Genomic DNA, 56,590 nt, shown 5'->3' with positions numbered 1-56,590 from the left:
CGCATGGTCGGCGCTGCTGGCGTGGGGCGTGTCGATGACCAGCCGACAGGCCGGTCATTTCTTCTTCGAGCCCAAGGGCTACGACCACGTCAACCAGGCGACCCACGAGCACAAGGAAGAGATCAAGATCGGCTACAACCTGCGCCGCAAGGTCGTGCTGATGGCGCTGTGGGCGGCCCTGCCGGTGGCGCTGTGGCTGAAGCCGGGCCTGTTCGGCGTGTTCGCGCCGGCCGCCAGCTTCACCGAGTATCTGCATCAGCTGGGCCTGCTGTGGTTCTGGCTGGGCGTCGGCGGTCTGGTGTTCCGCGTGTTGCAGCTGGCGCTGATCCGCGACCTGCGCACCGGCCTGGCCTGGGCCACAAAGATCATCACGGACCCTTTCCACGACATCCAGCTGTACCACCGCGCGCCGTTGCAACTGTTGCGCGGGGAGCGGCTGGATCCGGCGCTGTGGCCGCGCGACGATGGGCACAATGCCGGCAACGGCGAGCAGGCGGCCTGATCCACCAGGGATGACGCGCCGCGCGGTCCCTCCTGGGGGCGAGCGCGGACGCGGGTGGAAGCGGGAACGAGCCGGTTCGCCGGAAGAAGGAGTTCCCGCATGTCTGGAGTTGAACGGCGCCTTCGGGCGCCGATGTCGTTGGCGAGGGCCTTCCAGGTCCCCTCGGCCTTCTCGGCCGTCTTGGCCCTCTGCGCAGTCCTGGCCGTGCCCGCCTTGTTGACGGGCTGCGCCAGTCCGATGCCGAACACCGGCAATCAACGCGTGACCGGCGGTCCCATCGTCTTCACCAAGGTGGGCCACGGCGAGCCGACCATCGTCCTGCAATCGGGGCTCGGCGACGGCCGGGATCCGTGGGCGACGGTGCTGAACGAGCTGCGTACCGATTACAGCGTCTTCGCCTACGACCGTCCCGGCTATGGCGACAGCACCGCGACGCCGCCGGTGCCGCGCAATCCCTGCGGCATCGCGACCGAGTTGCACGGGCTGCTGCAGAGCGCCGGCATCAAGCCGCCGTACGTGCTGGTCGGCCATTCGATCGGGGGGCTGTACCAGTACGCGTTCTCGCGGCTGTATCCGGACGAGGTGGCGGGCATCGTGCTCGTCGACGCGACGCACCCGCTGCACCTGCGGCGCATGCAGGTCGAGGTACCGGTGATGGCCAACATGCTGGACAACATGAGCCGGCGCGTGTTCCGCGGCATGATGCAGGCGGAGTTCCTGCAGCAGCAGGACTGCATCGACACGCTGTGGCAGAAGCCGCGTCCGAGCGTGCCGGTTCGCGTGCTGACACGCACGATCTATTCGCCGACGGAGATGGCGAGCGGATTCGAGACCATGGTGCATAACCTGGAACCTAACTGGCTGCCGCTGGTCGGCGGCAGGGAAGTGCAGCCGGTCGAGGGATCGGGGCACTACATCCAGCGGGACAAGCCGGAGGTCGTGGTGAAGGCGATCGAGGAGGTCGTCAGGGAGGCGCGGGAGCGCGCTCGTCCTTCCCCGGGAACAGCCCTCGGATCACCCCCAGGAAGGCCGCCAGTACGCTGACCGTGACGCCGGTCGTGACGGCGATGAGGACCTGGTCGGACCACAGCGCTATGCCCGTCGTCATCTTGACGATGCCTTGCGCGGAAAGCAGCAGGGACCACATGCAGATGCAGCCGGTCGCAAGGCCATAGGCTCGGCCCGCGTAACGACGTCGTAGGCGCCGATTCGCCTTCATGTCGGCGGTAATCTGGGCGGGCATGCCGTCGTTGTCCTCCACGGAGCGCGTGGGCGTCATGTGGTCGGCGTAAGACGGCTCAGACATTGAACTCGTCCGGGAGTGTCGGATCGTTTCGGATCATCGCATTGGAGATGGGGCTGCCGTCCGCTCCCCCATGCGACCAGGCTGAACCGGGAAGATGGGTGAGATCCGACAGGGCCTGCGCAGAGCAGCCTCCATACCTGCTTGTGATTTGGTCGATGAAGTGGTGTGCATCCACGTGTTTCGACGGCAGTGTCGGGGTGCACCAATTGTCCCGGTCGTTGTCTCCGGAGAGTGCCCGGATCGTCTGCGCAATCGGCCGTGTGCCATAGGCCTTCACCTGGTGCAGGATCGAAGGCAGCGTCGGCCCGAATCGCCCACGCGTGAAGGTGTCCTCGAACAGCGGGCATCCCCAGCGCTTGAGGTGATGAGCCTGCGCGAAGTACATCAGCTTCTGCAGCTTCATGGATGACAGATCCGGAATTCGGCGGGCGAGCGCGCGCTCGATGAAGGCATTGGCAATCGAAAACGCGGAATACATGCGGCGGCTCCTCTCTGCATGCGGAACTTGCATGCCAGGCGAAGCAGTCTAGGAATCACACGTCGCCAATGACAACGGGGCGCTCTGACATTCGTCAATGAATGTCGAGGCGCCCCGCTGTGTGGGGAAACGTTGGGGGAAGCGTCGGGGGAGGTGTGGCGAGGTGGCGGGGGATGTCTGCGTGATCAGTTGTGCAGGCCCAGCGTCTCCATCAGCAACCGGCGCTTGATCGCCTTGTTGGTCGGCAAGGCCGGGTTGCTCCACCAGCCGCCGTCGCGCATCGCGCGGGCTGCGACGACGATGCGGCGCTGGACTTCGTCGAAGTCCGCGTCGCTGAAGTCCAGGCTGAAGATCAGCCGGCCCGTGCCGACCCAGCTCAGTGCCAGGCCTTGCTCGCGCAGGAAGTACTGCAGCATCCAGTTGTAGCGCGAGGGCTCCGTGTAATAGAGCGTCCAGATCGACGACATGTTGGCCGCGCGCAGCGGCAGCTGTTCTGCCTCGAGCGCTGCGTTCAAGCGCGCGCGCCGGCCATCCTGCTGCTCGTCCTGTTCATCGAGCTGACGCAGGCGGTCGGGGTCCTCCAGCGCGTCGAGGAACACCGACATCGCGCCCATCACGTACGGATGCGTGTTGAAGGTGCCGCGCGCGAAGCAGACATCGGCGGGACGTTCGTCGCGGAAGCGCTTCATCCACGCCGCGCGGCCGCAGACCACGCCGACCGGCAGGCCGCCGCCCAGCGTCTTGCCGTAGGTCACCAGGTCCGCCTGCACGCCGAAGTAGGCCTGCGCGCCGCCCGCGCCGAGGCGGAAGCCCATGAACACCTCGTCGAAGATCAGCGCGATGCCGCGCTCGGTGCAGACCTGCCGCAGCTCGCGCAGCCAGGCGGCATAGGCGGCCTTGTCGTAGGACGCGCGGCGGGAGCTGTCGACCAGGGAGCCGTCGCCCGGCGCCGGCTTGTTGGGATGCAGCGCCTGCAGCGGATTCACCAGCACGCAGGCGATGTCGCGCCGCGTGCGCAGCACCTGCAGGCTGCGTTCATGCATGTCGCGCAGCGTGTAGGTGCGCTCGGCCGGCAGCGGATTGCCGGGGCCCGGCTGCGCCTCGTCCCACCAGCCGTGATACGCGCCGCAGAAGCGCACCAGGTGCGTCTTGCCCGTGTGGTACCGCGCCAGCCGCACGGCCTGCATGACCGCCTCGGTGCCCGACATGTGGAAGGACAGCTGGTCCATGCGCGCATGCGACAGGATGCGGCGCACGTTGTCCTCGACCAGCGGGTGGTAGACGCCGAGCACCGGCCCGAGCGCGTCCACGCGAGCCGCGCCTTCGGCGATGCAACGCTGATAGAAGGCGTAGCCGAACAGGTTCACGCCGTAGCTGCCGGCCAGGTCGATGAAGCGTTCGCCGTCGAAGTCGGTCAGCCAGTGACCGTCGCTGGCGACCATCACCGGGCCCAGCGGCAGCTCGCGCTGCACCAGCGGGCTGAACGACGGCGGCACCCGGTAGCTGCTGGTGAACTGCAGGTCGGGCAGCGACGGCTTCATCGACTGCGTTGCGGCGATGCTGCGCGCATGCCGCGTCTTCAGCGTGTGAGAGAGCGCGCTGAAGCTGGAGCGTCGCGTCGCGACGATGTCGGCAGGCGCGTCGTCCGCGTTGAAGAAGTGCGCGTCGTCGAAGCGCTGCGTCGGCATCAGCCGGGCGAGCCGCACCGCCATCCGCGAGTGCCCCGCCAGCGACGGGTGCTTGGCCCGGGAGAGCTGCAGACGGCGCCATCCGGTCGGCGCGTAGTAGAGCGCCAACAGTCCCGCCGCCGCGGCGGCGACGGGCAACAGGTCAAAGGTGAAGAACGTCGTCGACATGGGCATGGGCCTCCGGAGCCTCGTTCAGCTGTCACACAGCGTTGGCAAATTACCGGGGTGTATCCGACGGAATTGACATGTCTATGAAACTGGCCCGCTGGCGCGACCGTCTGACCCAGCAAGAGTCCCTCAACTTCCTCCTGACCAACCGCGTGCCCCGCTTGGCGCTGACGCGCTTCATGGGCTGGTACGCGCGGATCGACAGCCCCGCGCTGACGCGATTCAGCGTCGCGGTCTGGCGGATGTTCACCGACCTGGACCTGAGCGAGGCCGAGCCTCCAGCGCATGGCTACCGCTCGCTGCGCGACGTGTTCACGCGCCGGCTGAAGCCGGGGCGTCGACCGGTCGATCCGGCGCGGGCGACGATCGTCAGTCCCTGCGACGCCATCGTCGGCGCGCACGGCCCGGTCACGCGCGGCATGGCGCTCCAGGCCAAGGGCATGGACTACCGCATCGCCGACCTGTTCGGCGACGCCACGCGCGCCGCGCCCTACCTCCATGGCACCTACGTGACCTTGCGGCTGACGTCGGCGATGTACCACCGCTTCCACGCGCCGGCCGACCTGCGCATCCAGCGCGTCACCCACATCGCGGGCGATACGTGGAACGTCAATCCGATCGCGCTCAAACGTGTCGAACGCCTGTTCTGCCGCAACGTGCGCGCCGCCGTCGAATGCACGCTGCCCGACGGCACGCCGATCGCGTTGGTGCCGGTCGCGGCCATCCTGGTCGCGAGCCTGCGGCTGCACGCGCTCGACCTGACGCTGCGCCCGGACCATCCCGGTCCGCATCGTTTCGACGTCGGTCACGATCACGTCCGCGGCGAGGAGATGGGCTGGTTCGAGCAGGGCTCGACGATCATCGTGTTCCTGCCGCCGGGCGTGGACCTGTCGGCGAGCTTGCAGACCGGGGAGCGGGTCCGCATGGGCGAGGCCCTCGCGCATCTACCATCCGCGGATGGCGATGAATGACACGACGCAGCTACCCGGTGGATCGGCAGGTTCGATGGCCGGCGCGTTGGCCAGCTCGCTGGCCGGCCCTTACGGCGGAGACGAACACGGTCTGATCTGCGGCTTCTGGATCCACCCGGAACGGCCGACCGAGACGCTGCCCACGCTCGCGCAGGCGCAGGCCCGGTTGTCGCAGCCGGACGGCGGCTACCTGTGGCTGCACCTGAATCTGGCGCACGCCGGCGCGCTGCCCTGGCTGCGCCGCAACGCCGCGCTGGCCGAGAGCTTCGACGAGGCGCAGCAGCAAGGCTCGCGCTCGTCGCGCATCGAGCGCGTCGGCGAGCACCTGTTCGCCGTGCTCAACGACGTGACCTTCGATTTCGCCTTCGACGTGGGCGACGTCTCCACGCTGTGGATGCAGGTGAGCGAGCACCTGGTGCTGAGCGTGCGGCGCGCGCCGCTGCGCTCGGTCGACCGCCTGCGGATGGCGATCAAGCGCGGGGACCGGCCGCGGTCCAGCGTCGCGCTGCTCGACCATCTGCTGCGCGACCAGGCCGACGAGCTGCAGCGAATCGTGCGTCAGGCCACCGAGCGCGTCGACGACATCGAGGACGCGCTGCTCGCCGGGCGCCATTCAGGACACGGGGCCGAGGTCGCCGCATTGCGCCGGCTGATGGTGCGCCTGCAGCGGCTGCTCGCGCCGGAACCGAGCGCGCTGCTGCGCATGCTGTCGAATCCGCCGGAGTGGGTCGCGGAGCAGGACAAACAGCAGCTGCAGCAGGCGAGCGAGGAATTCGCGCTGGTGCTGCGCGACATCCAGGCGCTGCAGGAACGCATCCGCGCGGTGCAGGACGAGACTTCGGCCCGCGTCGCGCAAGAGAACAACCAGACGCTGTATGTGCTGACGATGGTGACGGTGCTGGCGCTGCCGATCAACCTGATCAGCGGCCTGTTCGGCATGAACGTCGGCGGGCTGCCGCTGCTGGCGCATCCCCACGGTTTCTGGGTCGTTGTCGGATTGATCGTCCTGCTCACCGGACTGGTCACGCTGATCCTGCTGAAGGCGACCGGGCGGAGGAAATAGCCGCGATGGCCGCCTTGGCCGCCGCATGGCCTGCCGTCCGTTTCAGAGCCCGAGGAACGCCGTCAGTTCGTCCAGGTAGTCGTCGAAGTCGGCCAGGCCGTGATCGCTGCCCTCCAGCAGCTTGATCCGACACGATGCGTAGCGCGCGTGCATCTCGCGCCAGTCGAGCACTTCGTCGCCCTTGGCGATGACCGCGAGCATCCGTTCCGGATGTGCCAGCGCGCCCACGTTCAGCGCGACGAGTTCGTCGACGAACGCTGGCCTGAAGAAGAAGCGCTCTTCGGGTTCCTGCCAGCAGGTCTGTTCCCCGATGTAGTGCGCGAGGTCCCGGGCCGGGTCGACCGCCGGGTTCAGCAGCACGGTCCGGGCGCCGGTGCGCTGGGCCACCCCGGTCGCATAGAAGCCGCCAAGCGAACTCCCCATGACCGCCATCGCCTCGCGCGGCCAATCCCGGATCAGCGAGTCGATGAGCGCCATCGCCTCGCGCGGTGACGGCGGCAGTTGCGGGCAGGCGAACGTCAGGTCCGGACGGTGTTCGGCTGTCCAGCGCGCCATCCGCAGGGCCTTGGCCGAACGCGGCGACGACCGGAAGCCGTGCAGATAGAGGAGATGGGTGCGACGCGGACTCATGGCCGGGCAGTGTAGGCGCCCCCCTGCGCCGGGTGGTCGGGTCACTTCCGGCACGGGCGGGGCGCCGTCGGCGTGGGCGATCATCGCCACAGACACCGCTTGCGAGGGCCGCGCACTCGTTAGTGCGCATTGACGCGCAGGCCCCGGCCCCGCACATTGCCCGCTTCACCGGGGCCCTGCGGCGACACGACCGCGATGCCTGCTTTCTCAACACGGTCCGGCCGATTGCGGACGGACCCACGACCACATCGATCCATGATCCACAGGGACACGATCCAACTGACGGCCATTGCCGCCGCGGCGCTGCTGCTCACCGCCTGCGCCACGACCGGCCCGACCGGCGCCTCCTCGTCCGCGCCGACCGCGCAGGCAGCCGCCGCGCCGGCTGGCGCGGCCTCGGGCGCGCCGGGCCAACCGGGCGCCTCGTCGCCGATGACGGCGCCGCGTCCCGCCGCCGATCCGACCGCACCGAAGCCGTTCGCCGAAGTCAGCCGCGACGCCAAGCGCGACGACGGCCTGTTCCCCCTCCTGCGCAAGGACGAGAAGGTCTGGCTGGAGATCCCGCGCGCGATGCTGAACCAGCCCTTCCTGTTCACCATCAACATCACCAGCTCGATCGGCGAGCGCGGCTTCTACGCCAGTCAGATGGGCCCGGAGATCCTGGCCGAGTGGCGCCGCGTCGGCAACTCGATCCAACTGGTGGCGCTGAACACGGCGTTCCGCGCCGAGGGCGGCGGCAAGCGTGCCGGCGAGGAGGCCTTCTCGCCCAGCCTGCTGGCCGCCGGCCCGGTCGCCAGCGCCGACCACCCCGAGCGCAAGGCCTTCCTGGTCGACGCGAGCCTGCTGCTGAGCGACATCCCGGGCATGTCCACGCGCCTGGAAATGGCCTATCGCCTGCCCTACAACGTCGATCGCGGCAACTCGTACTTCGAGATGACCCGCGCCGACGCGCAGCTCACGACGCTGAACGCCAAGGTCCACTACTTCACGCCGCGCATCCCGGCGCCGCCGCTGGTGGCCCCGCCCGTGCCAGTGCCGACGCCGCCGCAGGCGCTGCCGGATCCGCGCTCGATGTTCATGGGCTTCGTCTACAACTTCCGCGCGCTGCCGCAAGAGAAGATGGCCACGCGTCGCGCCGATGGCCGACTGGGCCACTTCACCGAGTCCTTCACCGACCTGAGCGACGACGCCCGGCCCAATCCGCGCGTCCACTACATCGCGCGCTGGCGCCTGGAGAAGAAGGACCCCGCCGCGGCGCTGTCCGAGCCGGTGCAGCCGATCACCTACTGGATGGACAAGAACATCCCGCCGAAGTACCGCCCCGCGGTTGAAGCCGGCATCCTGGAATGGAACAAGGCCTTCGAGAAGATCGGTTTCAAGAACGCGGTCGTCGCGAAGCAGCAGCCCGATGACGCGGACTGGGACAACATGGACGCGTCGCACGCGTCGATCCGCTGGTTCGTCGGTTCGGACGTGGGCTTCGCCATCGGACCCAGCCACCTGGACCCGCGCACCGGCGAGATCCTGGACGCCGACATCGGCATGAGCGACGTGTTCGCCCGCGGCGGCCGTGCGTTCATTTCCGAAGACGCGCCGCGCGGCATGGCCGGCGGCCAGGTGTCGACGCTGGCGGAAGAGGCGCAGGCGCTGGCCGCGCTGAACCAGGGCTGGCGCGAAGGTCGCAACGCGACCTACTGCACCTATGCGCATGACGCGGCCGCCGAGATGGACTTCGCGCTCGACGTGCTCGAGGCCCGCGGCGACATCGCGCCGGACAGTCCGGAAGCCGACGCCTTCATCCAGGCGCGGATCAAGGACGTGATCATGCACGAGGTGGGTCACACGCTCGGCCTGAAGCACAACTTCAAGGCCTCCACGCAGGTGACGCAGGCGCAGCTGAAGGACAAGGCCTGGACCGACGCCAACGGCCTGTCGGCCTCGGTGATGGACTACAACGCCTACAACATCCCGCTGGAGGGCGAAGCGCCGACCACCTACAACAACACCACGCTGGGGACCTACGACTACTGGGCGATCGAGTACGCCTACAAGCAGGTGCCCAAGGAGCAGGAAGAGGCCGAGCTCAAGCGCGTCGCGGCGCAGAACACGCTGCCCGGCCACGCCTATGCGGACGACACCGACGCCGGCGGCTTCGGCCCGTTCGACGGCATGGATCCGACGATCAACCGCTTCGACCTCGGCGATGACCCGATGGCCTACTTCCGCAAGCGGCTCAAGCTGACGCAGGAGCTGTGGACGCGCGTGCAGAACCGGACGCCGGAAGCGGGCGACGATCCGCTGCGTCAGCGCCGTCAGCTGGCGGGCGGTTTCAACCAGCTGGCGCGCGCGTCGGACCTGGTGGGCAAGTACGTCGGCGGCATGTACACGCACCGCGACGTGCCGGGTTCGTCGGTCGCCGCGATGCGCCCGGTCGATCCCGCCAAGCAGCGCGAGGCACTCCGCTTCCTGGCGCAGGGCATCTTCAGCGCCGACAGCTTCCGCTTCAAGCCGGAGTTCCTGACCTCGATCACGACCGACTATGTCGAGTTCATGCGCGCGGGCTTCGTGAACATCCCGGCGGCGGTGGCGCGGGTGCAGCTGGGCTCTCTGGACCGCCTGCTGCAGGCGCAGACGGCGATCCGCCTGATGGAGCTGCCGGCCTACGTGCCGGTGTCGCAGCGCAAGGGCCTGATCACGATCGGCGAGGTCTACGGCACGCTGCAGTCCTCGATCTGGAGCGAGCTCAAGACCGGCGCGGAGATCGATCCGTTGCGCCGCAACCTGCAGCGCGAGTACCTGCGCCGCATCCAGGCCAACCTGACGAAGAGCGGCGCGGCCTCGGGCCAGTTCGCCGATGCCTACGCGGTGCTGCGCCTGCACGCGGTGCAGCTGCAGAGCGACCTGCGCGCCGCGCAGGGCAAGGGCTCGATCGAGACCCGCGCCCACCTGGCCGAGAGCCTGGACTTCCTCAGCAGCGTGCTGAAGGCGACGATGACGCGGACCTGATCGAGGCGGCGATCCGTCGATCGCCCCTCCATCCGCCAATGAAAAGGCCGGCGCAAGCCGGCCTTCTGCATGGCGGGTCGCGACTCAGCGGGGCGTCGGCGGGCACTCCGGCGCGCCGTTGATCGGCTCCGGCAGCAGCGCGCCGCCGGGCAGGATGCGCGCGACACGGACGAAGCACATCTTGAGACTGCGGTTGACGTCCAGCCAGGCCTCGTAGTCGACGCCGGCTTCCGGAACGAAGCTCACGCCGATCTGCGGACAGCTGCCGCCGTCGCCGCTCGGTCCGCCATACCCGTAATCGACGGCCACCGGCATGTCGGCGTCGATCTCCCGTTCGACGTGATAGCCGTTGAACCCGCGCATCTCCTCGGTGCGCGACGACGTCGGCATGCCGATGCTCGTGCTCGCGGGCCGCCGGCCCATCGAGCCGATCGCCTTGAAGATCGAGCCGGCGCCGCCGGCCTTGCGGCTCTCCGGCGCCACGCAGGCCGCGGCCTTCGTCAGGCCGCCGCTGAGCCCGTTGAACTGGTGGAGGCGGATGCGCGCTTTCTTCCTGGCGATGCCGGGCTCGAAGGTGGAACCCGTCGCGCCCGTTGCACCTGACGGCATCGGCGCCGAAGCCTCCGTCGTTTCGGTCGTCTCCAGGAGAGCGGTCATGTCGGGGGAGGCGACCGGCACCGACGAGGCTGCCGCCTGCGAAGCCGTCGCCTGTGACGCTGCGGCTTGCGCAGCCGCGGCGGCCTGCAGGTCGAGCAGGCGCTTCATCAGCGCGGCGCTGACCAGGCCGTTGCCGCCCGGAGGCAGTGGCGGCGGCGGCGCGAGCACCTGGGCCAGGCGCTCCCGGCCGGCCAGCTCGCCCAGCGCCGCGGTGAACACAGGTCCGCAGACGGCCCGGAACTCGGTCATGAGCGGCGTCGGCAGGACGCGCAGCTTCGTGTTCCACACCCGGGGGCGTTCATAGTTGATGTCGGAGGCGTAAGGCTCGCCCTGGTTGTCGAGAGAAGCGAAATGGAGCGTGCCGGCGTCGACGACGCGGCCCGTTTCGCACTGCACGAAGCGGCGCTGCGCGCTCGAGAACATCCGTGCCTGCGGGACATCGGCCGCGGGCGTGACGCGCTCGCTCACCCAATAGATCCGCCAGGCCGAAGGACCTTCCGGCTTGGCGTCGGTGGGATTGTTCTTCAGCGCCTTGATCACCGTGTCGGGAACGGTCGCCGTCGCGGAGATCAGGCGCTCGATGGTGCGACTGTGGTCGCGGCCCATGTCCTGTGCGCCGAGGGATGTCGTGGGCTGCGGCGGTGCCGCCTGCCAGATCTCGACGGGACGACGCTTGCTGAGGCCGTAGCCGAACAAGGTCCCATTGGGGTAATCGACCTCCTGCAGCAACTGGCCGTAGAGATCGGCATAGGCAAGGGCGGGCGCATGGAGCGCGACGATCGACAGCGCGGTCAGCGCGAGGCGCAGGCGCGCGGCGCGTCCGTGAGTGGGGTGCTTCATTCCTGGCGGGCCTCCCTGGCCCCTTCTTGGGTGAGAAGGGACGCACCTTAGCGAGGCGCGTCGCACCAGGCCACCGACCTAAGGGGGAGTCGACCCGCGCGGGCTGTGTCCGCGTGACGGAATGCTGAGCGCGCCCGGGCTTGTTGATGCAGGGAGCCGACAGTCGCCCGCGGTCGGATCGCTAATGCGAGTCGCCGACCGGATAGCGCCGCTCGGCCGCGACGATGTCCCAGACCGCGATGAACATCGCCGCGATCAGCGGGCCGATGACGAAGCCGTTGATGCCGAAGACCGCCATCCCGCCCAGCGTGGACAGCAGCACGACATAGTCCGGCATCTTGGTGTCCTTGCCGACCAGCAGCGGGCGCAGCAGGTTGTCCACCAGACCGATGACCACGGTACCGAAGACGATCAGGCCGATGCCGGAGCCGACGTGTCCGGTCGACAGCAGGTAGATCGCCACCGGTGCCCAGACCAGCGCCGCGCCGACCGCGGGCAGCAGCGACAGGAAGGCCATCAGCACCGCCCACAGCACCGGCGCGTGGATGCCCAGCACCCAGAACGCCATGCCGCCGAGCGCGCCCTGGAACGCCGCCACGGCGATGTTGCCCTTGACCGTGGCACGGATGACGGTCCGGAACTTCTCGCCCAGCTGGCGCTTGTAGGAGTCCTGCAGCGGCAGCGCGTCACGGATGCGCATCGAGAGCTGCTCGCCGTCGCGCAGCAGGAAATAGAGCAGGTAGAGCATCACGAAGAAGCTCACCAGGAAGTCGAAAGTGTCCTGCCCGAAGCCCAACGCCTTGGTCGCCATGAACTGGCTGCCCTGATTCAGCGCGCTGCCGAGCTTCTCCTGCACGTTGGACAGATCGTGAAGGCCCAGACGCTCCAGCAGATCCACGACCCATGACGGCAGCGCACCGTAGATCTGCGAGACATAGGTGTTGAAGTCGAACTGGCCGGACTTGACCATCTCGAAGACGACCGCCGCCTCCCGCACCAGCGCACCCATCACGTAGGTCAGCGGCAGCACCACGAGCAGCAGGATCACCAGGATCGTCAGCCCGGACGACAGCCCGGGCCGCTTCGTCTTGCGCAGCAGCCTGCGGTACAGCGGCTGGAACACGATGGCCAGCGCCACGCCCCAGAGGATCGCGCTCATCATCGGCCACACGATCCAGCCGAACGCCACCGTCACCAGCGCCAGCAGGCACAGGAAGGATCGGTTCTGCAGCGCAGGCACCAGCTTGCCAGGACCACTCATCGTGAAGTCGCTCCTCGGGAGTCGTGCAGGATCCCGGGAGGATCTTGCGGGGTGGGGCAGGGAATCGCCGGAAGGGCACGCGGCGTGCCACCACGCCATCCCGGTGTCGACCGGACGCGGCGGGCGCAGGATCGCCGGTTTACTTCAGCGCGTCCAGCAGCTTTTCGTGGATGCCGCCGAAACCGCCGTTGCTCATGCACAGCACGTGGTCTCCGGGCTTGGCCGCGCGCTTGACCATCTGCACCAGTTCGTCGACGTCCGCGCCGACCAGGCCCTGCTCGCCGAGCGGCGCCAGCGCCTCGCGCGCGTCCCAGGTCAGGCCGTCCTGATTGCAGAAGCTCAGGTCGGCTTCCTCCAGCGCCCAGGGCAGCTGCGCCTTCATGGTGCCCAGCTTCATCGTGTTGGAGCTCGGCTCGAAGACGGCCAGGATGCGCTCCTGCGGGGCGATCCGGCGGCGGAGACCCGCAATGGTCGTGTGGATCGCCGTCGGGTGGTGTGCAAAGTCGTCGTAGACCTTGATGCCGCGCGACTCGCCGCGCAGCTCCAGCCGGCGTCGCACGTTCTTGAACGTGCCCAGCGCCTCGGCCGCCTTTTCCGGGTCCACGCCCACGTGCTCCGCCGCCGCGATCGCTGCCAGCGCGTTGAGCTGGTTGTGCTCGCCGAGCAGCTCCCAGTTGACGTGGCCGACCTTCAGGCTGCCGCGGAGCACGTCGAAGGACTGCGGCTCGCCGCGCGCGCGCAGCGCGCCGGGCTCTTCCTTGCGGGCGCCGAAGCGTTGCACGTCGCTCCAGCAGCCGCGCGACAGCACGCGCTGCAACGCTTCCTCGCGCGCGTTGACGACCAGCCGTCCTGACGCAGGCACCGTCCGGACCAGGTGATGGAACTGGGTCTCGATCGCGGCCAGGTCCGGGAAGATGTCCGCGTGGTCGTGCTCGAGGTTGTTCAGGATCGCCGTGCGCGGCCGGTAATGGACGAACTTGCTGCGCTTGTCGAAGAAGGCGGTGTCGTACTCGTCGGCCTCGATGACGAAGAAGCGGCCGTCGCCCAGCCGGGCCGACACGCCGAAGTTCTGCGGGACGCCGCCGATCAGGAAACCGGGCGCCAGACCGGCCGACTCCAGGATCCAGGTCAGCATCGAGGTCGTGGAGGTCTTGCCGTGCGTGCCGGCGACCGCCAGCACGTGCTTGCCCTGGAGCACGTGTTCCGCCAGCCACTGCGGGCCGCTGGTGTACGGCAGGCCGGCGTCGAGGATGGCCTCCATCAGCGGGAAGCGGCCTTCGGACGAGCGCGTCACCACATTGCCGATCACGAACAGGTCGGGCTTGAGCGCCAGCTGCTCCGCGCCGAAGCCCTGGATCAGCTCGATGCCCAGGGCCTCGAGCTGCGTCGACATCGGCGGATAGACATTGGCATCGCAGCCGGTCACCGTGTGACCGGCCTCGCGCGCCAGCGCCGCCAGCCCGCCCATGAAGGTGCCGCAGATGCCAAGGATGTGGATATGCATGTCTGTCTCTCAGCTGCTGTACCAATGGGTAAGCAAGCGTAATGCCTGTCGCGGATTGAAAAATCCGCGACAGGCTTGGCTCGGTGTTTGCCGGGGCCAGGCTTTCCCGAACCGCCCATCGGGCCCCTGGCCCGATGGGCCGACGCCGTCAGCGCAGGGCGGCGCGGGCGGCTTCGAGCGTGGCGTCGATGTCCGCATCGGTGTGCGCGGCGGAAACGAAGCCGGCCTCGTAGAGCGCCGGCGCCAGGTAGACGCCGGCATCCAGCATGCCGTGGAAGAAGCGGTTGAAGCGCTCCTTGTCCGTGGTCATCACGGTCGTGTAGTTCTGCGGCAGCTCCGGCATCAGGAAGAAGCCGAACATGCCGCCCTGGCTGTCGACGCTGAACGGCACGCCGTTCTCCGTCGCCACGGTCTTCAGACCGTCGACCAGGCGGCGCGTGCGCGCCGACAGGGCGTCGAAGAAGCCGGGCTTCTTGATCTCGCGCAGCGTCGCCAGGCCGCAGGCCGTGGCCACCGGGTTGCCCGACAGCGTGCCCGCCTGATAGACGCCGCCCAGCGGGGCGAGGTGGCGCATGATGTCGCGGCTCGCGCCGAAGGCCGCCAGCGGCATGCCGCCGCCGATCACCTTGCCGAACACGCTGATGTCCGGCACGAAGCCGGGGATCAGGTCCGCGTACACGCCCTGCGCGCTGCGCAGGCCGACGCGGAAGCCGGTCATCACCTCGTCCAGTACCAGCAGCGCGCCGTGCTGGCGGCACAGCTCACGCATCCGGGTCATGAAGGGCACGCTGGCGCGCACGAAGTTCATGTTGCCGGCGATGGGCTCGACGATCACGCAGGCCAGCTCCGGGCCGTGCAGCGCGAAGGCCTCTTCCAACTGGGCGACGTTGTTGTACTCCAGCACGATGGTGTGCTGGGCGGTCGCCTCGGGCACGCCGGCCGAGGTCGGGTGGCCGAAGGTCGCCAAGCCCGAGCCCGCCTTCACCAGCAGTGCGTCGGTGTGGCCGTGGTAGCAGCCCTCGAACTTGATGAACTTGTTGCGCTGCGTCGCGCCGCGCGCCAGGCGGATGGCGCTCATCGTCGCCTCCGTGCCGGAGCTCACCAGCCGGACCTGCTCGCAACTGGGGACCAGGGCGAGGATCTCCTCGGCCAGCTCGACCTCGCGCTCGGTCGGCGCGCCGAAGGAGAAGCCCTCCAGCACCGCCTTCTGGACCGCCTCGACGACGGCCGGATGGCCGTGGCCCAGGATCATCGGACCCCAGGATCCGATGTAGTCGATGTAGCGCTTGCCGTCGGCGTCGACGATGTAGGCGCCTTCTCCCCGCGTGATGAAGCGCGGCGTGCCGCCGACGGCGCGGAACGCGCGCACCGGCGAATTCACGCCGCCGGGAATGACGCGCTGGGCGCGGGCGAACAGGGTCTCGTTCTGGCTCATGGGAGAAATCCGGTGCTGCGGCGGCCGCGAGCCAGGCTCACGGCCGTTGGATGCAGGTGAAGGCCGATGGCGGCAGGAAGGCCGGAGGGCGCCGCTCGGGCGCCCTCGGCGGTCTCAATGGATGCGGCGGGAGCCGCGGCTGGGGGGCTCGTCGATCGGCATCTCGTCCGTGGCGGGCACGACCTCGGCGCCCTCTTCGCCCTCCTCGCCGGGCGGGAGCGCCCAGAAGAAGCGGTCCGGCACCACGTTGCCCATGCCGGGGCGGAAACCCGCCTCCAGCGACTGGTCGAGGAAGGCGAGCGCCTCGCCGACCGCGTCGTGCGGCTCCGAGCCGACCGACAGCAGCGCCGCCAGCGCCGCCGACAGCGTGTCGCCCGAGCCGACGAAGCTGGCCTCGAACCGCTCAAACTTCTCCCCGGTGATCGCGCCCTGGGAATTGGCCAGCACATTGTCGATGTACTGGTTGGGCAACTGGATACCGGTCACCAGCACGTTCGCGGCACCATGTTGCTGAGCGGCCACGGCCAGCTCGCGCGGGGAGGCGGGCCGGTCCGCGTCCCAGTCGGGCAGCAGGCAGTCGCTCAGCGTCTTCTGGTTGCCGACCAGCACCAGCGTCTGCGGCAGCACCAGTTCGCGGAACGCGTCCAGGTAGCTCTGCTGCTGTTCTTCGTCCAGCCATGAGATGCTGGGCAGGTAGGCCACCAGCGGCACGTCGGGGTAGTCGGACAGGACCTCGGCGACCGAGGAGACGCCTTCGGCGCTGCCCAGGAATCCGACCTTCCAGGCGGCCACCGGGACGTCCTCGAGGATGGAGCGCGCCTGTTCGACGATGCAGTCGCCGTCCAGGGTCTGGTGGTCGAAGACCTCGGCGGTGTCGCGCATGACGATGGCGGTGACGACCGGCAACGCGTGCGCGCCCATGGCGGCGATGGTGGCGACGTCGCCGGCGCTGCCGCCCGCGCCGCTGGGATCCGATGCATTGAAGCTCATCACGCAGGCCGGGGGCGGCGAATCCTGGTCCTCGATCGCGGCGGCGTCCTGGGGATCTTGTTGATGCGGGTCTGGGCGGCTCATGAATGGTTCGGCGAGAAGCCGTGAACTGGTGCGCAAAACGTGGAGAAGCACCGCAACCGACTGTTGTTTCATCGGTACTTCCGCCCCCCGGGTCAGACCGGGGGCATGGCTACAATCTTTCGATCATTGTAGTGATGCAAAGTCAACCCATCGTGAGCGAAGCAAGGACCTGGATGTGCCTGATCTGCGGCTGGATGTACGACGAGGCCGTGGGTGACCCTGAACACGGCATCGCCGCCGGCACCCGTTGGGAAGATGTCGACATGAACTGGACCTGCCCAGAGTGCGGCGCCCGCAAGGAAGACTTCGAAATGGTCCAGATCTGACCCTCGCATCGACCTTTCGGCAAGGCACCGGTCCTCGATCATCCGGCGGTCCTTCCAGTGCTCGTCGCTTGTCGCGGGCCTGAAATCTCTCTGACAACCATTGTCTGAACAATACGGAGAAGAGCTTGGATTCCAGCGCAAGCCCCCGCACGGCGACCAAGGTGCTCGTCATCGACGACAGCAACACGATCCGCCGCAGCGCCGAGATCTTCCTGAAGCAGGGCGGCCATGAGGTCGTCCTGGCGGAGGACGGTTTCGACGCGCTCGCCAAGCTGAGCGACTACCAGCCCGATCTCGTGTTCTGCGACATCCTGATGCCGCGTCTGGACGGTTACCAGACCTGCGCCATCATCAAGCGCAATCCGCAGTTCGCGTCGGTGCCCGTGATCATGCTGTCGTCCAAGGACGGCCTGTTCGACAAGGCTCGCGGCCGGATGGTCGGCTCGCAGGATTACCTGACCAAGCCCTTCACGAAGGACCAGCTGCTGCAGGCGGTCCGACAGCATTGCCAGGCGGGTTGACCGGCCCGGCCGACGACCCGCTTCCCACGACCCCATCCACGACATCCAACGACGCTCACGCCTGGCTCGAACGACGACTCCACCGACGCGAATCGACACGAGCCAAGACAGAGGGAGATCCCATGCCCATCCACAAGATCCTGCTGGTCGACGATTCGAAGACCGAGCTGCACGCGCTGAGCGACCTGCTGACCAAGCGCGGCTTCACCATCCGCACCGCCGAGAACGGCGAAGAGGCGATGAAGCGTCTGGCTGAAGAAAAGCCCGACCTCATCCTGATGGACGTGGTCATGCCGGGCCAGAACGGCTTCCAGCTGACGCGCGCGATCACCCGTGACGAGCGTTACGCCGACGTGCCGGTGATCATGTGCACCAGCAAGAATCAGGAAACCGACAAGGTCTGGGGCATGCGCCAGGGCGCGCGCGACTACGTCGTCAAGCCGGTCAAGGCTGACGAACTGCTGGCCAAGATCAAGGCGTTGGGCTGACATCATGGCCAACAAGCAAGCGCTGCGCGAACTTCAACAACGGCTGGCGCAGCGCATGCAGGCGGCGCGCGAAGCGCCGCAGGCGGCGAGTTGGCTGGCGGTCGAATGCGCGGGCCTCGGCCTGCTGCTTCCGCTCAAGCAATCCGGCGAAATTTTCACGCCGGTGCCGCTTCAGGCGGTCCCGTACACGCAACCTTGGATGCTGGGCGTGGCCAACTTGCGGGGCGGTCTGCATACGGTGGTGGACCTGTCGGCCTTCCTGGGCCTGCGGGGGCCGGTGCCGCTGACATCGGTCCACCGGATGGTGTCGATCAATCCGGATCTGGGCATCAACTGCGCGCTGCTGGTAGACCAGCTGCTGGGGCTGCGCGGCGATGAACAGCTCCAGGCCGAGCCCGACGAGGGCGGCCATCCCGATTTCGCTCCTGCCCGCATGCGCGACGGGCAGGGCCGGCGCTGGCAAGTGCTGGACCTGGATGCGCTGACGCAGCATCCGCAATTCCTGCGCATTGTTTTGAACTGATAGCCAGACGACGGCCCCGCCGCAGGCGCCGATTCGACGAACGAGATCAAACGAGGGTGAGATGAGCTTCCTGGACAAGATCAAGAACAAGGGCAAGAACGAGGGCAACGACGACTTCGACGCGGGTCCGCAGACCGACGCGTCGGGCGCTGTTCCGGAGGACACGCAAGACTTCCAGCCTTCGATCATCACCACGGCGCAGCCCACGCCGGAGTTCCAGGACACGTCCGCGGGCTACCAGCCTTCGGCGTCCGCCCCGGAATCGCCCCAGCCGATGCCGGCCGTGGCCCGCCAGCCCGAGCAGCGCCGCACCGGCCTGCTGACGGCGATGGTCGCCGTCGGCCTGATCGGCACGACGCTCACGGTGTCCTGGTCGCTGATCAGCTCCAACCGCTCCGCGGCGCAGGTGCGCGGCGCGGGTCAGGCGGCGACGCAGTCCCAGCGTCTGGCGAAGGCGGTGTCGACCGCGCTGCTGGGCAACAAGAACGCCTTCCCGGAAATGAAGGAAGCGTCGGAGATCCTGACCGGCGTGATCGGCTCGCTGCGCGACGGGAGCGGTGAACTGGCCAAGGCGCCAAGTTCGGTCGATCCGCTGCTCGAGAAGATCGCCCCGATGGTGGCGCGCGCCGACAAGAACACCAAGGTCATGCTGGCGCAGGAAAAGGTGCTGACGCAGGTCGGCGCCGCGCTGCGCGCGATCAACCGACAGTCGTCCGACCTGCTGGAAAGCGCCGAGGCCGTGGCCTCGCTGTCGCTGCAGAGCTCGGCCCCGACCGGCGAAGTCGCCGCGGTCGGCCAGTTGGTGATGCTGACCCAGCGGATCGGCAAGTCCGCCAACGAATTCCTGACGCAGGAAGGCGTGAGCCCCGAGGCCGTGTTCCTGCTCGGCAAGGACTTGAACGCATTCCGCGAGATCGCCCAGGCGCTGCTCAACGGCAACCCCGAGCTGCGCCTGAACGGCGCCAAGGACGCACAGGTGCGTGAACGTCTGAAGGTGCTGCTGACGCAGTACGACCAGACCCGTTCGCAGGCCACCGCCATCCTGTCCAACCTGCAGGGTCTGGTGTCCGCGCGGGAAGCGCAGACGGCGATGCTGAATGACTCGGAACTGCTGCGCAAGGACCTGGACGACCTGGGCGTCGGCCTCGAATCGGCAGGCGGCCTGAATCCGGCGGTACTGATCGGCATGCTGGCCTCGCTGGCGCTGCTGGTGATCGGCTCGGTCGGTTTCCTGCGGTTGTACGTGTCCGACCAGTCGCGTCGTGCCCAGATGGCGGAAGAACAGCGTCGCGAAGCCGAGGCGCAGGAGCAGGAAGCCAAGCGCGTCAACGACGCGAACCAGGCGGCGATTCTGCGACTGATGAACGAGCTGCAGACGGTGGCGGAAGGCGACCTGACGCACCAGGCGACCGTGACCGAGGACATCACGGGTGCGATCGCCGACTCGGTGAACTACACCGTGGAAGAACTGCGTTCGCTGGTGCACCAGGTGCAGACGACGGCGGTCCGGGTGACGGACACGACCGCGCAGGTGGACCAGACGTCGACCGAGCTGCTGGCCGCGTCCACCGAACAGCTGCACGAGATCCGCGCCACCGGCGAGGCGGTGCTGCAGATGGCGCACCGGATCAACCAGGTGTCCGCGCAGGCGCAGCAGACCGCCGACGTGGCCCGCCAGTCGCGGGAAGCGGCCGAGCAGGGTCTGGAGGCGATGCAGAACAACATCGGCGGTATGAACCAGATCCGCGACCACATCCAGGAAACGTCCAAGCGCATCAAGCGGCTGGGCGAGTCGTCGCAGGAAATTGGCGAGATCACGGAGCTGATCTCGGACATTACCGAACAGACCAACGTGCTGGCGTTGAACGCAGCCATCCAGGCGGCGTCTGCGGGCGAGGCCGGTCGCGGCTTCTCGGTGGTGGCGGAAGAAGTTCAGCGACTGGCGGAACGCTCCGCCGACGCGACGCGCCGGATCGCCGCGCTGGTCAAGACCATTCAGACCGACACGCACGACGCGGTGGCCGCCATGGAGCGCTCCACGCTGGGGGTGGTCGAAGGGACGAAACTGTCCGACGCGGCCGGCCGCGCGCTGGAAGACATCGACTCGGTGTCGCGTCGCCTGGACGACCTGATCGGCCAGATCTCGTCGGTCGCGCAGAACGAAGCGCGCGCCGCCAACGAGGTCGGTGCGAACATCCAGCACATCTTCGCGGTGACCGAGCAGACTTCCGACGGTACGCGTTCCACCGCCCAGATGGTGCACGAGCTGTCACGGTCGGCGGAAGCGCTGAAGCAGTCGGTGGCCCGGTTCAAGGTCACGTCCTGATCGGACGGACCTTCCACCCAGCGCCACACCGGTAGAACAGGGATCACCCCGCACCGCGTCGACAATTAGAAGAGAACAAGAGCGAGCATGGACCTTACGCGCGAATCCGAGTTCCCCGCCGACCTGAGCCCTTTGGCCTGGGTCCAGGAGGAGCTGCGCCGCACGCTGGAATCGGTGCACAAGGCCCTTCGCCGCGTGCTGCGCGATGCCGATGCGCGGTCGACGACGCTGGGCGGCGACGGCCAGCCCAGTCCCGCCCTGCAAGGCGCGGCTCAGCAGATGCACCAGGCCGCTGGCGTGCTGGCGGTGGTCAGCCTGCCCGCTGCCGCGCACCTGCTGCGTGCCGCCGAGGCGACGCTGTTCCGTCTGGCCGAGAACCCGGCCAGCGTGAGCATCGCCGAGGTCGAGGCAGTGGAGCGCGCGGACTTCGCGGTGCTCGCCTTCATCGCCAAGACGCTGGCCGGCGGGCAGCCGAGCTCGCTGGCGCTGTTCCCGGCCTACCAGACCCTTCAGGAACTCAACGGCGCGGGCCGCATCCATCCGGCGGACCTGTGGACCGAAGAGTTCCGCTGGCGTGAACTGCCGCTGGACCGCGGCGTGCGCGCCTTGACGTCGGAGCAGATGCGCACGCCGTTCGAAGCGCTGCTGCTCAAGCAGATGCGCGCGCCGGCGCCGGGTCAGGGCCAGCTGCTGAGCGACCTGTGCGCCGGCTTGGCGCTGACCCAGACCCAAGCGAATGCGCGGACGCTGTGGATGCTCGCCGCGGGGCAGTTCGAGGCCCAATCGCGCGGCCTGCTGCCGGTGGACACGCTGGTGAAGCGGCTCGGTTCTCGACTGCTGGCGCAACTGCGCGCCGGCAGCGACGCGGCCCCGTCCGAGCGCCTGGCCAAGGACCTGCTGTTCTTCGCCGCCGCCGCCAAGCATGCCGAGCCGGGCTCCGCGCCGCGCCTGAGCGCGGTGCAGCAGGCCTACGGCCTGATCGAAGCCGACACCGTCGACTACCGTGATGACGCGCTGGGCCGCATCGACCCGAACTGGGTCGCGGCCGCGAAACGTCGCGTCATCGCGGCGAAGGAGTCCTGGGCCTCCGCCGCCGAAGGCGAGACCCACCGCCTGGGGGGGCTGGACGAACAGTTCGCCAACGTCGCCGAATCGCTCCAGAAGCTGTTCCCGAGCGGCGAGGTGCTGGGCGATACGCTCCGCCGTGCCGTCGTCGCGACGCTGCGTTCGGGCCGCGCGCCTGAAGCCGCGCTGGCGATGGAGATCGCCACGTCGATGCTCTATCTGGAGGCGGCGCTCGAGGACGAGGCCTTCGACCAGCCGGAGCAGGGCGAGCGCGTGAAGAGCCTTGCCCGTCGCATCGAGTCGGTCGGCCACGGCGAAGCGCCGCTGGCGCTCGAGAGCTGGATGGAAGAGCTCTACCGTCGTGTCGCTGATCGTCAGACGCTGGGTTCCGTCGTCCATGAACTGCGCGCCAGCCTGTCCGAGGTCGAGCGCCAGTGCGACGAGTATTTCCGCGACCCCACCAAGCGGGACCTGTTGATCCCGGTGCCGGGACAGTTGCAGGCGATGCGGGGCGTGTTCAGCGTGCTGGGGCTGTCCCAGGCCGCGCAAGCCACGCTGAAGATGCGCGATCAGGTCGACGAACTGGCCAATACCGAGGTCGATCCGTCGCTGGCGGGACCTCGCGCGCAGTTCGACCGGCTCGCCCACAACCTGGGCGCGCTGGGTTTCCTGATCGACATGCTGAGCGTGCAGCCGCAACTGGCCAAGCGCATGTTCCGCTTCGAGGAAGACACCGGGCTGCTGCAGTCGCTGGTGGGTCGCGAAAGCGAACTGCAGGCGCAAGCGCAGGAATCGGCCGTCGAGGACGTCGAGGCGCAACCGCAACTGATCGCGCAGTTGCAGGCGACGGCACAGGCCGTTGCGCAAGGCGACCGTTCGACCGAGGACCTCGCCCGCGATCTGGAACGGATCTCCCACGAAGCCCGCGCCGCCGACGACCTCGGCATGGCTCAGGCGGCGCAACAGGCGCAGCAGCAGCTGCTGTCGGCCGGCGGCGATGCCGCGGGCAGCCACGCCGCCGAATCGCTGCAGCAATTCATCGAGGCCGCCGCGCCCGCGGCGCCTCCCGCGCAGGCGCCAAGCGCGCCGATCCCGCAGGCCGAGGAAGCGATCGACGAGGAGATGCTGGGCATCTTCCTGGAAGAGGCGGCCGAGGTCGTGACCACCGCACGCGACGCGATGACCGCGCTCGCCCGCAACGGCAGTGACAAGGAACAGCTGACGACCGCGCGCCGCGCGTTCCATACGCTGAAGGGCAGCTCGCGCATGGTCGGGCTGAACGAGTTCGGCGAAGCCGGCTGGGCCTGCGAACAGCTCTACAACCATCGTCTGTCGGAACATCCCCAGGCCGATTCGGACCTGCTGCGCTTCAGCAACGAAGCGCTGGACGCCTTCCAGGCCTGGGCCGCCGCGATCGCCGACAAGCGTCCCCATGGCTTCCACAGCGCCCCGTTCCGGGCCTCTGCCGACGCGCTGCGCCTGGAAAACCGCTATCTGCCGTTGCAGGTGTCGGCCGAGCCGGCCACTCCCGTGGCCGCACCGATCCCCGTCGTGCCTGACGCCAGCGACGTCGTTGAACGGGTCGACCTGGGCTCGGTCCCCGAGGTGATCGAAGTCGCCGAGGTGGCCGAGGTCGTCGAGGTTCCCGGCGTGGACGAAGTCCACGAGATCGATCTGTCCGGTCTCCCGGAGCTGTCGCTCGCCGATGAAGTGGCCGCGCCTACGCAGCCGACCACGTCCGAAGCCGCCTCCGACGATCAGTCGGCGCTGGACCTGCTCGCCCCGCTGGTGGAGCCGGCCCCGGCTGGCGCCGTCCTCCCGTCCCTGGATCTGCCTTCCCTGGACCTGCCGGGCTTGGACGCGCCGGTGCTGCCGGTGGCCGATCTGTCCCTGGACTTCCCGGGCGAGGTGCCCGAGCTCACCCAGGCGGTGCCGGAACTGAGCTCGTCGGTCGATCTGGACGCGCTGTCCTCGGCCGATCTGCCTGCGCTCGACACGACGATGTCGCTGCCGACCGTCGCCGATGTGGTCGAGCCCTCCGCGCTGCACGAAGCTTCGACGGTCGAACTGCCCGTCGCCATCGAGTCCCCGGTCTTCCATGACGAGCCGACGCAGGCTCTGGAGCCGACGCTGACCTCCGCCGACGACGCGACCGTCACCATGGATCTGCCGGCCGGCTGGCCGGCGGATGCGCCGATGGTGGAGATCGAGGCCACGACGCCGATGCCGCTCGACGAACTGCCGCTCTCGCCGGCGGTCGACGAGCCGGCGCTGGACCTGCTGGATCTTTCGGACCTGAACACTGAGCCGGTGGCCACGCTCGAGGCGGCGTCGACGCCGGACCTGACGCTGACGCTGGACCTGGGTCAGGAGCTGGTCGATGCGCCGCCGGAGGGCCTGTCGCCGCTCAGCCTGTCCGATCTGGAGCTGCCCGACCTCGACCTGGACACGCCGCCCACGCACGCGACACCGGCGTTGAGCCTGGTGGGCGGGACGGCCGTCACGCCGCCGGCTGCGGATGCGCCGAGCGAGGCCGTCGACGGGCAGGTGGGGGCAGAGGACAGTGACGAGGGCGTCAAGGTCATCGGGCCGCTGCGCATCAGCATCGCGCTGTTCAACATCTTCCTGAACGAAGCCGACGAGCGTTCCCGTCGTTTGCAGGTGGAACTGACCGAGTGGTCGCTGCTGCCGCAGTCGCCGCTGCCACAGGAAGCGGAAGCGTTGGCCCACGGCCTGGCCGGCAGCGCCGCGACGGTCGGTTTCGACGACCTGTCGACGCTCGCCCGTTGCCTGGAACACGCCCTGGGCCGAGCCCTGGGCCATGAAGTCGGCGATCCGACGCTCTTCCAGCGCGCCTCCGACGAGATCCGCCGCCTGCTTCATCAATTCGCCGCCGGTTTCCTGAAGGAAGCCGATCCGGCGCTGCTGGCCGAACTGCAGGCCTTCGAACCCGGGGCGCCGCTGCCTGACGGCCATGCCGACAGCGACGAGGGCCTGCTGGCCATGTCGCTGGAGGAAGTGTCCACGGCCTCGTTGCCGGCCAGCCTGCTCAGCGTTCCGGTGCCGCCGGTCGCAGCGGCCGAGCCCGATTTCCCGACCTCGCAGGAAGCCTTCCATCAGGCCGCCGAGGCGACCGACGACGACTTCGACTTCAACCAGCCCGACCAGATCGAGCCGGAACTGATGCCGATCTTCGAGGAGGAAGCCGAGGATCTGCTGGGCCAGTTGCACGGTGCCCTGCGCGAGTGGGCCGCCCAACCGGCGGATTCCAGCCGTGCCGCGGCCTGCATGCGTGTGCTGCACACCTTCAAGGGTGGTGCGCGCCTGTCCGGTGCCATGCGCCTGGGTGAAGAGGCTCACCGTCTGGAATCGCAGGTCGAGCATCTGGTGGCCGAGGGCGAGCCGCGCTTCGAGCAGCTGCTCGCGCTGCAGGACGCCGGCGACAGCCTGGAGCACTCCTTCAAGACGCTGCAGCGCACCTGGCGCAATCCGGCGCCGGTGGTGCCCGCGCCGATGGCGCCGGTCGCGCCGATCGCCGAACAGCCTGCTCCGATTCCGGCCACCGAGGCGGTGGAAGCGATTGAATCGCCTGCCGAGGGCTCCGACGCGATCGCGGCCCCGGCCGTTGAAACGCCGGTTGAGGCCGAGGCCCCGATCGAAGAGATCGTCGAGCCGGTCGAGGTCGTGGAGCCGGTCGCGCCTGTGCTTGAGGTTGAGGCACCGATCGCCGAACCAGTGATCGAGCCGACCGCCGTCGAGCCGGCTGCCGAGATCGTCGAGCCGGTCGTCGAGGCGCCTGCGCCCGTGGCGGCGCCGGTTTCCGCGCCTCTGGCCGACATCGACATCGACTGGGCCCACTTCAGCGAAGTGGCTGACATGGGTCAGCCGCTGGAAAGCGCGCCGGTCGCGCCGGCCGCGCAGGTGCGCGTCCGTGGCGCGCTGCTGGAACGCATGGCCGCGCTTTCGGGCGAAGTCTCCATCCGTCGTGCCCGCCTGGAGTCCGAACTGGGCCAGATGCGCACGTCGCTGGGCGACCTGGACGACAACCTTGAGCGTCTGCGCACACAGTTGCGCGAGCTGGAGCTGCAGGCCGAGGCCCGCATCGCCGCCCGACAGGAAGCCGCGCAGGCCACCGGCAAGGACTTCGACCCGCTGGAGTTCGACCGCTACACCCGCTTCCAGGAACTGACGCGGATGCTGGCCGAGTCCGTCAACGACGTGGCGACGGTCCAGCGCGGCCTGCAGCGCAACGTCGCGGCGGGCGAAGACGAACTGGCCGGCCAGTCCCGGCTGACGCGCGAACTGCAGGATGACCTGCTGCGTACGCGGATGGTGGAGTTCGACAGCAGCCTGGGCGAGCGCCTGCACCGCGTCGTGCGTCAGGCTTCCCGCGAGAGCGGCAAGCAGGCCCAGCTCGAGATCCGCGGTGGCGGCGTCGAACTGGATCGCGCGGTGCTGGAACGTCTGACGGGCGCCTTCGAGCATCTGCTGCGCAACAGCGTGGTCCACGGCATCGAGACGCCGGACGTCCGCCAGCAGGCCGGCAAGGCCCCGGTGGGCAAGATCGTGTTGAATCTGCACCAGGAAGGCAACGAGATCCAGGTCCGCTTCAGCGATGACGGTGCCGGCCTGAACCTGGCGCGCATCCGCGCCCGCGGCGAGAGCCAGGGCCTGATCCAGGCGGGTCAGGACATCAGCGATTCACAGCTGATGGACCTCATCTACGAGCCGGGCTTCTCCACCGCCGATGCGCTGACCGAAATGGCCGGCCGTGGCGTGGGCATGGACGTGGTCCGCTCGGAAGTCAACACACTGGGCGGCTACGTGCTGACGCAGTCGACCGCAGGCCAGGGCGCGAGCTTCGAGCTGCGCGTGCCGCTGACGACGGCGCTGACGCAGGTCGTCGTGCTGCGCTACGGCGATCGCAAGGTTGCGGTGCCCGCGGCGTTGATGCTGTCGGTGCAGCGCCTGCCGGTGGAGACGGTGGAGCAGGCGTATGTCGACGGCTCCCTGATGGCCGCCGGCGAGCGCATGCCGTTCTATTGGCTGGGCGGCCTGATGCGCCACAGCGATCGTGGATTCGCTCACGGCAAGACGCTGCCGGTGGTGCTGGTGCACAGCGCGCAGCAACGCCTGGCGCTGCATTGCGACGAAGTGCTGGGCAACCAGGAAGTCGTGATCAAGAACTTGGGCCCGCAGCTGATGCAGGTGCCAGGCCTGGCGGGCATCAGCCTGCTGGCCTCCGGCGACGTCGCCCTGATCTATAACCCGGTGGCGCTGGCCAACCGCTACGGCCATGCCGCGCAGCAGCGCGTGCACGACGCCGAAGCGGCGGCCCGTCAGGTCGTGGTCGAGGAAGTCAAGGTCCAGCTCGCACCGCTGGTGATGGTGGTCGACGACTCTCTGACCGTCCGCCGCGTCACGCAACGCCTGCTGGAGCGCGAAGGCTATCGTGTGCTGCTGGCCAAGGACGGCCTGGATGCGATGGAACGTCTGGGCGGCGACGAGTTGCCCGCGGTCGTGCTGTCGGACATCGAGATGCCGCGCATGGACGGCTTCGACCTGGTCCGCAACCTGCGCGCCGACACGCGTCTGGCGGGTCTGCCCGTGATCATGATCACGTCGCGGATCGCGCAGAAACATCGCGAGTATGCACAACGGCTCGGAGTCAACGATTACCTGGGCAAGCCCTATGACGAAGAGCACCTGCTGGGTCTGATCGCCCGATACACTGCACATCTGTCCGCCGCTCAGCCGGCGAGGGCGTAGGGTCCGGTTTCCCGGACATCGGGAAGCCGGCGCCAGGATCCTCCCTCCACGCTGCAAACACCATGTCCGGGGTAGTCGACCATCTTGCCGAACTGACGGGCTTCCGTGACCGAGATGTCATGGACGTCACGCTCGTCACCGCGTTGCGTGACCTGCTCAATGGTCCCGTGGCCGCGGTGGCGATCTACCGCTGCGTCGGCGAGCCCGGCCAGCAACGCTGGCTGACCCGCGCGCGTCTGCGCGCCGGGGACCCGGTCGCCACGGCCGACTCGCTGTGGGTCGATCCCGAACGGTTGCCGAGACTTGCCGAAGAACCCCGCCGACTCGAGTGTCTGACGCAGCGCAGTGTGCTGCAGCAGCGCGAGGGAGACGAGTGGGTGACCCTGTTCCCGCTCGCCACCGAGCGCGAGGTCGTCGGTGTGCTGGAACTGCATACCGCGCGCCGGCTCAAGGCCGAAGCCCAGCGCATGGTCTCCAGCGTGCTGCGGATCTATCACAACTTCCAGGGACTGCTGGACTACAGCGAGCGCGACACGCTGACGGGTCTGCTCAACCGCAAGACCTTCGACGAGAGCTTCCTGAAGGCGGTGTCGGAGCTGCCGACGCGCGCGCCCAGCGAGGCCGCCGCGCATGACGAAGCGGGTCAGGATCGTCGTCATGCCGTCGTGCATCCGCGCTACTGGCTGGGTGTCATCGACATCGACCTGTTCAAGTCGATCAACGACCGTTTCGGCCATCTGATCGGCGACGAGGTCCTGCTGCTGCTGTCGCGCCTGATGCGCAGCAGCTTCCGTTTCAACGATCTCCTCTACCGTTTCGGCGGCGAGGAGTTCGTGGTGCTGATGCGCTGCGAAGACGAGCCCGACGCGGCCCACGCCTTCGAGCGTTTCCGCAGCAATACCGCGCAGTACGCCTTCCCGCAGGTCGGCCGCATCACGGTCAGCATCGGCTTCACGCAGATCCGCGCCGGCGATTCGCCGGCCGCCGCGTTCGAGCGCGCCGACAAGGCGGTGTACCACGCCAAGGGCGCCGGACGGAACCAGGTGCAGAGCCATGCCACGCTGGTCGCGCAGGGCGCGATGTCCGAGGCCAAGCACCTGAGCGACGTCGAACTGTTCTGACGTCGTGAACAGGACGTGGCGCTGGTCCGTGCTCGCCGCCTCGGCGATGGCGGCGCTCGCGGCGCTGCTGATCGGTTGCGCAACGCCTGCGCCGGTGAGCGGCCCCGATCTTCCCGCACAGCCCGGCGCGCAATTTGCCGATGACGGCAGTCATCAGTGGCAGGACTTCGACTGGATTGATCCCACGCGCCAGCGCGCGGTGCCCGTCCGTGTCTACTGGCCCCAGGGCGGAGCGCCCTCCGGCGGATGGCCGGTCGTGGTGTTCTCGCACGGCATGGGCGGCTCTCGTCGCGGCTACAGCTATCTCGGCAGCTACTGGGCCGCGCACGGTGTCGTCGCCATGCATGTGCAGCACATCGGCAGCGACCGACGCCTGTGGTCAGGCGGATTCGGCTGGTCCAACTCGCTCAACCTGGTCCTGCGGCTGCAGCATGCGGCGCAGCCAGAAGAGGCGGTCGACCGCACGCAGGATGTGCGCTTCGCGCTGAACCGGCTGCTCTCCGGCCCTCTGGCGCCTCGACTTGATCCGGCGCGACTCGCCATCGCGGGGCACTCCTACGGCGCCAATACCAGCCTGCTGCTGGCCGGCGCGAGGGTGGCGACGTCGGCGGGACTGCCTGGCGGCACCACGCTGACGGCGCTGGCCGAGCCGCGCTTCAAGGCGGCGATCCTGATCTCCGCGCCGCCGTTCTACGGCGAAGGCGACCCCGTGCCCATCCTGTCCGGCGTGGCGATTCCCACGCTGCACATCAGCGCCACCGATGATGAGATCACCATCCCCGGCTATTACAGCGGTCCTGCGGATCGCATTGCGCTCTTCGACGCCATCGGCGGGCCACACAAGGCGCTGGCGATGTTCAGCGGCGGCTCGCACAGCATCTTCACGGACCGCATGAATACCGGCGGACTCGATCTCAATCCGAAGGTCAAGGCGGCCACGCGAGAACTCAGCCTGGCCTATCTCCGGCTCGTCCTGGACGGCGAAGACGCGCCGCTGCGCGACTGGCAGCGGCGCCATGCCGCGCTGCTCGCGCGATGGCAGCCACCCTGAAACGCTCCCGCGCAAGCGTCGCGGGGTCAAGACGAGAGTCAAGTCCTGACCCCGCAATCCGCCCGGTTCGGCCAGGGTCGCGAAGTCTCCGACGGGCAGACGTGGCTTTCCCGGTACGCGGCACGTGAGCAGGGACTTGCTTTTCCTGCGCTACCCCTCTAGCGTTAGACCCCTGTGAACGGTCTCCGCAGAGAGAGTCGACACGAAGCCCCAGAACGCGGGGCCCGAGAGAGGCGCGACCAGACGTCGCGAGCAACAGAAGCACTGGGGTGGATGTCGGCGCGGATGTCATCGCTGTGATGCCGTCGTCCACAGGGTTGTACCAACACGGGCGAGCAAGCCCGGACCTTCGATGCGCATGCTGACCTTTCCGGTGGCTGCGGGCCTGTTGCTGGCCGGCTGCATCGCTTTTGTAGCCACCGCCTACGGCGAGTACCGCAGTCTTGGCGAATTGACGCGTCAGGAGAACGCGCGCGCTCATGCCTTGCGCACGCAGCGGCTGATCTCCGACCTCAATGCGTTGCTGATCGATCTCGAGACGGGCACGCGCGGCTTCCTGATCACCGGCGACGCGGCCTTCCTGCAGCCGTACGAGCGCGCACAGCGCGATCTCGACGCCCACTATGTGGAACTCAAGACAGCGCTCGCACGATCGGGCGACCGGCAGGAAATCGCGTTCGAGCGCCTGGACCGCTTCATCGCCGAACGCCTCCATCAGGTCGAGCGGCAGGTCGAGGGGCGCTGGAAAGAAGGCGAATCGGCGCTGAAGGACCGCCAGGCCTACGTGGCAGGCAAGCAGCTGATGGACGAGATCCGCGGCGAGCTGGGCCGATTGAAGTCCTTGCAGCAACAACGGATCGACGGCATCGAAACGGCCGTCGCGATCCAGACGAAGGAGACCACGCTGCTGGCGCAGGTGTTGCCGCTGGCCGGCGGCGTGATGGTGGCGGCGGCGATGGCCGCGCTGTGGATGGAGCGCGAGCGCCGCGATCAGGCGGAACGTGCCCTGCGGGACAGCCATGCGCAACTGGAAGGCGCGGTCGTCGAACGCACGCGTGAATTGACCGAGGCGCTCAAGCGCATCCAGAGCTTCGCTGCGGAACTGGACCGCAGCGTCGAGGCGGAACGGCGCCGTCTGGCGCGCGAGGTCCACGATCAGTTGGGTCAGCTCGGTACCGCGGCCAAGATGTTGGCCTTGTCCATGGCGCGCAAGATCGCGCCGGCCAAGGAGCCGATGCACGAGGAAATGTTGAGCATCGCCGACGAGGTCATCGGCGCCGCCCGCCGCATCGCCAACACGCTGCGGCCGCCGCTGCTGGACGATTTCGGTTTCGGTGCCGCGGTGCAGCATTACGTGCAGGGCCTGCAGCGGCAGAGCGATCTCATCGTCGATGTCGACCTGGCGTCCGACGACGCGTTGACGCCGGAGCAGCACAACCAGCTGTTCCGCCTGCTGCAGGAGGCGGCCACGAACGTGCTGCGGCATGCGCAGGCGCAGCAATTGACCATCGAATCGCGCCTGGAGGACGGCGAATACCGGTTGCGGATCGAAGACGACGGCGTCGGACCCGGCCATGTGCGCGTGGATGCGTCGGGCTTGCGGAACATGCGGGAGCGCGCCGTGCTCGCAGGTGGGGAGATGGAGTTCGGGCCGGCGCCCCGGCGCGGCACGCGGATCGACGTCCGGGTGCCGGTGGCGGCCGATGGCAGTGAACTGGGGGAAGCGGACGACGCCAACGGTGGCGCCGGCGCGAGACGGGAGAACGAGGAGGGCTGGGATGAGATTTCTGATCGTTGACGACCATCCGATCATGCGGCTCGGGGTCAAGCAGTTGATCCAGGGTTACTGGCCGCAGGCGGTGATCGACGAAGCGTCGACCATCGCCGAGGGGCTGCAACTCGGTCAGGCGCACAAGCCGGACGCGCTGGTGCTGGACCTGTCCTTGCCCGACGCGAGCGGGACCGAGGGCGCGAGCCGCATGCTGCGGGCGATCAAGGGCGTGCCCGTGCTGGTGCTGAGCCTCAATGCGGAGTCCGCCTATGCGGCGCGGCTGCTGCAGATGGGCGTGTCCGGTTATCTGCCCAAGGACAAGGCGACCGACGAACTGGTCGTCGCCTTGCAACGGCTGCTGCAGGGGGGGCGCTACGTCACCGCGGCGATGGCGGACCATCTGCTGGGTCTGCTGAGCGGGGCCACGCCGGGCCAGTTGCCCCACGAGCAGCTGTCGGCGCAGGAGCACCGCGTGATGCTGCTGATCGCCGCCGGCAAGACGCCGGCCGAGATCGCCGACACCATGCACCTGTCGGCCAAGACGGTCGGCACCTACCGGGCGCGCATCCTCGAGAAGACAGGCTGGCGCAACAACACCGAGCTGACGAAGTACTGCGTCCAGCACGGTCTCACGGACATCCAGTGACCCCGCGGAGGACGTAGGTGATCGCCCGACAAACCCTGCGGAGGGAACCCGACATCAGCTTGGGCGGGGTGCCGCTGATGTGGGCGCGAGGGCGCGCGCAAGATGCCGGACAGGCGGTGACAACCAGTCACCGCATCGCTCCGGAGTACTGCTTCATGGACATCTTTCTCGTCGAGGACTCGTCGGCCATCCGCCGTCTCCTGGCACGCCGGCTCGAGGACATGGCCGGCGCGCGCGTCGTGGGAGAGGCCGACTCCGCGCCGCAGGCGATCGCGCTGATCGACTGGCTGCAGCCGGACACGGTGCTGCTGGACATGACGCTGCTGGTGGGGACCGGCATCGACGTGCTGCGCGCCCTGCGCCGAAAGGGGTATCGGGGACGCATCCTGATGCTCACGCATCACGCGATGGACGCCTACCGCGACATGTGCATGCAGGCCGGCGCCGACGGCTTCTACGACAAGGCCTCCGGCATGGAGACGCTGTTCGGCGACCTGGAGGAACTGATGCAGAGCGAACTCGTCGGCGGTCGGCAGCAGCGGCCGTCGCCGCTGCTGCGCGATGCCGAGACCGGGTTGCTGGGGCAGGTCGCCTTGCTCGAACGCCTCGATCAGGTCCTGCGACTGGTCAATGCTGAGGCCGGCAAGGTGGCCGTCACGGTGGTCGTGCTGAAGGGGCTGGAGGCGCTGCTGCGCAGCCAGGGCGTTTCAGGCGCGGCACCGGTGCTGGTGGAGATCGGCCGGCGGATGTCGGGCTGCGCCGGCCCGGCCGATCTGCTGGCCCGGCATGCCACCGAGCAGTTCGCGCTGGTCGTCTCGCGCGCCGGTTCGGTGCAGGAGGCGGAAGCGCTGACGGACCGCATCCGCGAATCGCTGGCCGACCCCTTCGATCTGGGCGGTCATGAGGTGCGGCTGGACAGCCATGTCGGCCTGGCCGTCTATCCCCGCGACGCGATCTCCGCGCGCGGCCTTCTCGTCCTTGCGGAGGCCCGGGCGCATGGCACGCGGCTGCCCGAAAGGGGCAGCGCCGTGGTGCACTGACGGGGACACGGATGCGGAGAAGCCTCCCGCTACTCCTGATCACGGCCGCGCTCGTCGGCCTGATCGGCGTTGCGCGCGGCGGCACGGCGACCAACACGCTCACGTCGCAGACGACGGTGTCGTCCGCCTGCAATGTGTCGGGCTCGACGCTGGCCTTCGGCTCCGCCATCAACCCGATCGGCGCTGGGCCGGTGAACGGCACTTCGACGCTGACCATCGAATGCACGGCCACCACGGCCTATACCGTCGCCCTCAGCGCCGGGAGCAACGCCGGCGGTGCGGCCAACTTCGCCGCCCGCAAGATGATCAACGGCGCCTACTCGCTCGGCTACCAGCTCTACGTCGACGCGGGGCGGACCTCCGTCTGGGGCAACAGCACCGGCGGCAGCACCGTCTACAGCGGCACGGGGACGGGGGGCATTCAGAGCGTCACCATCTATGGCCAGGTGCCCTCGCTGACTGGCGCGGTGCCCGGGGCGTACACGGACACGGTCACCGTGACGGTGTCCTACTGAAGGCGATCGCCAGCCGCCTGCGGGCGGCGCACAAGGGAGAGGACGGCTGCGGGCGGCCGGAACGCCTGGGGGGACATCGGACGACAAGACGACAGGAGAGAAACCGATGAACACGATCCGACGTGGGCTGGCCGCCGTCCCGGGCATGACGGCAGTGCTGGCGGTATTCGTGGTGGTGCTGCTGGCGATGCCGGCGGCTCGTGCCGCCGACGTCAGCATCATGCCCGTCAACGTGCGGCTGGACCGCGCGAACGACCGGGCGACGGTGCAGGTCCAGAACAACGGCACCGAGCCGGTGACGATGCAGGCCGAGGGCATCCGCTGGACGCGGGAGAACGGCCAGGACGTCGACGGTCCGACGACGGACCTGCTGGTGAACCCGCCGATCTTCACGCTGCAGGCCGGACAGGTCCAGGTCTTGCGCGTGGGCCTGCGCCGCCCGCCGGACCTGCAGCAGGAGGCCACCTACCGCATGGTGCTGCGCGAGGTACCGGTGGCGCGTCAGGGCGGCGACACGCAGGTGACCGGCGCGGTGCGCGTGCTGGTGGCGTTGCGGGTGCCGGTCTACGTGGCGCCCAACCAGGTGCGGCGGGACTCGAGCTGGAGCGTCCAGCGTGCCAGCAGCGGCGAAACCGTGGCGACGGTGACCAACGCCGGCAACGTCCATGTGAAGGTCAGCGAACTGCGCGTCACCAGCGCCAACGGCGAGGTGAAGTCCATGGCGGTGCCGGGCGCGCAAAGTGTCGTGTTCCCCGGCGAGCAGCGCAGCTACCGCATCCCCACGCCCGCCGGCCCGCCCGGCAATCTGCAGGTCATGACGGACCAGGGGCTGCAGCAGGTCTCGGCCGGTGCGGCGGGCAAGTGAATCCGGCCTGCTGCCGGCGGCGGTCTGCCTGTGCATGACCGCCGCGGCGCAGGCCCAGCAGCCGCCGCCTGCGCCGCCGTCGCCCTCGTCCCTGCCGCCGTCGTTGCCCGCTTCCGACCCGGCGCAGGCGCTGGGCCAGGCCCCACGCTTCGGCGAGACCCTGCTGCTGGGCTTGAAGATCAACGGCATCCCGCAGCCGCAGACGGTGCGCGCGGTGCGCGTTCCCGAGGGCGTCGCCATCCCGCAGGCGCTCTGGACCGAGTTCAAGTTCCGGCCGCCGGCGCTGCCGCCGCGGATGATCGACGGCGAGCTCCACATGATCCTCGGCGAAGGCCCCGGCGAACTGATGCGCTGGCGTGTCGAGGAACTCAGCCAGACGCTCGAGATCGACGCGCCGCCGCAGGCGTTCTCCGACCAGCAGGTCGAGGTGGCGCGTTCCGCCACGCAGGTGACCTTGCCGTCGACCTTCGGGATCTTCGCCAATTACGACGTGCAATGGCAGAAGCGCCTCAGCGGTGACGGCAACGTCGACGGCGTGACCGAACTCGGCGTGCTGACGCCGCGCGGCGACCTCAACCACCAGCAGCTGTATCGCAGCGGCACGGGCGGCGGCTGGGTGCGCCTGGATACGCGCTGGACCATCGACCGTCCCGAGCACCTGACCAGCTGGCGGCTCGGAGACGGCATCGCGCAGCCGGGCACCTGGGGCCAGGCGATGCGCTTCGGCGGCGTGCAGTGGAGCACCGACTTCTCGCTGCGGCCCGGATTCCTGAGCTTCCCGCTCCCGACCCTGCGCGGCGAGGCATCGCTGCCATCGACGGTGGACGTTTTCGTCAACAACAGCCAACGCCTGCAAGGGCGCGTGCAGCCCGGCCCTTTCGACATCAGCGATCTCCCGCTGGTCACCGGCCAGGGGGAGATCCGCACCGTGGTGCGGGACCTGCTCGGCCGCGAGCAGATCGTCGTGCAGCCTTACTACATCAGCCCGTCGCTGCTGAAGCCGGGACTCTCGGCCTACAGCGTCGAGGCCGGATGGCTGCGGCTGAACTACGGGATCGACAGCAACCGCTACGGCCGCGCGGTGCTGGCCGGCACCTGGCGCAACGGGCTCACCTCCGGTTTCACGCAGGAATGGCGCGGAGAGCTCACGCAGCGCCAGCAGGCGCTCGGCGCGACGGGGTTGTGGCTGTTCCCCGCCCTGGGCACGGTGAGCGTAGCGGGCGTGGCCAGCCGCAGCGACGATCCCGAGGCGCGCCGCGGCGCGCTCGCGACGCTGGGTGTCGAACGCCAGGGCATGGACTGGAGCGGCGGCGTGCAGGTCAAGCGCGCCACGGCGGGCTTCACGCAGCTCGGCAACGCGGTGCTGCCGAAGTGGAGCGTCTCGGCGTCGGTGGGGACCTCCTGGAAGCAGTGGGGCTTGGGCATCGGACTCGTGAACCAGGGGGCGCCGCAGCGGCCCGCGCCCCAGGGGCAGCTGCAGGTGGCCAACAAGCTCTGGTCCTTCAACGCCAGCCGCAGCCTCGCCGGCTGGGGTTTCTTCGGCCTGTCCGCGCTGAAGGCGGGCAACGGCGGCGGCACGGCGATCTCGGTCTTCTGGAGCCTGCTGCTCGACGGGAACAAGAGCCTGTCGACGGCCTGGCAGGGCCAGCGCGGCGGCGGGCAGCAGGCGCGGGATCTCTGGCAGGTCCAGTTGCAGAGCAACCCGCCGGTCGGCGAAGGCCTCGGTTACCAGCTGCTGACGGAGTCGCACGGCCGGCAGCAGGCGCAGGCGCAGTGGCAGACCAACGTGGTGGCGCTGGACGGCGGCGTCTCGCGGATGTCGGGCAACACCGACGTGAGGCTCGGCGCGAGCGGCGGGCTGGCGTACATCGACGGCGGCGCTTATGCGAGCCGTCGCATCGACGGGGGCTTCGCCGTCGTGCAGGTCGACAACCAGGCGAACGTCCGCATCCTCCACGACAACCAGCCGGTCGCGCGCACCGATGGCAAGGGGCGGGCGTTCCTGCCGGCGCTGCGGGGCTATCAGGTGAACCGCGTCGGCGTGGTCGCCGACGATCTGCCGCTGGATTCGGAGATCGAGGCGCTGGAGCTGCAGGTCATGCCGGCGGCGCGCAGCGCGGCGCTCATCCGGTTCCCGATCGTGCACAGCCGCACCGCGACCTTCCGCGTCGTCGACGAGGCCGGCGAGCCGCTGCCGCCGGGGACCGATTTGCAGGTCGCCGGATCGAAGCGCACATTCCCGATGGGCCTGGACGGTCGGGCGTTCGTGACGGGGCTGCCCGACGGTGGCGGCGCGATCGGCGACGTGCTGGCACGGCGCGAGGACGGCACGCCGTGCCGCATCGAGCTGAAGCTGCCGGCGCAGGTGACGGAACTGCCGGATCTCGGTACCGTGGTGTGCCGCAGGATCACGGCCTGGTCGACCGGTGCGCCGCCCAAGGCGGGCGCGCCCGCAGCGTCTGTCCCGGCAGAGACCTCTGACACGAACGCCCGAAAGGAGTCGCGATGAACGCCAAACCCTTCCGACGGTCACGCCGGCCAAGCCTGCTTCGGCTTCTGCCCTGGCTGATGCTGACCGGCGCGGCGCCCTCGGCGCACGCGCTGTGCATCCAGGGCTTGTGCTCGTGCACCGTCACGACGACGTCGGTGCTGTTCGCCAACTACAACCCGCTGGCCTACGGCAACACCGATTCGACCGGCACGGTCACGGTGAAGTGCGGCGGCGTCGCGGGCTTGCTGGTCCCGTTCACGGTCGCCTTCGACAAGGGCGGCGGTCCGAGCATCTCCAGTCGCCGCCTGGCATTCGGCGCGAACGCGCTCAACTACAACCTCTACATCGACAACACCTATACGACGGTGTGGGGCGACGGCACCACCGGCACGATGGTCGGCGGCAGTCTGCTGCTCGATGCGCTGGGGCTGTCGCCAGGGCTGGTCTACACCGTCTATGCGCGCATTCCGGGTCGCCAGACCACGGTGCCCCCCGGCGGCCCCTACATCGATGCCGTCAGCGTGACGCTCACGTACCAGTGATGGGCAGGCACAGGGTGCACACAGTGGCCGTGCGCGTTCGCGCGCCGCTGACGCTCACGCGTCGGGGAAGGTCCGGTCCTTGACGACGGCATAGCGCGCCATCGTCGCCATGCGCGCCGTCTCATGGCGCACGACCGGTTCCGGATAGTCGCGGCCCAGCACCACGCCGCAGGCCGCGAGCGCCTCCGGCTTCGCCAGCCACGGCGCGTGGATCAGCTTGGGCGGCAGCTTCGCGAGCTGCGGCAGGTAGCGCTTGATGAACTTGCCGTCGGGATCGAACTTCTCGCTCTGGTTGACCGGATTGAAGATGCGGAAGTAGGGCTGCGCGTCACAGCCGCTGGAGGAGGCCCATTGCCAGCCGCCATTGTTGGCGGCGAGGTCGAAGTCGATCAGCTTCTCGGCGAAGTAGGCCTCGCCGCGACGCCAGTCGATGCCGAGGTCCTTGATCAGGAAGCTGGCCGTCACCATGCGCAGCCGGTTGTGCATGTAGCCGGTCTCGTTGATCTGGTGCATGGCGGCGTCGACCAGCGGATAACCGGTGCGGCCCTGGCACCAGGCCTCGAAGTCCGCATCCGCGTCGGGGCCGTCGGCCCAGGCGATGCGGTCGTATTCGGGCCGGAACGCACCGCCGACGACATGCGGATGGTGATGCAGGACCTGGTGGTAGAAATCGCGCCAGATCAGCTCCGACAGCCAGATCTGCGCGCCCGCGCTCGCGGTCCTGCCGCGCGTCGGGGCGTAGGCGCGCGCCCAGGCTTCGCGCGCCAGGCGGCGGATCGAGATCGTCCCGAAGCGCAGGTGCGTGCTGAGGTAGCTGGGACCCTTGGCGGCCGGGAAATCGCGCGTGTCGCCGTAGCGGTCGATGCGCTCGAGGAACTCGTCGAACAGCCGCTGGGCGCCCGCGCTGCCGCCGGTCAGCGCAGCGGCGAGACCGGCCGGTTCGAACCCGATGTCGCCCAGCGCCGGAACGCCCCGTTGCGGGGCCTTCGCCAGATGCGACGCGTAACGCTCGACCGGATAGCTGCTGAGGAAGAAGGGATTGATCTCCCGCAACCACGCGTTCTTGTAGGGCGTGAAGACGCCGTAGGGCTTGCGTGAACCGGTCAGGATCTCCGAGCGCTCGAAGACCACGTGGTCCTTGAAGCTCTCCACCTGCACGCCGCGTGCGAGCAGCGTTCCGCCCACGTCGGCGTCGCGGCGCAGGGCGTCCGGCTCGTCGTCGTGGTTGAAGTAGAGCGTGTCCACGCCCAGTTCAGCCGCCAGGGCGGGCATCTGCTCCCGCGCGGCGCCGTGGCGCACGATCAGCCCGGCGCCTGGCGCCAGCGCCGCCAGATCCGCGTCGAGCACGCGCAGGGCGTCGAGGATGAATTCCACGCGGCGGTCCGCGCGCGGCAACGCGTCGAGGATGTCCGTGTCCAGCACGAAGGCGCAGAACACGCGTTCGTGGTGCTTCAGGGCGTGGAAGAGGGCGGCGTGGTCGTCCGCGCGCAGATCGCGCCGGAACCAGACAAGGGCGTTCATGGAGAGCGAGTGTCGGTGAAATAGAATCCGTCCCTATGTCCAAGGAACGCATCGACCTGACCAACCAGTTCCTGATCGCCATGCCGGGCATGGTGGACGAGACCTTTGCCGGCTCCGTCATCTACCTGTGCGAGCACAACGAAAAGGGCGCGCTGGGCCTGGTCATCAACAAGCCGATCTCGCTGACCCTGGGCAACCTGTTCGAGAAGGTCGAGCTCGAGTTGTCCGACCTGGACATGGCCGCGCGGCCGGTGTTCTTCGGCGGGCCGGTGCAGACCGAACGCGGCTTCGTGCTGCACGAGGCGCTGGACGAGCAGGGCAACCACTACAGCGCGACGCTGGCGGTGCCCGGCGGGCTGGAGATGACGACCAGCCGCGACGTGCTGGAGGCGCTGTCCAACGGCGCCGGTCCCAAGCGCGTGCTGATCACGCTGGGCTACAGCGGCTGGGCCGCGGGCCAGTTGGAGGAGGAGCTCGGCCGCAACGGCTGGATCACCGTCGACGCCAAACCCGAGATCATCTTCGACACGCCGATCGAGGAGCGCTACGACAAGGCGCTTGCCTTGCTCGGTATCGACCCGCGCATGCTCAGCCAGGAGGCCGGGCACGCATGATGACGGTGAGCCGCCCCGTCGCTGCGCTCCTGCCCCCAAGGGGCGCTGCCCGCCTAGGGGCGGCCCGGCGCCGGGCATGACCGGAGGCGTCATGAGCACTGTCTCTTCCGCTTCTTCCCCCGCTGCCTACGTTTCCCCGCTCGGTTTTGATTTCGGTACCAAGCGCCTCGGCGTGGCGACCGGCAACCGGATGCTGGGGAGCGCGCGCGGGCTCCGGACCATCACCGAACAGGGCGATGCCCGCTGGGCGGCGATCACCGCGCTGATCCAGGCGTGGGAGCCCGATGCGCTGGTCATCGGCGTCCCGCGCCATCCGGACGGCGCGCCTCACGAGATGACGGCCCGCGCGCTCAAGTTCGCCGGGCAACTGCGTGGCCGCTACCGGCTGCCGGTGGTCGAAGTCGATGAACGCTACACCAGCGTGGAAGCCCAGTCGCAGGGCGCGCGCGACCTCGATGCCGCGAGCGCGGCATTGATCCTCGAACAATTCTTCCGGGAACACCCATGAGCACATTGCACCTCGATGCGGAAGCGCTCTACGCCGACCTCGTGCGCGGCGTCCAGCGCCTGCTGCAACCCGACAGCGCGCTGGTCGGCATCTGGTCGGGCGGCGCCTGGCTGGCGGAGCGTCTCCAGCAGGACCTGAAGCTGGCCGGCCAGCACGGCGTCATCTCCAGCGCGCTGCATCGCGACGACTTCGGCAGCAAAGGCATGAACGCGAGCGCCGACCACACCAAGCTACCCTTCGACATCGAGGGTCGCCACGTCCTCCTGATCGACGACGTGCTCTACACCGGACGCACGACGCGAGCCGTGATCAATGAACTGTTCGACTTTGGCCGCCCCGCCAGCGTCACCCTGGCGGTGCTGGTCGACCGCGGCGGCCGCGAACTGCCGATCGAGCCCGCGTTCTCCGCCGCGCGCGTCGCCGTCGCGCCGAACCAGCGCCTCAGCCTGGTGAAGGGTGACGAAGGCCGATTCAGCTTCGACGTGAAGGAGGACTGATCCCATGCTGAGCAAACGCAACCCGCAGCTGAACAAGCATGGCGAACTGATCCACCTGCTGTCCACCGAAGGCCTGCCCAAGGCCGTGCTGCATCAGATCCTGGACACGGCCGGGACCTTCCTCTCGGTCAACGACCGCGAGGTCAAGAAGGTGCCGCTGCTGCGCGGCAAGTCGGTGTTCAACCTGTTCTTCGAGAACAGCACCCGCACCCGCACCACCTTCGAGATCGCCGCCAAGCGTCTCTCCGCCGACGTCATCAACCTGGACATCGCGCGCTCCAGCGCGGCCAAGGGCGAGACCCTGCTGGACACCGTGGCCAACCTGTCGGCGATGCACGCGGACATGTTCGTCGTGCGCCACAGCGAATCGGGCGCGCCCTACCTGATCGCGCAGCACTGCGCGCCGCATGTCCATGTGGTCAACGCCGGCGACGGCCGCCACGCGCATCCGACGCAGGGCCTGCTCGACATGTACACGATCCGCCACTACAAGAAGGACTTCACCAACCTCACCGTGGCGATCGTCGGCGACATCGTGCACTCGCGCGTCGCGCGCAGCGACATCCACGCGCTCACGACGCTGGGCGTCCCGGAGATCCGCGCGGTGGGACCCAAGACGCTGGTGCCCGGCGACCTCAAGGACATGGGCGTGCGCGTGTGTCACGACATGGCCGAGGGCGTGAAGGATGCCGACGTCATCATCATGCTGCGCCTGCAGAACGAGCGCATGAGCGGCGCGATGCTGCCGAGCACCGGCGAGTACTTCAAGAGTTTCGGCCTCACGCCTGAGAAGCTGGCGCTGGCCAAGCCCGATGCGATCGTGATGCATCCGGGCCCGATCAACCGCGGCGTGGAGATTTCGTCCACCGTCGCCGACGGACAGCACAGCGTCATCCTGCCGCAGGTCACCTTCGGCATCGCGGTGCGCATGGCTGTCATGTCCATCCTCGCGGGGAACGAAGCATGAAGATCCTCATCCAGAACGGTCGGCTGCTCGATCCCGCCTCGGGCCTCGACCAGGTCGGCGACCTCGCCATCGCCTCGGGCCGCATCGTCGGTCTCGGCGGCGTCGGCGACTTCAACGCCGATCGCGTCATCGATGCCACTGGCCTCGTGGTCGCACCGGGTCTCGTCGACCTCGCCGCGCGTCTGCGCGAGCCGGGCCACGAGCACGAAGGCATGCTGGAGAGCGAGCTCGCCGCCGCCGCCGCCGGCGGCGTCACCAGCCTCGTCTGCCCGCCCGACACCGATCCCACGCTCGACGAGCCCGGCCTCGTCGACATGCTCAAGTTCCGCGCCCGCAAGCTCAGCCGCTGCCGGCTATTCCCGCTGGGCGCGCTGACGCGCGGCCTCGCCGGCGAATCCCTGACCGAAATGGCCGAGCTGACCGAGTCCGGCTGCGTCGGCTTCTCGCAGGCCTACGTGCCCATCCGCAACACCCTGACCGTGCAGCGTGCGATGCAGTACGCGGCCAGCTTCGGCTATACGCTGTGGCTGCATGCGCAGGATCCCTGGCTGAGTGGCGGCGTCGCGGCCAGCGGCCCCGTGGCGACGCGGCTGGGTCTGTCAGGCGAGCCGGTCGCCGCCGAGACCATCGCGCTGCACACGATCCTGGAACTGGTGCGCGTCACCGGCTGCCGCGTCCACCTCTGCCGCCTGAGCAGCGCCGCCGGCGTCGAACTCGTGCGCCAGGCCAAGAAGGACGGCCTGCCGATCACGGCCGACGTCTCGATCAACTCGCTGCACCTCAGCGACGTCGACATCGGCTACTTCAACTCGTCCATGCGCCTGCAGCCGCCGTTGCGCCAGCAGCGCGACCGCGCCGCGCTGCGCGCCGCGCTGGCCGACGGCACCATCGATGCGCTCGTCAGCGACCACAACCCCGTCGCCGCCGACGAGAAGACCTTGCCTTTCGCCGAGGCGACGCCCGGCGCGACCGGGCTGGAGCTGCTGCTGAGCCTCGCGCTGCGGTGGGGCCAGGACGAAGGGCTGCCGCTCGCGCGGGCGCTCGACACCATCACCGCGCGTCCGGTGAAGGTGCTGGGCAGCGCGCTCGGCTCGCTGGCGGCGAGCGCGGGCCGGCTGGTCGAAGGCGGCGTCGGCGACGTCGTCGTCTTCGATGCCGAGGCCAGCGGCGCGGTGACACCGGAGCGTCTCGTCAGCCAGGGCAAGCACACGCCGTTCGCGTTCGACATCACCGGCTTCGAATTGCCGGGCCGGGTGCGCTACACGCTGGTGGCCGGCACGGTCGCCTACGAATCGCTGGTCACCGAAGCCGAGCGGACCGTCTGATGCGTGCCCTGGTCGGGGCGTGGCGTGCGCTGCGGATGCTCGCGCACATCGGGCACGGGGTGTACCTCGTCCAGTTTCGCTGGCGTCGTCTGGAGACGCCGGCCAAGCAGCGCTATGTGGGCTGGTGGTCGGCCAAGCTGCTGCGCGTGCTGGGTGTGCGACTCGAATCGCCCGGGCCGCAGGCTCCGTCGCCGCGGCTGATCACGGCGAACCACATTTCCTGGCTGGACATCGCAGCGATTCATGCGGTGATGCCTGAAGCGCGCTTCGTCTCCAAGGCTGACATTGCGACCTGGCCGCTGGTGGGCGCACTGGCGACGGCGGTCGGCACGCTCTACATTGAGCGAGCCAACAAGCGCGATGCGCTGCGTGTCGTGCACAAGACGGCCGAGGCGCTGGCTGCTGGCGAGACGGTGGCGGTCTTCCCCGAAGGTACGACAGGTGCGGGTTACCCGTTGCTGCCTTTGCACGGCAATCTCTTGCAGGCGGCGATCAGCACGCACACGCCGCTGCAGCCCGTGGTGCTGCGCTGGCATCAGCCCGGCGTGCCGTACAGCGATGCGGCGCAGTACATCGGTCAGATGTCGTTGATGGAAAGTCTCTGGCGCATCCTGACCGCCAAGGACCTGGCGGTCGAAGTGCGATCGCTGCCCGCGATGCCCACCGAGGGTCTTGATCGCCGCCACCTGGCGGGGGCTCTTTCGGACCGAATCGACAACGCACTCCCAAGGCCCTGAGTCCTGGGTCGTTCGGGGACGGCAAGTCGTGAGGTTTCCGCGCTTGCCGCGGGGGCCTCATGACTTGGCGGCCAAGCGCGCCGTTGCTGGCAGGTAGGCGGTCATCCCCCAACCGCCGGGCTCAGTTCGCCCAGCCCGGGTATGCCGGATGCCCTCCGGGTCCCGATTGGTGCGAGGATCCGGCGATGCTGCTTTGTTTCGAAGATGAACAGGAGTTGGCCACGCGTCTGGCGCGTGAGCTGGGTCGGCCGCTGGGTGTGATCACGCGCCATCGATTTCCGGATGGGGAACTGCGGCTGATCCTTCCCAAGCCGTTGCCGGTCGACATCATTGTGCTGCGTGGATTGCAGCATCAACCGAACGATCGACTGGTCGAGCTCCTGATCGCGGCGCCTGCGGCGCGCAGCTGGGGCGTCCGGCACCTGATGCTGGTGGCGCCGTACCTGGCCTACATGCGGCAGGACATGGAGTTCACGCCGGGTGAGGCGGTCAGCCAGAGGCACATCTCAACCTTGCTGTCGACGCAGTTCGACCGTGTCGTCACGGTGGATCCGCACCTGCACCGCATTGCGAGTCTCGACGAGGTGATGCCCAAGGGGAAGGGCGTGGCGCTGTCGGCCGCGGCCCTGCTGGGGCGCTTCATCGCCGTGCAGGAGCCGGGGGCGGTGCTGGTCGGTCCGGACGAAGAATCCGGCCAGTGGGTCGCGGAGGCGGCGCGTGCCGCGAAACTTGAATTCGCGGTCGGCCGGAAGGTGCGCTTCGGCGACACCCAGGTGCAGCTGGCGTTCCCGGACCTGGAGGTGCGCGGTCGGGCCGTGGTGCTGCTCGACGACATGGCGTCGACGGGCCGCACCTTGATCGGATCGGCGCGCGAGGCGCTGGAGCGCGGCGCGGCCAGCGTGGATGTCGCGGTCACGCATGCGCTGTTCAACGGCGATGCGTTGCCGGCGCTGCGGGCGGCCGGCGTCCGTCACGTCTGGAGCAGCAACGCCGTGCCGCACGAGAGCAACGCGGTCTGCGTTGCCGAACTGCTGGCGACGGCGCTGCGGCGGAAGTAGAGCGCCGCTCCCGCGGCGCTGCCCGACCTTACGCCTTGCCCTGGTTCGCCACGGCCGCGGCCGCCTTCGCGGCGGCTTCGGCGTCGCCCAGGTAATAGCTCCTGATGGGCTTCAGGTCCTTGTCCAGTTCGTAGACCAGCGGGATTCCGTTGGGAATATTCACGCCAACGATGGCTTCGTCGGCGATGCCGTCCAAATACTTCACGAGGGCGCGGATCGAGTTGCCGTGCGCGGCGATCAGCACGCGCTGGCCCGACAGAATCGCGGGTGCGATCTGTTCGTTCCAGTAGGGCAGCACGCGGGCCACGGTGTCCTTCAGGCACTCGGTCAGCGGCACGTCCGAGGGCTGCAGTCCGGCATAGCGGATGTCGCCGCGCTCGCTGCGCGGGTCCGACGCTTCCAGCGCCGGCGGCGGGGTGTCATAGCTCCGGCGCCAGACGAGCACCTGCTCGTCGCCGTACTGCTTGGCCATGTCCGCCTTGTTCAGACCCTGAAGGCCGCCGTAGTGGCGTTCGTTCAGGCGCCAGCTGTGCTTCACCGGCAGCCATTGGCGATCCATCTGATCCAGGCAGTGCCACAGGGTCCAGATGGCGCGCTTGAGCACGGAAGTGTGGGCCACGTCGAAATCGACGCCGGCTTCCTTCAGCAGACGGCCCGCCTGCTTGGCCTGCTCCACCCCGGTGGGCGTCAGATCCACGTCGGTCCAGCCGGTGAAGCGGTTCTCGAGATTCCAGGTCGATTCGCCATGGCGAATCAGCACGAGCTTGTACATGGGTCTTGGGTGGGTTCGTGAGGTTTGGCCGGTTTCCGGCAGGCCCGGCGGATTCTAGAGGCAGCCCTCCAGGGCGGTTCGCTCAAGCCGGCTTCCGAAGGGCCGACAACTGCTTTCGTACCGGGCGAAAGGCGCACCCGCGCCCCAGTTTGGTTCGCAAAAAGAACATGCCCGCGTTGGGCATTCACGCTGTAGAGGAGTACTTGCAATGATGGTGGTGAAGAACTTGCGCATGACGCCCTTGGCGCTGGCGCTGGTGGTTTTCGGCGCGCAGGCGCAGGGCCAATCGGACTCGATGTTCTCTTTCTCGGGCTTCGGCACCGTCGGTCTCACCGGCGCGACCAAGGACGGCGCCGAGTACGTCATCCCGGGCCAGGTCCACGGCGCCGACAAGACGATCAGCGGCGAGGTCGACAGCAAGCTGGGCCTGCAGGGCACGGCGAAATTCAACTCGCGGTTCTCCGCGACGGTCCAGGTCCTGACCAAGCAGACCGGCAAGGGCGACTGGACGCCGCAGGTCGAATGGGCTTTCGCCAAGTGGCAGGCCACGCCGGGTCTGGCGATCCGCGCCGGCCGCATCGGCGCGCCGTTCTTCGCGGTGTCCGACTTCCGTGACGTCGGTTATGCCAACACCTGGCTGCGCCCGCCCATCGACGTCTACGGCCAGGTGCCGGTGAGCCACTTCGACGGCGCCGACGTGAACTGGACGACGCAGGTCGCCGGCAAGAGCGTCTCGCTGCAGGCCTTCGGCGGCGAAGCCTCGTCGTACGTGCGCCAGACCAAGCTCGAGATCAAGAAGATGGTCGGCATCAACGCCACCGTCGAACTGGCCGACGGCCTGAACCTGCGCGTCGGTCACGCGCAGGGCAAGCTGACCGCGCACAGCGCCACCGTCAATTCGCTGGTCGGCGCGCTGCGCCAGACGCCGTTCGCCTCGGTCGGCAACGAGATCGACGCCACCGACAAGGACGCCAGCTTCTCCGGTGTCGGACTGACTTACGACGAAGGCCAATGGGTTGTCGCCGCCGAGTACACCAAGCGCCGCAACGACTCGTTCGTGCCGGACACCACCGGCTGGTACACGACCGTCGGCTACCGCGTCGGCAAGTTCACGCCCTACGCGACGCTGTCGCAGCAGAAGACCGACAGCAGCAATGTCAACAACACGATCCCGGGCACGGTCGTGGTGGGCGGCCTGCCGCTGCGCGCCGTCGTGGACGAGGTGACCGCCGCACAGAGCACGCCGCAGAAGACCATCGGTCTGGGCGTGCGCTGGGACGCCTGGCGAAACATCGCCATCAAGGCCCAGTACGACAGCATCAAGACCACCGGCGCCGGCCAGTTCTACAACGTCCAGCCGGGCTTCAACAACGAGCGCGTCGGCGTCTACAGCGTCGCCGTCGACTTCGTGTTCTAAGCATCAGAAAAAGAGGTCCCCATGCAGTTCAACATGATCAAGCCCGTGATCGGCGCGGCGCTGTTCGCCGCTGCCGTGGCCGCGCAGGCGCAGGTCGCCGTCGTGGTCAATCCGAAGAGCCCCGTCGCCAGCATGACCGCCGACCAGGTCGCGAGCATCTTCCTGGGCAAGTCCAACCAGCTGCCCAACGGCAGCGCCGCGCAGGCGGTGGATCTGCCCGACAGCGCCGCGGCGCGCGAGCACTTCTATTCGAAGGCCACCGGCAAGTCGTCCGCGCAGGTGAAGGCCGCCTGGTCGCGCCTGGTGTTCTCGGGCAAGGGCACGCCGCCGAAGGAACTCGGCAGCGCGGCCGACGTGAAGAAGTTCGTCGCCGCGAATCCCGATGCCATCGGCTACATCGAGAAGTCGGCCGTCGACGGCTCGGTGAAGGTGGTGCTCAGCGTCGACTGACGCCGCCGCCCGGGCGGCCTGCAGGCCGTCCGGGCCGACCTGGGGAGGTCGTTGGAGACACAGGATGTATTGGAGACAGGCATGAACTTGAAGACCCGTATCGCGATGCTGCCGGTGCTGGCCGCGATCGTTTTCGCGGTGGGCATCGCGGTGGTGCTGTTCTTTTCGTCGAGGACCTCGGGCGCGATCCACGCGCTGGGCGAGGCCGACTATCCGTATCTGGTGGCCACCAACCAGGTGGCCGCGCAACTCGAGGCGTTGGGTGGGACGATCCAGTCCGCCGTCGCCGAGGGCGAGAAGAAGCGTCTGGATGAAGCCGCGGAGCGCGCGACCGCGATGCGCAAGGTGATGGCGACCATCAAGGCGATCCCCGGCCGCGCCGATGCCGGCGCGAAGCTGGAAAGCGGCTTCGAGGCCTACTACGCCGCGTCGGTGGACACCGCGCAGCTGTTCCTCGGCATCAAGCAGGGCGATCAGGCGGGTTCGATCCCGAAGATGCAGGCGGCGCAGAAGGCGCTGGAGCAGACGCTCGCCGACGCGCGCGCCGATGCGAAGACCACCTTCGACGCGACGCTGTCCAGCGCCGAGAAGGGCGTCGGCGCCGGCCTGTGGGCGACCGTGCTGAGCGGGCTGATCGTCGTCGTGTGCCTGGGCGCGGGCTCGTGGCTCTTGATCGCCAGCGTCTGGCGCCAGCTCGGCGGCGAGCCGGAGTACGCCCGCGACGTGATGCGCCAGATGGCCGAGGGGGACCTCTCGCAGACCATCCGCGTCGCGCCGGGCGCGGAGGCCAGCCTGCTGGCCGCGGTGCGCGACATGTCGCAGGGCCTGTCGGCGATCGTCGGCAATGTGCGCAGCGGCACCGACTCGATGACGGTCGCTTCGCGCGAGATCGCCGCGGGCAACCAGGACCTGTCGGTGCGGACCGAGAAGCAGGCCGGCTCGCTGGAGCAGACCGCGTCCAACATGCAGCAGCTGACCGAAACCGTGCGCCAGAGCGCCGACGCGGCCAGCCAGGCCAACCAGCTGGCCGGCAGCGCGGCCACCGTCGCGAAGAAGGGCGGCGAGGTCGTGGGGCAGGTCGTCTCGACGATGGACGAGATCAGCGCGAGCTCGCGCAGGATCGGCGACATCATCGGCACCATCGACGGCATCGCGTTCCAGACCAATATCCTGGCGCTGAACGCGGCGGTCGAGGCCGCGCGCGCAGGCGAGCAGGGTCGCGGCTTTGCCGTGGTGGCGAGCGAGGTGCGTTCGCTGGCGCAGCGCAGCGCCGAGGCCGCCAAGGAGATCAAGGCGCTGATCGGCGCGAGCGTCACGCGTGTCGAGGCCGGCTCGCGGCTGGTGCAGGACGCCGGCGCGACGATGGAGGAGATCGTCGCCAGCGTGCAGCGCGTCTCCGACATCATCAGCGAGATCACTGCGGCCTCCGCCGAGCAGAGCCAGGGCATCGGCCACGTCAACGAGTCGGTGGTGCAGCTCGACCAGATGACGCAGCAGAACGCCGCGCTGGTCGAGCAGGCCGCCGCTGCCGCCAGCAGCCTGGAGCAGCAGGCCCGGGCGCTGCAGTCGGCCGTGTCGACCTTCAAGTTGAACTGACGGGCCTTCCTGGCGGAGTTTCTATAATCCTCGGCTTTTGCATCCAACCGAACGGGCCCCGCCTTGAAGTTCCTGATTGAAAACTGGTATCTCGTGCTGTCGGCCCTGGTGTCGGGCGGTCTGCTGCTGTGGACGTCGATGCGCGGCAAGGCGGGCGGCGTGCCGACGGCCGAGGCGGTGCGCCTGGTCAACCGCGAGAAGGGTGTGCTGGTCGACGTGAGCGAGCCGGAGGAGTTCGCCGCCGCTCACGCGAAGGGCGCCCGCAATGTGCCGCTGTCGACCTTGACTGGCACGGACCTCCCGGCCAAGCAACTGCCCGGCAACAAGGCCCTGCCGGTGGTGCTGATGTGCAAGACCGGCGCACGCGCGCAGCGCGCGGCTGGCATCCTGCAGAAACAGGGCTACGCGAACGCGGTCGCTGTCCAGGGCGGTCTGACCGCCTGGCGCGAGGCGAGTTTGCCCGTCGAGAGTTCCGCGGCCTGACCGCCCTGGCGACCGCGCCGGCATGACGATTGCCGAAAGACGCTCGACACGATTCTTGGAGAACTGGCGATGGCCGCCGTGAAGATGTATACGACCCTGGTCTGCCCGTACTGCGTGCGGGCCAAGCACCTGCTCAAGCAGCGGGGCGTGGACCAGATCGAGGAAGTGCGCGTGGACCTGGATCCGTCGCAGCGCGACACGATGATCCAGCAGACCGGCCGCCGCACGGTGCCGCAGATCTTCATCGGCGAGACCCATGTCGGCGGTTGCGACGACCTGATCGCGCTGGACCAGCGCGGCGGCCTGCAACCCTTGTTGCAGGCCTGATACCTCCTGACCCGAAGCCGTCGCCGATCTCCGGAAACCCCTCACCGGACTGTCGCGAACGCTCGGTCATAATGCCCGCCACGGCTCGCCGCTGGCGGGCTTTTTCATTTGGATGACCCCATGGCCGACGACAACAACGCTCCCGTGTTCCAGATCCAGCGCATGTACCTGAAGGACCTGTCGCTGGAGCAGCCCAACGCCCCGGCGATCCTGCTGGAGCAGGCGCAGCCGCAAGTCGACATCAAGCTCTCGCTGGCCGCCGAACCGGTCGCCGAAGGCCTGTTCGAAGTCAGCGTCACCGCCACCGTCACGACGACGGTGCAGGACAAGACCCTGTTCCTGATCGAAGCCAAGCAGGCCGGCATCTTCGAGATCCGCAACCTGCCGCAGGACCAGCTCGAAGGCATCCTGGCGATCGTCTGCCCGCAGATGATCTACCCGTACCTGCGCGCGATCGTCTCCGACGTCTGCACGCGCGCCGGCTTCCCGCCGGTGATGCTGACGGAAGTGAACTTCCAGGCGATGTTCGAAGCCCAGCAGGCGCAACTGGCCGCCAGCGGCCAGGGCGAAGGCGCACCGAACTGAGCGTCGCACGCCCATGAACGCGCCGGCTTCGCGGACCTGTCCGCAGGCCGGCGCGTTTCATTGCGAGATTCATTTCATCGAGCTCTTCATCGATTTTCGAACCGACCATGACTGCTCCGCGCATGAAGATCAGCGTGCTCGGCGCCGGTGCCTGGGGCACGGCGCTGGCGATCGCCGCGAGCGCGCGCCATGAGGTGACGCTGTGGGCGCGCGACGCCGGCGCGATCGCCGCAATGCGCACCGACCGGTGCAACGTCCGCTACCTGCCCGGGTCGCCGTTGCCGGCCGCGCTTGCACTGACCGACGACCTGGACCGGGCGATCGCGCAGGGTCGCGAGGGCTTGATCGTCATCGCGACGCCGATGTCGGGCCTGCGCGGGATGTTGGCGCAGTTGCCGCCTGGCGCGCGTGCGCAGTGGCTGTGCAAGGGCTTCGAGGCCGGCACCGGGCTGCTCGGCCATGAGATCGCCCGCGAGGTCGCGCCGCGGTTGGCCACCGGCATCCTGTCCGGGCCGAGCTTTGCGCAGGAGGTGGCCGCCGGTCAACCGACTGCCCTGGTGTCCGCCTCGGGTGACGCGGCGCTCGCCCAACTGGGCGTGTCGGCGTTCCACAGCGAACGGCTGCGGGTGTATTCGTCGGCCGATCCGGTCGGCGTCGAAGTCGGCGGCGCGGTGAAGAACGTGATGGCGATCGCCGTCGGCATCGCCGATGGCCTGCGACTCGTCGCCGAAGCGAAGGGCTTGAAGGGGCCAGGTCTCAACGCCCGAGCCGCGCTGATCACGCGCGGACTCGCCGAGATGCAGCGGCTGGCGCTCGCGCTGGGCGCGCAGCAGGAGACGCTGCTCGGGCTCGCGGGCCTGGGCGATCTCGTGCTCACGGCCACCGGTGACCTGTCGCGCAATCGTCGCGTGGGGTTGCTGCTCGCCGAGGGCCTGGACCTGCCGGGCATCCTCGTGAAGCTGGGTCATGTCGCCGAGGGCGTCTACAGCGCACCGACGGTGCTGGTCCGCGCCAAGCGCGCGGGTGTCGACATGCCGATCACCGCCGCGGTGGTCGACGTCCTGGAAGGCCGCATGACCACGTACGAAGCCCTGGACGCGCTGATGGGGCGTCAGGCCAAGTCCGAGTGGTGAAGCGCCGCGGGTGGATCGCCGCGGCTGGCGCCATGGCCGCCACGACCGCATTCGGCACGTGGCCGCTGTCCGGCCGCGCGGCGACGACCTGGCCCTCGCGGCCGATCCGCCTCGTCGTGCCGTTCCCCGGCGGCAGTTCGCCCGACCTGATCGCGCGGTATCTGGCCGAGCCGCTGGCGCAGGCGCTCGGCCAGCCCGTCGTCATCGACAACAAGCCCGGCGCGGGCGGCAACATCGGCACCGGCGCGGTCGCCAAGGCCGCGCCCGACGGGCACACGCTGCTGTTCACGATCCAGGGGCCGTTGATCACCGCGCCGCTGCTCGCGAAGGCCTTGCCTTACGACCCGCAGCGCGAGCTGCGTGCGGTCAGCTTCATCGCGAGTTCGCCGAACGTGCTCGTCGTGCCGCCGTCGCTCGGCGTGGACACGATGGCGCAGTTCGTCGCGTTGGCGAAGCAGCGCGCGGGGGCGTTGAACTACGGCAGCATCGGGATCGGCAGCGCGGCGCATCTGGCGATGGCATCCTTCATCGCACGTGCGGGGTTGAAGCTGGTCCATGTGCCGTATGCCGGTTTCCCGCAGGTGGTGAACGCGATGCTGGCCGGCCAGATCCACGCCGGCTTCATGGTGCCGGCCATCGCGATGCCGCAGGTGAAGGCCGGGAAGCTGAAGGCGCTCGCCGTGACCAGCGCAGGACGCTTCGGCGCGCTCGCGGAACTGCCGACCGTGGCCGAGTCCGGATACCCCGGCTTCGAAGCCACGTCGTGGCAGGCGGTGCTTGCGCCTGCCGGCACGCCCGAGGCGATCGTCCGGCGCGTTGCTGATGAGGTCATCCGCATCGTGCGCAGCGACGCCTTCCGGCGCGAATTGCTGCCGCTCTACTTCAGTGCGGCAGGCACCTCGCCAGAAGGGCTCGACAGCCTCATCGGCGACGAACGCAAGCGCTGGGGCGCGCTGATCCGGCAGCTCAAGCTGGAACGCGAGTAGGCGTCCTGTGACGGCCGCTGGCCCTCACCCCCGACCTCTCCCGCGGTGCAGGTGACGGAGTGTCGAGAGACCGTGGCGTTGGCGGTCAGACGCCGTCGACGTAGCCGTTCTGGCGCCATGCTTCGAAGACCGCTACGGCCACCGCGTTGCTGAGGTTCAGGCTGCGTTGTCCGTCTCTCATCGGCAGGCGCACGCGTTGTTCGAGCGGAAAGCTGTCGCGCAAGGCCGTCGGCAGGCCGGCCGTCTCGCAGCCGAAGACCAGCCAGTCGCCGGGTTTGAGTTCGACCGACGGCAGCAGCCGGCTGCCGCGCGTCGTGAACGCGAACAGGCGCGTCGGCTCAGGCTGCTCCACGGCCATGAAGCGGTCCCAGTCCGCATGTCGCAGCACCGGCGCGTACTCGTGATAGTCGAGACCGGCGCGCTGCAGCAGCTTGTCTTCCATCGAGAACCCCAACGGCTCGATCAGGTGCAGCCGGCAGCCGGTGTTGGCCGCCAGCCGGATCACGTTGCCGGTGTTGGGCGGAATCTCCGGATGGACCAGCACGATGTTGAACATGGGACGGTGCTCTTTCGACAGGGCTCAAGGCGTGGCATCAAGGGGTGCGGGCGACGACCCAGGCCTGCACGTCGCGAGCGCCGGCACGGCGCAGGGCCAGCGCGGCCTCGTGCAGCGTGGCGCCGCTGGTCATGACGTCGTCGACGATCGCGACGCGCAATCCGTGCACCGGCTTCACGACGGCGAACGCGCCGCGCAGGTTGCCGCGGCGCTCGTCGAGCGGCAATTGCGCCTGCTGGTCGGTGTGACGCACGCGCATCAAGGTCAGCGCGCAAAGGCGTGATTGTCGCTGCACCTGCACCTGCACCTGCACCTGCACCTGCGAAGGTGACTGCCTCTCAGCGGGGAGGATCAGCCGCCGCGCGATCTCATGCGCCTGGTTGTAGCCGCGCTCGCGCAGTCGCTGCGCGGACAACGGGACCGGCATGATCAGATCGGGCGGCTCGACCCGCGCGAGTTCGAGTGCCCTCGACAGCCGGGCGGCCAGCAGCGGTGCGTGTTCCAGACGTTCGCCGAATTTCAGCCCGAGCAGCAGCCGGTCCCACGGAAACAGGTAGTCCATTCCCGCGACGCAACGCGACAACGGCATCGGATGCGACGCGCAACGTCCGCAGCGCATCGCCGCGTCCGTGGCGCGCGTACCGGCCGGCAGCCGCAGGGCGCAGCGTGCGCAACGCGGCCCCGCGTCGACCGGATGCAGCGCCTCGCAGTCCTCGCACAGTGCGCCCCGGCACCAGCACCGACAGAACGTGCACTGTCCCGGCCAGAACCCCGCGAGGCCGCTCGCCATCGAGGATCGCGCCAATGCCCGGCGACGGAACAGGTCAAGCATGGCCGCCTACAATCCCGCCCCATGACTGGAGATGAGGCCTTGCCGCCGGGCACACAGCAGATCGCGGCGGGCGCGGCGCTCCGGCAGCGCCGTCGCCTGTCCGCTTCGGACCAGGCTCCGTGGCTGCATCAGGAAGTGGCCTCGCGCATGCTGGACCGGCTGTCGGTGATCCGCCTCCAGCCCACGGCCGTGCTGCAGAGCCGACCCGCCCTCGGCGGCGGCGACGAAGGCCTCCGCGAGCGCTACCCGCAATCGACGCAGCTGTGGCTCGAACCCGACGCCGAGGTGCGCGCGCTGCTCGAGAAGCGGCTCAGGCGCGGCTTCATGCAATCGATGGTGGACAAGCTGCGCGGCAGCGCGCCGACCGAGCTCATCACCGAGCCGCCCGCCGGCGCCGCGCAACTGGCGTGGTCCAACATGGAACTGCACGCCGAGGCCGACAAGCCCGCGCTGGTGAAGACCTGGCACGCCGGCCTCGCGGTCGAAGGCTGCCTGATGTTCTCCTGCCTCGGCCCGGACAGCTTCATCGAACTGCGTCCGATCTTCGCCCGCGAGGGTTGGGGCCCGCCGGCACCGGACTGGGTCGACATGCACGACCTCGGCGACCTGCTCGTGCATGCGGGCTTCGCCGATCCCGTGATGGACCAGGAACATCTGAAGCTCACCTGGGGCTCGCCGCAGGATCTGCTGCGCGATCTGCGCGCACTCGGCGGCAACCTCGCCCCGGCCCGGCTGCGCGGTCTGCGCACGAAAGCCTGGCGCGAACGGCTCCTGCGCGCGCTCGAGTCCCTGCGCGGTCCGGACGGCCGCCTGTCGCTGAGCATCGAACTGGTCTACGGTCATGCGTTCAAGCCTCAACCGAAGCTGAAGGTGGCGGCCACGACCGAGGTCTCGCTGGACCAGATGCGGGCGATGGTGCGCGGCGCGGGCAAACACTGACCCCCATGCTTCGCAGGCTCGGCTAGCCCCGCGTTTCCAGAGGGCGGGAACGCACCATTCTGCGGGTAATCCTGGGCGGTTTGGCGCGTCGCGCCCAGTCATAGTGCGCCAGGGGGCTGGGCTAGAATCCGCCCCCGACTGGAGTACGTCTGCTGGCCCCGTAGGTTTCCGCCATCGCTTGGCGCCGGAGCCCGCGCTACGAGCGGGCTCGAGCGCCGAAGCCGCCTGGAAGAGACCTGGGTGACAAGAGCTTGAGAAAGACTGGATAAAGAGACGACCATGACGATTGAACACAGTTGTGTGCAACTGGGGCGCCGCTGCAGCCAGCTCGCGTTCGGCCTGACGGCCGCGCTGGCCAGCCAGGTCGCCTTGGCGGTCAACGATCTCCCCGGAGGTCCGGCCGTCAACCAGCTGAATCTGCACCCGCCGGTCACCAAGATCGCGCACGAGCAGATGTGGCTGCACAACATGATGCTGATCCTCTGTCTGGCGATCTTCATCGCCGTGTTCGGGGTCATGTTCTATTCGATCTTCAAGCACCGGAAGTCCAAGGGCGCCGTGCCCGCGAACTTCCATGAAAGCGTGAAGGTCGAGATCGCGTGGACCATCGTGCCCTTCATCATCGTCATCCTGATGGCGCTGCCCGCGACCAAGGTCGTCGTGGCGATGAAGGACACCACCAACTCCGACATCACGATCAAGGCCACCGGCTACCAGTGGAAGTGGGGCTACGACTACCTGAAGGGCGAGGGCGAGGGCATCGGCTTCGTCTCGACGCTGGACGCCTCGCACCGCGCGCTGTCGGACTCCGGCCATCCCGGCCAGGTCGACAACTACCTGCTCAAGGTCGACAACCCGCTGGTGGTGCCGGTCGACAAGAAGATCCGCATCATCACGACCGCGGACGACGTCATCCACGCCTGGATGGTGCCGGCCTTCGGGGTCAAGCAGGATGCGATCCCGGGCTACGTGCGCGACACCTGGTTCAAGGCCGAGCAGACCGGCGACTTCTACGGCCAGTGCGCCGAGCTCTGCGGCAAGGAGCACGCCTACATGCCGATCCACGTCAAGGTGCTCAGCGCCAAGGACTACAGCGCCTGGGTCGGCGAAGAGCAGAAGAAGATCGCCGCCAAGGCGGACGATCCGAGCAAGGTCTGGACGATGGACGAGCTGATGGCCCGCGGCCAGAAGCTGTTCGACGCGAACTGCGCGGTCTGCCACAAGGCCGACGGCAAGGGCGCGGGCCAGTTCCCGGCGCTGGACGGCTCGGCGATCGTGAAGGCCGAGGACCACGCCCAGCAGCTGCACCTGGTGCTGAACGGCAAGGGCCAGATGCCGGCCTGGAAGACGGTGCTCAAGGACAGCGAGATCGCCGCCGTCGCGACCTATACGAAGAACGCCTGGTCCAACAAGACCGGCCAGATCGTGCAGCCGTCGGAAGTCGTGGCCGAACGCGCCAAGTGACCCGAACCGCCACCGAGGATTTGACATGAGTGCAGTGCTCGACCACCCGACCGGTCATGCCCATGACCATGACGATCACCACGACCACCATGCCCCCACGGGCTGGCGGCGCTGGGTCTTCGCGACGAACCACAAGGACATCGGCACGATGTACCTGCTGTTCAGCTTCACGATGCTGAT

50 protein-coding genes (2 of these 50 only partly in view) are annotated in these 56,590 nt (G+C 68.6%); 38 read left to right on the top strand and 12 right to left on the bottom strand.

All coding sequences use genetic code 11. The features are described from left to right. Together PV762_RS10255 and PV762_RS10250 are read left to right on the top strand one after the other, a co-directional pair. Positions 1-502: the 3' portion of a hypothetical protein gene (locus PV762_RS10255; RefSeq protein ID WP_421034933.1), read on the top strand. Its footprint begins 140 nt before the window's first position; only the last 502 of its 642 coding nucleotides appear in the window; the start codon falls outside the window, past its left edge; its stop codon occupies positions 500-502. Positions 503-601: 99 nt separating this feature from the next. Further along, on the top strand, positions 602-1,546 hold the full coding sequence (locus PV762_RS10250) for an alpha/beta fold hydrolase (RefSeq protein WP_421034932.1): 945 nt from the start codon (positions 602-604) through the stop codon (positions 1,544-1,546). A 254-nt stretch (positions 1,547-1,800) separates the two neighbouring features. On the opposite strand, the gene PV762_RS10245 is transcribed toward PV762_RS10250, so the two are convergent. Both PV762_RS10245 and PV762_RS10240 read right to left on the bottom strand, forming a co-directional pair. Next, positions 1,801-2,286 carry a Panacea domain-containing protein gene (locus PV762_RS10245; protein ID WP_421034931.1) on the bottom strand — a complete coding sequence of 162 codons (486 nt, stop codon included), beginning with the start codon at positions 2,284-2,286 and terminating at the stop codon, positions 1,801-1,803. A 185-nt stretch (positions 2,287-2,471) separates the two neighbouring features. Continuing rightward, positions 2,472-4,142 (bottom strand): aminotransferase class III-fold pyridoxal phosphate-dependent enzyme, encoded by a 1,671-nt coding sequence (locus tag PV762_RS10240; RefSeq protein WP_421034930.1) that lies wholly within the window; start codon positions 4,140-4,142, stop codon positions 2,472-2,474. A gap of 77 nt (positions 4,143-4,219) precedes the next feature. Between PV762_RS10240 and asd the strand changes: the two genes are divergently transcribed. Further along, positions 4,220-5,113 carry an archaetidylserine decarboxylase gene (gene asd / locus PV762_RS10235; RefSeq protein ID WP_421034929.1) on the top strand — a complete coding sequence of 298 codons (894 nt, stop codon included), beginning with the start codon at positions 4,220-4,222 and terminating at the stop codon, positions 5,111-5,113. Next, positions 5,106-6,176, top strand: coding sequence for a transporter (locus PV762_RS10230; RefSeq protein WP_421034928.1), 1,071 nt, complete (start codon positions 5,106-5,108; stop codon positions 6,174-6,176). The genes asd and PV762_RS10230 overlap by 8 nt, the downstream gene beginning before the upstream one ends. A gap of 42 nt (positions 6,177-6,218) precedes the next feature. Here PV762_RS10230 and PV762_RS10225 read toward each other — a convergent pair whose 3' ends face one another. Further along, positions 6,219-6,806: a YqiA/YcfP family alpha/beta fold hydrolase gene (locus PV762_RS10225; RefSeq protein WP_421034976.1), complete on the bottom strand. Its 588-nt coding sequence runs from the start codon at positions 6,804-6,806 to the stop codon at positions 6,219-6,221. A 255-nt stretch (positions 6,807-7,061) separates the two neighbouring features. On the opposite strand from PV762_RS10225, the gene PV762_RS10220 reads away from it, so the two are divergent. Next, entirely contained in the window at positions 7,062-9,812 is a 2,751-nt protein-coding gene (locus tag PV762_RS10220) for a zinc-dependent metalloprotease (protein WP_421034927.1), read from the top strand. Between the two features lie 84 nt (positions 9,813-9,896). On the opposite strand, the gene PV762_RS10215 is transcribed toward PV762_RS10220, so the two are convergent. The 5 genes from PV762_RS10215 to thiD all read right to left on the bottom strand — a co-directional run bounded on the left by PV762_RS10215 (position 9,897) and on the right by thiD (position 16,583). After that, complete coding sequence (locus PV762_RS10215; RefSeq protein WP_421034926.1) at positions 9,897-11,309, bottom strand: hypothetical protein; 1,413 nt, start codon at positions 11,307-11,309, stop codon at positions 9,897-9,899. A 181-nt stretch (positions 11,310-11,490) separates the two neighbouring features. Next, positions 11,491-12,570 (bottom strand): AI-2E family transporter, encoded by a 1,080-nt coding sequence (locus tag PV762_RS10210; protein WP_421034925.1) that lies wholly within the window; start codon positions 12,568-12,570, stop codon positions 11,491-11,493. A 139-nt stretch (positions 12,571-12,709) separates the two neighbouring features. Continuing rightward, positions 12,710-14,074: a UDP-N-acetylmuramate:L-alanyl-gamma-D-glutamyl-meso-diaminopimelate ligase gene (gene mpl, locus PV762_RS10205; protein WP_421034924.1), complete on the bottom strand. Its 1,365-nt coding sequence runs from the start codon at positions 14,072-14,074 to the stop codon at positions 12,710-12,712. A 148-nt stretch (positions 14,075-14,222) separates the two neighbouring features. Next, entirely contained in the window at positions 14,223-15,509 is a 1,287-nt protein-coding gene (gene hemL / locus PV762_RS10200) for a glutamate-1-semialdehyde 2,1-aminomutase (RefSeq protein WP_421034923.1), read from the bottom strand. A 114-nt stretch (positions 15,510-15,623) separates the two neighbouring features. Continuing rightward, on the bottom strand, positions 15,624-16,583 hold the full coding sequence (gene thiD, locus PV762_RS10195; protein WP_421034922.1) for a bifunctional hydroxymethylpyrimidine kinase/phosphomethylpyrimidine kinase: 960 nt from the start codon (positions 16,581-16,583) through the stop codon (positions 15,624-15,626). Between the two features lie 134 nt (positions 16,584-16,717). Between thiD and PV762_RS10190 the strand changes: the two genes are divergently transcribed. The 15 genes from PV762_RS10190 to PV762_RS10120 all read left to right on the top strand — a co-directional run bounded on the left by PV762_RS10190 (position 16,718) and on the right by PV762_RS10120 (position 37,643). Beyond that, positions 16,718-16,909, top strand: a complete 192-nt coding sequence (locus tag PV762_RS10190) for a rubredoxin (RefSeq protein WP_088406382.1) — start codon at positions 16,718-16,720, stop codon at positions 16,907-16,909. Positions 16,910-17,034: 125 nt separating this feature from the next. Next, positions 17,035-17,430 carry a response regulator gene (locus PV762_RS10185; protein WP_088406381.1) on the top strand — a complete coding sequence of 132 codons (396 nt, stop codon included), beginning with the start codon at positions 17,035-17,037 and terminating at the stop codon, positions 17,428-17,430. 122 nt (positions 17,431-17,552) lie between these two features. Then, entirely contained in the window at positions 17,553-17,918 is a 366-nt protein-coding gene (locus PV762_RS10180; protein ID WP_421034921.1) for a response regulator, read from the top strand. Between the two features lie 4 nt (positions 17,919-17,922). Beyond that, positions 17,923-18,441: a chemotaxis protein CheW gene (locus tag PV762_RS10175; RefSeq protein WP_421034920.1), complete on the top strand. Its 519-nt coding sequence runs from the start codon at positions 17,923-17,925 to the stop codon at positions 18,439-18,441. Between the two features lie 61 nt (positions 18,442-18,502). Beyond that, on the top strand, positions 18,503-20,767 hold the full coding sequence (locus PV762_RS10170) for a methyl-accepting chemotaxis protein (RefSeq protein ID WP_421034919.1): 2,265 nt from the start codon (positions 18,503-18,505) through the stop codon (positions 20,765-20,767). 87 nt (positions 20,768-20,854) lie between these two features. Further along, positions 20,855-27,601, top strand: a complete 6,747-nt coding sequence (locus PV762_RS10165; RefSeq protein ID WP_421034918.1) for an Hpt domain-containing protein — start codon at positions 20,855-20,857, stop codon at positions 27,599-27,601. 119 nt (positions 27,602-27,720) lie between these two features. Next, positions 27,721-28,722, top strand: coding sequence for a GGDEF domain-containing protein (locus PV762_RS10160; protein WP_421034917.1), 1,002 nt, complete (start codon positions 27,721-27,723; stop codon positions 28,720-28,722). A 28-nt stretch (positions 28,723-28,750) separates the two neighbouring features. Then, positions 28,751-29,773, top strand: coding sequence for an alpha/beta hydrolase family protein (locus PV762_RS10155; protein ID WP_421034916.1), 1,023 nt, complete (start codon positions 28,751-28,753; stop codon positions 29,771-29,773). 352 nt (positions 29,774-30,125) lie between these two features. Then, positions 30,126-31,571 (top strand): CHASE3 domain-containing protein, encoded by a 1,446-nt coding sequence (locus tag PV762_RS10150; RefSeq protein ID WP_421034915.1) that lies wholly within the window; start codon positions 30,126-30,128, stop codon positions 31,569-31,571. After that, a complete protein-coding gene (locus PV762_RS10145) occupies positions 31,552-32,190 on the top strand; it encodes a response regulator (protein WP_297526560.1) in 639 nt (212 codons plus the stop codon). The genes PV762_RS10150 and PV762_RS10145 overlap by 20 nt, the downstream gene beginning before the upstream one ends. 155 nt (positions 32,191-32,345) lie before the next feature. Further along, a complete protein-coding gene (locus PV762_RS10140; RefSeq protein WP_421034914.1) occupies positions 32,346-33,230 on the top strand; it encodes a response regulator in 885 nt (294 codons plus the stop codon). 11 nt (positions 33,231-33,241) lie between these two features. Continuing rightward, positions 33,242-33,745: a spore coat U domain-containing protein gene (locus PV762_RS10135; protein ID WP_421034913.1), complete on the top strand. Its 504-nt coding sequence runs from the start codon at positions 33,242-33,244 to the stop codon at positions 33,743-33,745. A gap of 106 nt (positions 33,746-33,851) precedes the next feature. Then, positions 33,852-34,610 carry a molecular chaperone gene (locus PV762_RS10130; RefSeq protein WP_421034912.1) on the top strand — a complete coding sequence of 253 codons (759 nt, stop codon included), beginning with the start codon at positions 33,852-33,854 and terminating at the stop codon, positions 34,608-34,610. Continuing rightward, a complete protein-coding gene (locus PV762_RS10125) occupies positions 34,594-37,119 on the top strand; it encodes a fimbria/pilus outer membrane usher protein (protein ID WP_421034911.1) in 2,526 nt (841 codons plus the stop codon). Before PV762_RS10130 ends, PV762_RS10125 begins: the two co-directional genes overlap by 17 nt. Then, positions 37,116-37,643, top strand: coding sequence for a spore coat protein U domain-containing protein (locus PV762_RS10120; protein WP_421034910.1), 528 nt, complete (start codon positions 37,116-37,118; stop codon positions 37,641-37,643). Before PV762_RS10125 ends, PV762_RS10120 begins: the two co-directional genes overlap by 4 nt. Before the next feature lie 54 nt (positions 37,644-37,697). Here the strand turns inward: PV762_RS10120 and PV762_RS10115 are convergent, their stop codons facing one another. Continuing rightward, positions 37,698-39,164 carry a cryptochrome/photolyase family protein gene (locus PV762_RS10115; protein WP_421034909.1) on the bottom strand — a complete coding sequence of 489 codons (1,467 nt, stop codon included), beginning with the start codon at positions 39,162-39,164 and terminating at the stop codon, positions 37,698-37,700. A 35-nt stretch (positions 39,165-39,199) separates the two neighbouring features. Here PV762_RS10115 and PV762_RS10110 point away from each other — a divergent pair, with 35 nt between their 5' ends. From PV762_RS10110 to PV762_RS10080, 7 genes are all read left to right on the top strand, one after another. Further along, positions 39,200-39,778 (top strand): YqgE/AlgH family protein, encoded by a 579-nt coding sequence (locus PV762_RS10110; protein WP_421034908.1) that lies wholly within the window; start codon positions 39,200-39,202, stop codon positions 39,776-39,778. 91 nt (positions 39,779-39,869) lie between these two features. After that, positions 39,870-40,286: a Holliday junction resolvase RuvX gene (gene ruvX / locus PV762_RS10105; protein WP_421034907.1), complete on the top strand. Its 417-nt coding sequence runs from the start codon at positions 39,870-39,872 to the stop codon at positions 40,284-40,286. Further along, complete coding sequence (gene pyrR / locus PV762_RS10100; RefSeq protein WP_421034906.1) at positions 40,283-40,783, top strand: bifunctional pyr operon transcriptional regulator/uracil phosphoribosyltransferase PyrR; 501 nt, start codon at positions 40,283-40,285, stop codon at positions 40,781-40,783. The genes ruvX and pyrR overlap by 4 nt, the downstream gene beginning before the upstream one ends. A 4-nt stretch (positions 40,784-40,787) precedes the next feature. Then, a complete protein-coding gene (locus PV762_RS10095) occupies positions 40,788-41,750 on the top strand; it encodes an aspartate carbamoyltransferase catalytic subunit (protein WP_421034905.1) in 963 nt (320 codons plus the stop codon). Continuing rightward, positions 41,747-43,075, top strand: a complete 1,329-nt coding sequence (locus tag PV762_RS10090) for a dihydroorotase (RefSeq protein WP_421034904.1) — start codon at positions 41,747-41,749, stop codon at positions 43,073-43,075. Before PV762_RS10095 ends, PV762_RS10090 begins: the two co-directional genes overlap by 4 nt. Then, positions 43,075-43,812, top strand: coding sequence for a lysophospholipid acyltransferase family protein (locus PV762_RS10085; protein WP_421034903.1), 738 nt, complete (start codon positions 43,075-43,077; stop codon positions 43,810-43,812). The genes PV762_RS10090 and PV762_RS10085 overlap by 1 nt, the downstream gene beginning before the upstream one ends. Before the next feature lie 185 nt (positions 43,813-43,997). Then, on the top strand, positions 43,998-44,870 hold the full coding sequence (locus PV762_RS10080) for a ribose-phosphate diphosphokinase (RefSeq protein ID WP_421034902.1): 873 nt from the start codon (positions 43,998-44,000) through the stop codon (positions 44,868-44,870). Positions 44,871-44,898: 28 nt separating this feature from the next. On the opposite strand, the gene gpmA is transcribed toward PV762_RS10080, so the two are convergent. After that, positions 44,899-45,642, bottom strand: a complete 744-nt coding sequence (gene gpmA, locus PV762_RS10075; RefSeq protein ID WP_421034901.1) for a 2,3-diphosphoglycerate-dependent phosphoglycerate mutase — start codon at positions 45,640-45,642, stop codon at positions 44,899-44,901. A gap of 208 nt (positions 45,643-45,850) precedes the next feature. On the opposite strand from gpmA, the gene PV762_RS10070 reads away from it, so the two are divergent. The 8 genes from PV762_RS10070 to PV762_RS10035 all read left to right on the top strand — a co-directional run bounded on the left by PV762_RS10070 (position 45,851) and on the right by PV762_RS10035 (position 52,619). Then, positions 45,851-47,059 (top strand): hypothetical protein, encoded by a 1,209-nt coding sequence (locus PV762_RS10070; RefSeq protein WP_421034900.1) that lies wholly within the window; start codon positions 45,851-45,853, stop codon positions 47,057-47,059. 21 nt (positions 47,060-47,080) lie between these two features. Then, positions 47,081-47,509: a hypothetical protein gene (locus PV762_RS10065; RefSeq protein ID WP_421034899.1), complete on the top strand. Its 429-nt coding sequence runs from the start codon at positions 47,081-47,083 to the stop codon at positions 47,507-47,509. A gap of 81 nt (positions 47,510-47,590) precedes the next feature. Next, positions 47,591-49,105: a methyl-accepting chemotaxis protein gene (locus tag PV762_RS10060; RefSeq protein ID WP_421034898.1), complete on the top strand. Its 1,515-nt coding sequence runs from the start codon at positions 47,591-47,593 to the stop codon at positions 49,103-49,105. Between the two features lie 63 nt (positions 49,106-49,168). Continuing rightward, positions 49,169-49,588: a rhodanese-like domain-containing protein gene (locus PV762_RS10055; RefSeq protein ID WP_421034897.1), complete on the top strand. Its 420-nt coding sequence runs from the start codon at positions 49,169-49,171 to the stop codon at positions 49,586-49,588. 69 nt (positions 49,589-49,657) lie between these two features. Continuing rightward, positions 49,658-49,915, top strand: a complete 258-nt coding sequence (gene grxC / locus PV762_RS10050; protein ID WP_421034896.1) for a glutaredoxin 3 — start codon at positions 49,658-49,660, stop codon at positions 49,913-49,915. Positions 49,916-50,035: 120 nt separating this feature from the next. Further along, a complete protein-coding gene (gene secB / locus PV762_RS10045; RefSeq protein WP_088406355.1) occupies positions 50,036-50,500 on the top strand; it encodes a protein-export chaperone SecB in 465 nt (154 codons plus the stop codon). A 122-nt stretch (positions 50,501-50,622) separates the two neighbouring features. Beyond that, positions 50,623-51,633 carry an NAD(P)H-dependent glycerol-3-phosphate dehydrogenase gene (locus tag PV762_RS10040; protein WP_421034975.1) on the top strand — a complete coding sequence of 337 codons (1,011 nt, stop codon included), beginning with the start codon at positions 50,623-50,625 and terminating at the stop codon, positions 51,631-51,633. Positions 51,634-51,665: 32 nt separating this feature from the next. Next, a complete protein-coding gene (locus PV762_RS10035) occupies positions 51,666-52,619 on the top strand; it encodes a Bug family tripartite tricarboxylate transporter substrate binding protein (protein ID WP_421034895.1) in 954 nt (317 codons plus the stop codon). Between the two features lie 85 nt (positions 52,620-52,704). Here the strand turns inward: PV762_RS10035 and trmL are convergent, their stop codons facing one another. Together trmL and PV762_RS10025 are read right to left on the bottom strand one after the other, a co-directional pair. After that, positions 52,705-53,175: a tRNA (uridine(34)/cytosine(34)/5-carboxymethylaminomethyluridine(34)-2'-O)-methyltransferase TrmL gene (trmL, locus tag PV762_RS10030; RefSeq protein ID WP_421034894.1), complete on the bottom strand. Its 471-nt coding sequence runs from the start codon at positions 53,173-53,175 to the stop codon at positions 52,705-52,707. 37 nt (positions 53,176-53,212) lie between these two features. Further along, positions 53,213-54,007: a ComF family protein gene (locus PV762_RS10025; protein ID WP_421034893.1), complete on the bottom strand. Its 795-nt coding sequence runs from the start codon at positions 54,005-54,007 to the stop codon at positions 53,213-53,215. Positions 54,008-54,028: 21 nt separating this feature from the next. Here PV762_RS10025 and PV762_RS10020 point away from each other — a divergent pair, with 21 nt between their 5' ends. From PV762_RS10020 to ctaD, 3 genes are all read left to right on the top strand, one after another. After that, entirely contained in the window at positions 54,029-54,946 is a 918-nt protein-coding gene (locus tag PV762_RS10020; RefSeq protein WP_421034892.1) for a biotin synthase, read from the top strand. Between the two features lie 279 nt (positions 54,947-55,225). Further along, positions 55,226-56,410, top strand: a complete 1,185-nt coding sequence (gene coxB, locus PV762_RS10015; protein WP_421034891.1) for a cytochrome c oxidase subunit II — start codon at positions 55,226-55,228, stop codon at positions 56,408-56,410. Positions 56,411-56,435: 25 nt separating this feature from the next. Beyond that, a protein-coding gene (gene ctaD, locus PV762_RS10010) for a cytochrome c oxidase subunit I (RefSeq protein ID WP_421034890.1) crosses the window boundary here: on the top strand, positions 56,436-56,590 show its 5' portion. Its footprint extends 1,477 nt past the window's final position; 155 of the gene's 1,632 nt are visible here — the first part of the coding sequence; it begins with the start codon at positions 56,436-56,438; its stop codon lies beyond the right edge, outside the window.

It is taken from the genome of Mitsuaria sp. CC2 (genome assembly GCF_048957715.1).
Taxonomy (GTDB): Bacteria; Pseudomonadota; Gammaproteobacteria; order Burkholderiales; family Burkholderiaceae_C; genus Roseateles.
Note: the sequence above shows the minus strand (reverse complement) of the source record. Positions and strands in the feature narration are given on the sequence as shown.

Excerpts from the sequence above, each read along its gene's own strand:
- PV762_RS10250 (WP_421034932.1), top strand. The coding sequence starts at position 602 with ATGTCTGGAGTTGAACGGCGCCTTCGGGCGCCGATGTCGTTGGCGAGG.
- PV762_RS10245 (WP_421034931.1), bottom strand. The coding sequence starts at position 2,286 with ATGTATTCCGCGTTTTCGATTGCCAATGCCTTCATCGAGCGCGCGCTC.
- PV762_RS10240 (WP_421034930.1), bottom strand. The coding sequence starts at position 4,142 with ATGTCGACGACGTTCTTCACCTTTGACCTGTTGCCCGTCGCCGCCGCG.
- asd (WP_421034929.1), top strand. The coding sequence starts at position 4,220 with ATGTCTATGAAACTGGCCCGCTGGCGCGACCGTCTGACCCAGCAAGAG.
- PV762_RS10230 (WP_421034928.1), top strand. The coding sequence starts at position 5,106 with ATGAATGACACGACGCAGCTACCCGGTGGATCGGCAGGTTCGATGGCC.
- PV762_RS10225 (WP_421034976.1), bottom strand. The coding sequence starts at position 6,806 with ATGAGTCCGCGTCGCACCCATCTCCTCTATCTGCACGGCTTCCGGTCG.
- PV762_RS10220 (WP_421034927.1), top strand. The coding sequence starts at position 7,062 with ATGATCCACAGGGACACGATCCAACTGACGGCCATTGCCGCCGCGGCG.
- PV762_RS10215 (WP_421034926.1), bottom strand. The coding sequence starts at position 11,309 with ATGAAGCACCCCACTCACGGACGCGCCGCGCGCCTGCGCCTCGCGCTG.
- PV762_RS10210 (WP_421034925.1), bottom strand. The coding sequence starts at position 12,570 with ATGAGTGGTCCTGGCAAGCTGGTGCCTGCGCTGCAGAACCGATCCTTC.
- mpl (WP_421034924.1), bottom strand. The coding sequence starts at position 14,074 with ATGCATATCCACATCCTTGGCATCTGCGGCACCTTCATGGGCGGGCTG.
- hemL (WP_421034923.1), bottom strand. The coding sequence starts at position 15,509 with ATGAGCCAGAACGAGACCCTGTTCGCCCGCGCCCAGCGCGTCATTCCC.
- thiD (WP_421034922.1), bottom strand. The coding sequence starts at position 16,583 with ATGAGCCGCCCAGACCCGCATCAACAAGATCCCCAGGACGCCGCCGCG.
- PV762_RS10190 (WP_088406382.1), top strand. The coding sequence starts at position 16,718 with ATGCAAAGTCAACCCATCGTGAGCGAAGCAAGGACCTGGATGTGCCTG.
- PV762_RS10180 (WP_421034921.1), top strand. The coding sequence starts at position 17,553 with ATGCCCATCCACAAGATCCTGCTGGTCGACGATTCGAAGACCGAGCTG.
- PV762_RS10175 (WP_421034920.1), top strand. The coding sequence starts at position 17,923 with ATGGCCAACAAGCAAGCGCTGCGCGAACTTCAACAACGGCTGGCGCAG.
- PV762_RS10170 (WP_421034919.1), top strand. The coding sequence starts at position 18,503 with ATGAGCTTCCTGGACAAGATCAAGAACAAGGGCAAGAACGAGGGCAAC.
- PV762_RS10165 (WP_421034918.1), top strand. The coding sequence starts at position 20,855 with ATGGACCTTACGCGCGAATCCGAGTTCCCCGCCGACCTGAGCCCTTTG.
- PV762_RS10160 (WP_421034917.1), top strand. The coding sequence starts at position 27,721 with ATGGACGTCACGCTCGTCACCGCGTTGCGTGACCTGCTCAATGGTCCC.
- PV762_RS10150 (WP_421034915.1), top strand. The coding sequence starts at position 30,126 with ATGCGCATGCTGACCTTTCCGGTGGCTGCGGGCCTGTTGCTGGCCGGC.
- PV762_RS10145 (WP_297526560.1), top strand. The coding sequence starts at position 31,552 with ATGAGATTTCTGATCGTTGACGACCATCCGATCATGCGGCTCGGGGTC.
- PV762_RS10140 (WP_421034914.1), top strand. The coding sequence starts at position 32,346 with ATGGACATCTTTCTCGTCGAGGACTCGTCGGCCATCCGCCGTCTCCTG.
- PV762_RS10135 (WP_421034913.1), top strand. The coding sequence starts at position 33,242 with ATGCGGAGAAGCCTCCCGCTACTCCTGATCACGGCCGCGCTCGTCGGC.
- PV762_RS10130 (WP_421034912.1), top strand. The coding sequence starts at position 33,852 with ATGAACACGATCCGACGTGGGCTGGCCGCCGTCCCGGGCATGACGGCA.
- PV762_RS10120 (WP_421034910.1), top strand. The coding sequence starts at position 37,116 with ATGAACGCCAAACCCTTCCGACGGTCACGCCGGCCAAGCCTGCTTCGG.
- PV762_RS10115 (WP_421034909.1), bottom strand. The coding sequence starts at position 39,164 with ATGAACGCCCTTGTCTGGTTCCGGCGCGATCTGCGCGCGGACGACCAC.
- PV762_RS10110 (WP_421034908.1), top strand. The coding sequence starts at position 39,200 with ATGTCCAAGGAACGCATCGACCTGACCAACCAGTTCCTGATCGCCATG.
- ruvX (WP_421034907.1), top strand. The coding sequence starts at position 39,870 with ATGAGCACTGTCTCTTCCGCTTCTTCCCCCGCTGCCTACGTTTCCCCG.
- pyrR (WP_421034906.1), top strand. The coding sequence starts at position 40,283 with ATGAGCACATTGCACCTCGATGCGGAAGCGCTCTACGCCGACCTCGTG.
- PV762_RS10095 (WP_421034905.1), top strand. The coding sequence starts at position 40,788 with ATGCTGAGCAAACGCAACCCGCAGCTGAACAAGCATGGCGAACTGATC.
- PV762_RS10090 (WP_421034904.1), top strand. The coding sequence starts at position 41,747 with ATGAAGATCCTCATCCAGAACGGTCGGCTGCTCGATCCCGCCTCGGGC.
- PV762_RS10085 (WP_421034903.1), top strand. The coding sequence starts at position 43,075 with ATGCGTGCCCTGGTCGGGGCGTGGCGTGCGCTGCGGATGCTCGCGCAC.
- PV762_RS10080 (WP_421034902.1), top strand. The coding sequence starts at position 43,998 with ATGCTGCTTTGTTTCGAAGATGAACAGGAGTTGGCCACGCGTCTGGCG.
- gpmA (WP_421034901.1), bottom strand. The coding sequence starts at position 45,642 with ATGTACAAGCTCGTGCTGATTCGCCATGGCGAATCGACCTGGAATCTC.
- PV762_RS10070 (WP_421034900.1), top strand. The coding sequence starts at position 45,851 with ATGATGGTGGTGAAGAACTTGCGCATGACGCCCTTGGCGCTGGCGCTG.
- PV762_RS10065 (WP_421034899.1), top strand. The coding sequence starts at position 47,081 with ATGCAGTTCAACATGATCAAGCCCGTGATCGGCGCGGCGCTGTTCGCC.
- PV762_RS10060 (WP_421034898.1), top strand. The coding sequence starts at position 47,591 with ATGAACTTGAAGACCCGTATCGCGATGCTGCCGGTGCTGGCCGCGATC.
- grxC (WP_421034896.1), top strand. The coding sequence starts at position 49,658 with ATGGCCGCCGTGAAGATGTATACGACCCTGGTCTGCCCGTACTGCGTG.
- secB (WP_088406355.1), top strand. The coding sequence starts at position 50,036 with ATGGCCGACGACAACAACGCTCCCGTGTTCCAGATCCAGCGCATGTAC.
- PV762_RS10040 (WP_421034975.1), top strand. The coding sequence starts at position 50,623 with ATGAAGATCAGCGTGCTCGGCGCCGGTGCCTGGGGCACGGCGCTGGCG.
- PV762_RS10035 (WP_421034895.1), top strand. The coding sequence starts at position 51,666 with ATGGCCGCCACGACCGCATTCGGCACGTGGCCGCTGTCCGGCCGCGCG.
- trmL (WP_421034894.1), bottom strand. The coding sequence starts at position 53,175 with ATGTTCAACATCGTGCTGGTCCATCCGGAGATTCCGCCCAACACCGGC.
- PV762_RS10025 (WP_421034893.1), bottom strand. The coding sequence starts at position 54,007 with ATGCTTGACCTGTTCCGTCGCCGGGCATTGGCGCGATCCTCGATGGCG.
- PV762_RS10020 (WP_421034892.1), top strand. The coding sequence starts at position 54,029 with ATGACTGGAGATGAGGCCTTGCCGCCGGGCACACAGCAGATCGCGGCG.
- coxB (WP_421034891.1), top strand. The coding sequence starts at position 55,226 with ATGACGATTGAACACAGTTGTGTGCAACTGGGGCGCCGCTGCAGCCAG.